Consider the following 55,560-nt stretch of genomic DNA (forward strand, 5'->3'; position numbering starts at 1 on the left):
TCAGCGTTCTTCGCGCGCAAGCTGCGCTCCTACGCAGGTGGGTTTTGCTGTGTGCGCTGGCGATCAGGCCGCTTGCAGGGCGCGCAGGTCGAGGCGGCCGTCCAGCAGCGGCGGGCACCAGTAGTAGCCGCCGGTGATTGGCCGGCTCATGCGGTACAGGCCGTCGACTATGCCGTCTTCCAGGCCGCTCATGCGCCGCAGCTGGACTTCGAAAGCCTGAAGGCTATGGCCGAAGGCGAGGAACATCAGGCCGCCCTTGTCGCCTTCGATCCATGGCATCGAACGGCGCACCATAAAGGCTTCGGGGGTGAAGCTCTCTTGGGCGGTGCGCTTGACGTGGGCCGAGTCCGGCGCGTCGTCGAGTTCTTCGTTGTCGCTCAGGCGGCGACCGATGATGTTGTCGCGCTCTTGCTGATGCATCGCGGCAAAGCCCTTGAAATCGTGCTGCCACTGCTGGATCGCGGCAAAACTGCCCCCGCGCAGGCCCTCGCTGCCTTCGGCCAGGGCCGCGGCGAGCGCGGCTTCATCGTGGGGGTTTTCGGTGCCGTCCTCGTAACCGGTCAGGTCGTGGCCGGTCTTGTGGCGGAAGGCTTCGTTCATCTGCACCAGGCGCAGCGCCGGCGCCAGCGCGGCCTCCAGGTCATTGCTGCGGTGCAGCAGTTCGCCACGGTCTTCGCCATGCAGCCAGACCCACAGCGCATGCTGGGTCGAAGGGTTGTCGACGCCCACGCCGGTCAGCGCCGGGAAGGCCTTGAGCCCTTGCACACGGGCGCCCAGCGCCTTGACCAGCGATGCGCCAAAACCCGCTACCGCCGTTTTCCCGTCCACCAGCGTCAGCAGGCGATCGATCGCCGCCGGCAGCGCCTCGATGGATTCGAGGGCAAAAAACAGGTGGCGAGCCTGGCTCGGAACGGGGGTGGCAACAATGCCCGGCTGGTAGTAACTCATCGACGACTCCTTGAACAAAGCGCGAAGTTTACCCGGCGCACCACAATTTGTGGGGGTTTAGACACGCAGGACGTGACATGCGCCGCGAACGAAGGCCAGGTCAGGCGCAATCGCAATCAACGGCAAGCCGGCAGTGAATCAAAACAGACGCGGAACATCCGGTGTCGCGCCCGCCCCTAGACGAGCACCCGATCGAACTCGCGCCGCGCCTGCTGCCGCACAGCGCCTAGGCCTGCCCGCCCTCCTCCCGATAAGCGCTGGGGCTCAGCCCCGTCCAGCGCTTGAACGCCCGGCGAAAACTGCGCACGTCGCTGTAGCCGACCGCCTCGGTGATGCGCTCGATGGTCAGCTGCGGGTTGGCCAGCAGGCTCAGGGTGCGCGCCCGGCGCACCTGCTCCAGCAGCGTCTCGAAGGTCAGGTCGTGCTCGCTCAGGCGTCGGCGCAGGGTGCGCCCACTCATGTTCAGGTCGCTGGCGATCTGGTCGATGTGGCTGCCCTGGGTCAGGTCGCGGGAGATGGCGCGCTCCACGGCCTGGATCAGGTCCATCTTGCGGTGCACCTGGGCGCTTTCCAGTTCCAGCAGCTTGAGCGCCTGGCGCAAGGCCACGGCGTGGTGATTGGGCAGGCGCGTGTCCAGCCAGTGGCCGGCGATGACCATGCGGTTATGCAGGCAACCAAAGTGCACATCCGGGCCCAGCAGACGCAGGTATTCGTCCTGGTAAACCGGGGCGGCGTGCATGAACTCAACCCGCAGCGCCTTGAAGTCGGCACCGACCAGGGCGCGACCGTAGACCGGCAGGCTGGCGAAGAATTCTTCGACGGCGAAGATCTGCACGTTGCCGTAGGGCAACCGGCATTCGGCCTCGATGAAAAACTCATCGCCCTGCTGCTCGACCGTGCAACTGACGATGCCGCCCGAGGTGTGCTGATGGCGGATGCCGATATCGAAGGCATCGCGCAGGGTCTTGCACAGCGACAGCACATGGCCCAGCAGGCCCAGGGTGCCGAGCACGTTCTGGTGCCCGACCTTCAGGCCCAGGCCCTGCTGCGGCAACGCCTTGAGCGCGCGCTGGATCATCGCCACGGCCTGGCGATAGGAGATGCGTTGCGCGGGGTCCTGCAGGTCTTCGAGGTTAAAGCCCAGGCCGCGGCACAGGGCGTGCGGGTCGACGCCGTGGCTGCTCGCGACTTCGGCCAGGGTCTGCAACAGGAAGGGCGACACCAGGGCCAGTTGGTACTGTGGATCGACGGCTTTCATCTGCATGGGCATCGGGTCCCGAGCCGGTTCGGCTGCAATTCTTATTCTGGTTATGCGCCCCGTTCCCCTTCTCCCGGAGACGAGGCGAGCGCTGGCTGAGCATAGCGTTTTCCGCTCGCGCCCATCGAAGGATGTAACAAGTCATTGCAGGCTGGCCGCGAAAGTCCCCCTCGATGGCCGCCAATACCCTGCCTGGCCAGGCGCCGAAGGCTTATTCCTATGGTGCGGCCGGACACCGGCCGACTGTTCGCCCACTGACAATAATAATGAGCCCGAACATGCACCCGACCCGCACGCATCTTTCCCGGCGTCTCGCCGCCAGCCTGGCCTGCCTCGCCGCCCTGCCCGCGCTGGCACCGGCCACCGAATCCGGGGTCGACAACATCGGCGCCGGCACCGACGGTTTTTTCATCCTGCCGCTGGACGTCAACGCCCTGCCGGACCACATGTTCGCCTTCAACCTGTATTACAACCACTACGAAGCGCGGAAACTGAATATCAGCTCCCTGGGCGGCAAGGTGCCGGATGTGCGGATCGTCTCGGACGCGATCATTCCGCGCCTCGACTACCTGAGCCCGCTGCGGCTGTTCGGCGGTCGTCTGGGCGGCTACGTGGCACAACCCTATCTGCGCCAGCAGGTGCAGGCCTTCGGCCTGGAGGACCAGCGCGAGAGCATGGGCGACACCACCCTTGCGCCGATCATCCTGTGGGATCTGGGCAAGAACCTGACCCTGGGCGCCGCCGTGGAAATCACCATTCCCACCGGCAAGTACGACGCGACGCGCCTGGCCAACACCAGCAACAATTTCTACACCTACAAGCCGCTGGTTTCGGTGACCTGGCTGCCGACCCCGCGCACCGAGTTGTCGCTGAAGACCACCTACAGTTTCAACGAGGAAAACCACGCCACCGACTACAAGTCCGGGCAGATTTTCCACTTCGACTACTCCGCCAGCTACAAGGTGACCGACAACCTGAGCCTGGGGCTCAACGGCTATTACCTGAAGCAGACCAGCGACGACAAACAGTACGGCCGCACCGTGCAGTTCCTTGGCGAAGACGTGGACGACGGCGTGCGCGGCCAGGTGTTCGCCATCGGCCCGGCGCTGTACCTGACCTTCCTCAAATACGCCAGCGCCGAGATCCGCTGGGCCAAGGAGTTCGACGTGGAAAACCGACCCGAAGGCGAGATGCTGTGGGCCAAGCTGACCATTCCGTTCACCTTGTGACAGCGGCGCCGCAACCCTGTCGATAGCCCCGTCCCACCGCCACACCCCGTAGGAGCGAGGCTTGCCCGCGAAGGCCGCGACGCGAAATACCTGCCCCACCGCGTTATCGTTCTTCGCGCGCAAGCTGCGCTCCTACCAAAGCCCACCACGCCCGTAGGAGCGAGGCTTGCCCGCGAAGGCCACACCGCGAAATACCTGCCCCACCGCGTCATCGTTCTTCGCGCGCAAGCTGCGCTCCTACGAAAGCCCACCACGCCCCGTAGGAGCGAGGCTTGCCCGCAAAGGCCGCGCCGCGCAATGCCTGGTACACCGCGTTATCGTTCTTCGCGCGCAAGCTGCGCTCCTACGAAAGCCCACCACGCCCCGTAGGAGCGAGGCTTGCCCGCAAAGGCCGCGCCGCGCAATGCCTGGTACACCGCGTTATCGTTCTTCGCGCGCAAGCTGCGCTCCTACGAAAGCCCACCACGCCCCGTAGGAGCGAGGCTTGCCCGCGAAGGCCGCGACGCGCAATGCCTGCCCCACCGCGTTATCGTTTTTCGCGCGCAAGCTGCGCTCCTACGAAAGCCCACCACACCCCGCGAAGGCCGGCCGTGGATCAGCCGGCGGCCTGGAACTTCTTGCGGTAAGCCGCCGGCAGCAGGCCGACCCGCTGCTGGAACAACCGGCGAAACGAGTTGCTGTCTTCGTAGCCGACTTTGTAGGTGATGCTGTCCAGGCTCATGCGCGTGGATTCCAGCAGCTCCTTGGCCTTCTCCAGGCGCAGGGTCTGCAGATAGGCCAGGGGCGTGTAGCCCGTGGCGTCCTTGAAGCGCCGCTTGAAATTCCTCACCCCGAAGCCAAAACGCCGGGCCGTGTCGTCGATCAGCAGCGGCTGGTCGAAATGCTCCTCCAGCCAGTCCTGCACCCGCAGGATGTCGCCATCGCCATGGTTCTTGGGCAGCGACCACATGACATACACCGACTGCTCGCTGCGCACATTGTCGATCAGCAGGTACTTGCCGCACTTCTGCGCCAGCTCCAATGACGCGAAGCGCCGCACCAGGTGCAGCAGCAAGTCCATCGCCGCGCTCGCGCCGCCGCTGGTGATCAGGCCCTGGTCCTCGCAGAGCAGTTGCCCCGCGTCCAGCTCGACCCCGGCATAACGCCGCCGGAACAGCTCGGCAAACGCCCAGTGGGTGGTGGCGCGAGCGCCGTCCAGCAGGCCGGTTTCGGCCAGCATGAAGGCCGCCGTGCACATCGACGCCAGCACCGCTCCACGGGCGTGTTGCTGCCGCAGCCAGGGGCCATGCCCGGCAAATGCCGGCAAGGCTTCCTTCAGAGTGAAAAGAAACCCGGGGATCAGCACCAGGTCGGTCTCGGCGATCTCGGCCACCGGGCATTGCACCCGCAGCGTCTGCCCGCCCCAGGCGGCGACATCGGCGCCGTCCAGCGAGGCGACCACCACCTCGAACGGCGCGCTGGCGCTGTCGGCGAACAAATTGGCGGCGCTCAGCACTTCCAGGGCCAGGGTGGCGCTGGCGGCGGAACAGTGATCGACCAGGAGCAAGGTGACGTGCATAAAGAATCCCGTTGCGTTTTTCGCATGAAAAATGTCATTTGCGCACCTACCTTAGCCGATTCTTCTCCCCTAGAGTGCAGCCATCTTTTTTGCTCATCGGGGTACTCATGAATCTCTGGTTTCGCATGCTGCTCATGCTGCTTCGTCGCCCATGGCGCAAGCCGGTCGACGGCCTGGCCACTACCGTCGTGCGCATGCGCGTCTGGCCGTTCGACCTCGACCTCAACCGCCACGTCACCAACGGCCGCTATTTCACCCTCGCCGACCTCGGCCGCATGGATTTCGTCCTGCGCAGCGGCGCCTACCGCGTGGCGCTGCGCCATCGGGCGGTGCCGATCGTCGGCGATGTGTGGGGCAAATTCCGCCGGGAGTTGAGGCTGTTCGAAGCCTTCGAGATCCACAGCCGGATTCTCGGCTGGGACGAAAAATGGAGCTTTATGGAGCACCGTTTCGTGCGCCAGGGCCGAGTGGCGGGCGTGGTGGTGATGCGCGGGCTGTTCCGCTCGGCCAAAGGCACCATCGCACCGGGCGAGTTCGTCCACGAACTGGGCGTGGACATCTCCCCCGAATTGCCGCAATGGCTCAAAGACTGGTCGCAAAGCTGCGACGACCTGAGCGTTCAGTTGCGCACCGAGGAAGACCCGGCGCGCTGAGGCGGGCCGCCGCGAAGCTGAAACAACAACGCCATTGCCGACCTGGTCGGCAATGGCGTTGTTGTGACAGCCCGCGCTTGACCGAGCGAGCAAGCGCGACGCCGTGGCGCCGCGCTCGCCCGTCAATCAATGCGGGGCGCGGGGGATGGTCTTGAGCAGGTCTTCGGGGCTGATGTGACCAACCACGCTGCCCGGTTGCGGCATGTTGAGGATATGGCCTTTCATCTTGCCGATGATGTGCATCTCGCACGGCTTGCAGTCGAACTTCAGGGTCAGCACTTCGTCACCGTGAATCAGCTGCATCGGCGCGACCTTGGTGCGCACGCCAGTCACGCCCTTGGCCTGTTTCGGGCACAGGTTGAAGGAGAAACGCAGGCAGTGCTTGGTGATCATCACCGGCACTTCGCCCGCCTCTTCGTGGGCCTCGTAGGCCGCATCGATCAGCTTCACGCCATGGCGATGATAGAAGTCGCGAGCCTTCTGGTTGTACACGTTGGCCAGGAACGACAGGTGCGACTCCGGGTACACCGGCGGCGGGGTGGTTTCGGCCTTGCGGCTGCCGCGTGGGTGAGCGGCGACCCGCGCGGCGGTCAAGGCTTCGATCACTTCGCGGCGCAAGGCCTTGAGCTGCGAGTTGGGGATGAAGAATGCCTGCGGCGCATCGAGCTTGATGTCGATGGCGTGATACTGCGTGGTGCCGAGCTGGCCGAGCAGGTCGCGCAGTTGCTCCAGCGCCTGTTCCGGCTTGTTGGCGACGCCGAACGGGCCGTCCAGGGTCACGCTGGCGCTGATGCCTTCTTCGCTGGTCGCGGTCACTTCCAGTTGCTCTTCGCGCAGGCGCGCGACCCAGCTCAGGGCCACGCGACGCTCGGACGAAGTCTTCTGCAGCGCCTGCTGCCAGTTGTGATCGAGGTTGCGGTTCAACGGGTGGTTCGGCCGCAGCTTGTAAATGCCTTCCGGCATCTCGTTGGGCTCGACGCGATAGCGATAGCGTTTCTCGCCGTCTTCTTCGAACTCGCCCTTGGGCTCGGCGATGTTGGCGCGAAAACCCACCACTTCGCGCTTGACCAGCACGTTGAGGCCGTCACCGTTGGACAGCGGCTCGTGGGTCACCACCTGCAGGTCGCGCTTGGCGACTTTCTCGACCACGCCCACCGGCAGGCCGGTAAAGGTCGGAGAGTCGAAGGCGCCAATGTCGATCTTGCGATCGGTGACGAAATAATCGGTGCTGCCGCGGTGGAAGGTCTTCTCCGGGTCGGGCAGGAAGAAATGCACGGTGCGGCCGCTGGACGCGCGGGCCAGGTCGGGGCGGTCTTCGAGCACGTCATCCAGGCGCTGGCGGTAATAGGCAGTGATGTTCTTCACATAGCCCATGTCCTTGTAGCGCCCTTCGATCTTGAACGAACGCACGCCGGCCTCGACCAGGGCGCGGATGTTGGCGCTCTGGTTGTTGTCTTTCATCGACAGCAGGTGCTTTTCGTAGGCGATCACGCCGCCCTTTTCGTCCTTGAGGGTGTACGGCAGGCGGCAGGCCTGGGAGCAGTCGCCACGGTTGGCGCTGCGGCCGGTCTGGGCGTGGGAGATGTTGCACTGCCCGGAAAAGGCCACGCACAGCGCGCCGTGGATGAAGAATTCGATCGCCGCGTCGGTTTCGTCGGCGATGGCGCGGATTTCCTGCAGGTTCAGCTCGCGGGCCAGGACCAGTTGCGAGAAGCCGGCCTGGTCGAGGAACTTGGCTCGCGCCAGGGTACGGATATCGGTCTGGGTGCTGGCGTGCAGCTCGATCGGCGGAATGTCCAGCTCCATCACGCCCAGGTCCTGGACGATCAGCGCATCGACGCCGGCGTCGTACAACTGGTGGATCAGCTTGCGCGCCGGCTCCAGTTCGTTGTCGTGCAGGATGGTGTTGATGGTGGTGAAGATCCGCGCGTGGTAGCGACGGGCGAACTCCACCAGCTCGGCGATTTCGCTCACTTCGTTGCAGGCGTTGTGGCGCGCGCCGAAGCTTGGGCCGCCGATGTACACGGCGTCGGCGCCATGCAGGATGGCCTCGCGGGCGATGGCCACATCGCGGGCAGGGCTGAGCAATTCCAGGTGATGCTTGGGCAAGGACATATTTTTTTAGTCAGGCTTGTCACGGTCGAGGCGCGCATTGTAGCGGCGAAACGCCCGACCGGCACCCGTGTACTGCCCGGTGGCGGCCACTCGCCGAGCGGCGCCACCGGATAACGCCGCAAACTCAGCCCTTGGCCGCCATCGCGGTGACTTCCACGCGCATGCCTTCGACCGCCAGGGACGCCACGCCAACGGCGGCGCGCACCGGCCAGGGCTTGGCGAAGAAGCGCTGGTAGACCTCGTTGAACGCGGCGCGCTCGGCCATGTCGGTGAGGTAGATGGTCAGGTGCAGGACCCGGTCCATGGAGCTGCCGGCCTTTTCCAGGGCCACCTTGAGCGCCTGCAGGGTGCATTCGCTCTGCGCAGTGATGTCGCCCAGCTCCAGGCTGCCGTCGGCGCGGGTAGGGATCTGGGTGGAGACCAGGATGCCGGCGAAACCGGCAACGTCGGAAGAAATGGAGTCCGCGTCGGGATCGGGAATGAAATCGATATCGTGGTTGGCCATGGGGTTCTCTTGTTGAATAAAAAATGCGCGTAAAAAATGGCCGCCAGCCTCGCCGGGCAGCGGCTTTTGCGCCGCCAGTCTACAGCCCCGGCAGCGGGTCGTGCGGGAATCGGCAGAAAACCCGGCAGCCTGCCCTCCTCGTCCGCTGGACAGCCGGTCACCTTGCTGCCCCCGGGCCCCGGCTATTATCCCTGCCAGGAATACAGGCTCGGCCGGCCCTGAGCCGCGGCAACCAGGCCCTGCTGGCCACCTGGGCATCAACACGGAGGAGCTTGCATGAAGATCGTGATTACCAGCGTGATCGTCGACGACCAGGCCAAGGCCTTGGCCTTCTACCGGGACGTGCTGGGCTTTCAGCTCAAGCACGACATCGCCATGGGCGAGCATCGCTGGCTGACACTGACCTCCCCCGGCGACCCCGACGGCGTCGAATTGCTGCTGGAGCCCAACGCCCACCCGGCCGCCGAGCCGTTCACCTCGGCGCTCAAGCAGGACGGCATTCCCTTCACCTTCTTCGGCGTCGATGACGTGCACGCCGAATACGCGCGGCTGAGCGCCGCCGGTGTGCACTTCACCCGGGCACCGACCGTCGCGGGCCCGGTGACCCTCGCGGTCTTCGACGATACGTGCGGCAACCTGATCCAGATCGTGCAGCAAAATTGAAGGGGCAGCGGGCCCTTTGCCAGCGGCCCGCGTCTACCTAAACCCCCAACGTGCGCTGCTGCATGGAAAGAGCTGCGCCTGTTCCTGGACTAGCTCAGGTAGAAGTCTTTCAAGACTTCCTCGGTCACGCTTTCCCCCGCCAGCACGGAAACGATCTCGCCGACCCGCAGGGCATACACGCGAGTCGCCATCTGGATGGCCTCCACGGTGTTCTGCTCGACCAGCAGGATCGGCGTTTTGCGCGAGCGAATCTCTCGAAGGGTATCGAGTACCACCTCGATCATTTTCGGCGAAAGCCCCATGGTCGGCTCATCCAGAATCAATAGCTCCGGACGGGACATCATCGCCCGGGCAATGGCCAGCATTTGCTGCTCGCCGCCGGACATGGTGCCCGCCTGCTGCTTGCGTCGTTCCTTCAGGATCGGGAACAGCTGGTACATATCCTCGATGTCGTCGGCAATGGCTTTGCGATCATAGCGGGTGTAGCTGCCCAGCTTTATATTTTCCTCGATCGTCAATCCCGGGAATACGTGACGCCCCTCGGGCACATGGGCCAGCCTCATGCGCACTCGCGCATCAGGCGCAAGCGTGGTGATGTCCTTGCCCTGGAAGCTGACCTTGCCGCTCTTGCACGGCAAGAGGCCGGAAATGGCCCGCAGCGTCGTGGTCTTGCCGGCACCGTTGCTGCCAATCAGGCTCACAATTTCATCCTTGTCTATCGACAGGGATATGCCCTTCACCGCTTCGATACCGCCATACGCCACGCAGAGGCCGCTGACCTCAAGAAGCTGGTTCATGCTTTGGCCCTCCCCAGATAGGCAGCCTGGACTTCTGCGTGGCTCAGCACGTCATGGGTGGTCCCGCTGATCAATTTTTTCCCCTGGTAAAGAACGGTCGTGAAATTGGCAAGGCTTCGGATCACGTCCATATCGTGCTCGATCAGCAGGATCGCCACCCCGCTTTCCCGGACCTGGTCGATCAACTCGCTCAGAGCCGCCTTCTCCGACACGTTCATGCCCGCCAGCGGTTCGTCCAGAAGCAGCACCTTGGGCTTGGAGATCAACGCACGGGCGATTTCCACCCGCCGTTGATGGCCATAGGGCAATGAATTGGCTGGCACCGCTTCGACATTCGGCGGCAACCCGACAAACCGGATCAACGCCCTGGCCTCTTCCACTGTGTTGCGCTCGAATTCGACCGCCGACCTTGTCCGGAACAGGGCCGCGAACAACCCGCCGTGGAACCCCGCGTGACGGCCCACCAGGACGGTTTCCAGAACCGTCATCTCGCCGAACAGCCGGATATTCTGGAAGGTCCGCGCCAGGCCGGCCTTGGCGATGGCGTGGGCGGTCCAGTGACCCGAGGTCTTGTCGCCGATGGTGACATTTCCCGCATCGAGCACGGCAAAACCCGATAAGGCGTTGACCGCCGTGCTCTTGCCGGCGCCGTTCGGGCCTATGAGTGCATGAACCGAATGGCTGCGCACTTCGAGGTTCAAATTGCTGACCGCGCTCAGGCCACCAAAGCGCACGGTCAATTCGCTGGCTCGCAGGACGACGCTGGCTGCCGTATCGGCTCGGCTGACGGCTTTTTGCGCGGTCATCGGCTCGACCAGCAGGGGTGTGAAACGCTCATGATTGACTACAGGCATCATCGGGTTACCCCATTACAAGACGCTGGCGCGCCTTGGCGGCTAAACCACTGGGACGAAACAGCATCAATGCGATCAGCATGGCGCCCAGCAGGATGTATCGAGACTCGGGAAAGCTCTCGACAAAGGGAATGTTGAGGGAGGCTTGCAGGAACACGATCCATACCGCGGCGCCGACGAAGGGCCCGATCATGGTTCCCAGACCGCCGAGCACCACCAGCATCAGAATCACGATGTTCTCGAACAGCGTGAAGCTGATGGGGCTGATGTACTGCTGGAAGTGCGCGTAGAACACCCCGACCAGGCCACCGACAAATCCGCTGCACGCATAGGCCAGCAGTTTGTAGCGCGTGCCGTGGATGCCCATCGCCTCCGCCGCGTCGTCATCTTCGCGCAGCGCCACCCAGGCCCTGCCGACGAAGGAACGCACGACCCGGCCGATGCAGAACAGCAGCACGACGCTCAGTGCCAGGGCGAAGAAGTAAAGCGCCCGGGTCGAGCCAATCTCGTAGCCAAACAACATGGGCAACGGAATCCCGCGAATCCCCATCGGGCCATTGGTCACCGGGACCCAGTTGGTGACGACGACGCGCACGATTTCACCGAAACCCAGGGTCATGATCGCCAGGTAGTCGCCCCGCACCCGCAGCGTCGGATAGCCCAGGAATACCCCGAACAGGGCGGCAATCAGCCCGCCAATGATCAGGTTGGCATACAGCACCCACCAGGTGACGGAGATATCCAGGCCATAGACGCCCTGCAGCACGCTGACGAATATGATCGAGGTGTAGTACGCCCCGACGGCCCAGAACGCGACGAACCCCAGGTCCAGCAAGCCCGCGAAGCCGACCACGATGTTCAGCCCGCTGGCGAGCATGCCATAGAGTAGCACCATCACCAGGATGCCCAGCCAGTAGTCGGACTGGATACCAAAGCCGATGCCCACGGCTGCGGCAATGGCGACGAACTTGACCAGGTTGCTCGCCATCAGGCGTGAAGCGAACACACCATCGAGCAGGCGCAATGGCGCGGTGATCCACGAGCCTTTGTCGCTTCTGTCACTGGTCAGGCTTCCACGGGCATGGCTATTCATTTCCTTCCTGCCCAGCAGCCCCTGCGGACGGACCAGCAGGAGCAGCACCAGCAGGACAAAACTCAGGGCATCCTGATAGATCGCGCCGCCGGGGATATAGCCGGAACACAGCGATTCGACCAGGCCGAGCAACAACCCACCGACCGCGGCCCCGGGAATATTGCCGATCCCGCCGAGCACCGCCGCCGTCAACGCCTTCAAGCCAGGTGCGAAGCCCATGGTGGGACTGGCGAACGCGAAGGATTGCGCATAGAGAATGCCGGCAAACGCAGCGAACGCCGAACCGAGCACGAAGGCCAGGCCGATGATCCGGTTGACTGGAATACCCACCAGGTAAGCGGCCGTCGGGTCCTGAGCCGAGGCGCGCATGGCACGTCCCAGCGAGGTGTAGTGGACGAACAGCTGCAGGGCGATCATGGCCACCACCGCGCAAGCCACGACCAGCCATTCAACGCCGGTGACCGTGATTTCGCCGAGCTGGAGCGCCGGCAGATGCGTCAGGGGCGTCTCTGGAAAACTCAGCGAGCTGGGCCCCCAGATGGTCTGGGCCAGACTCTGCAAGAGTACCGAGACCGCAATCGAGGTAATCAGCGAGGCCATGCGCGGGGCATTGCGTAGCGGCCGATAGGCGATGCGGTCGATCAGGGCTCCCAGCGCCGCCACTGCCGCCATCGCGACCAGGGCCGCCAGGAAGAAGTTCAGGTTCGGCATCGCCACCAGATACCCGAACAGTGAAAGCTCGGGCAACATCAATGACAGGGTGATAAAGGCGCCCAGCATGAACAGCTCGCCAAATGCGAAATTCACCATTTTGACTACACCGTAAACCAGCGTGTAAGCCACCGCCGCCAGGGCATAAATGGACCCGAGCATCAGGCCATTTATCAGAAGCTGCTCAAAGTAAAGCATGAGGATCTCCAGCGGCTTTGCAGGGGCGGCAAACCGCCCCCGCACACCGCGATGTCATTACTGGTCGGCGAGAACGAACTTGCCACTTTTCACAGTGAAGTAATGCAGTGAACCCGATCGGTCTCCGCCAGCCTGGAAGGAGATGTCGCCGGTTGCGCCTGGCAGGCGCTCGGTGCTGCTGAGCGCATCGTTCATGGAGGTTCGGTTGAGCTCGCCGCGGGCGCGCGCAGCCTTCGCCGCCGCGCCCAGGGTCAACGCCGTGTCGTAGCCCAAGGCCGCCCAGCCATTGGGCTCTTGCTGGTATTTGGCAACGTATTGCTGGACGAACGCCGCGGTTTGCGGCGACGTCTGCGAGTGGCTATCGAACATGCCATACAGCGTCATGCCCTCGGTGGCGCTGCCGCCCAATTGCACAAGCTGCGACGACAGCGCGCCATCGGTGCCGATCAGGCGGGCGTTGATGCCCAGCGCTTTGGTCTGCTTGGCGATCATCGCCGCCTCGGTGTAGAAGCCGCCGATAAAAATCGCATCGGGTTTGCGCTGCTTGACGCCGGCGAGGATGGTCCGGAAATCCTTGGTCCCCAAGTTATAGCTGTTCTGCCCGGCCAGGGTGCCGCCCGCCGCCACGAAGGCATCGGCGAAAGCCTTGTTGATCCCGATGCCGTAATCGTCTTGCTGGTAGAGGATGTAGACCGACTTGACTCCCATCGTCCGGGCGACGTACTCGCCCATCATTGCGCCCTGGGCCGCGTCGGTCATGATCAGGCGCCGGAAGTACGGGCTGATGCCCGTCAGCTGCGGGCTGGTGATCGCCGAGGCGACGATCGGCATCTGGCACTTTTTCAGGATCGGTGCGGCAGCCAGGGCGACCGAACTGAAGGTGTAGCCGGCGACCGCCAGGGTGTCCTGGTCCTCGCAGAAACGCCCCGCCGCCAACACGCCATCGTTGGGCTGGCCGTGGTCATCGGACACCTTGACCTGGAGGTTCACGTCGTCCTCCAGCCTGACCTTCTCGACACCCAACTCAAAGCCTTTGCGCACATCCAGGCCGTAGGAAGCGAAATCACCGGTCAAGGTGGCGGTAAAACCGACCTGGACAGGTTCCGACGCACGCGAGACAACGGAACATAAGAGCACTGCGCTACATGCCGCAGTTGATACTATTTGTTTGAACATGCTGCACCTCTTTAAATATTGTTATTGTTGAATTCAAGGCGAAACATCCCTGTCGCGACCTCCTTTACAACCAAGGAGATCACGCTGAAACAAGTAACCTATTTAACTGGCGACTCTCGCCAGGTTATTAACTTACTAAAGTTACCAGTGCGGGAATCGTAGCTCTTACATGTTCTCGCACCACCGACTCTACCAACGCCTGATCGCCACTCTTGAGGGCTCGAATAATGCCCGCATGATCATCCCGCGAAGTCATCGGTTTATCCGCATGTTCAAGCCATATGCGCATATAAGGCTCCAGTGAGGAATGCAAGCCTACGAGCTGGGCATTGAGGCGTGGCATGCCGGCCAATCCCGTCAGGTACTCATGGAACTCACGATGTTTAGTGACCCATTCGGAATAATCCGAGTTGCACAGTTCCATCTGGTCGAGCAAATGTTCCAGAGTTGCAATGGATTGCGGCGTCAGCCTGGGCACCGCGAGACCGGCGGCCAGGGCTTCAAGGCTGGCGCGAATTTCGAATACTTCGCGCATTTCCTGGGCATTCAAGCCACGCACGATTGCCCCGCGGTTCGGCCTGATATGCAGCAGTCCTTCGGCGGAAAGCCTGCGGAAAGCTTCGCGCACCGGCATTCGGCTCATGCCGATTTCAGCGGCGATATCCTCGGCGACCAGCCGCTCTCCCGCGCGATAACGGCCCTGCCGGATTCCGCTTTCGATGAAGCGATATGCCTCACCTTCAGCCGAAAGTGCGAGTCCGTTAAATTCGATTTGCTCAGCCATGACACCCTCTGTATATGCTCAGGAAAACTCGACAGTCACCCAAGTTTCGAAACAGTAATCGTCCGCTAGCGACGTGACTCCGATGGTTGCCCTTGGGGCAATTCCTATTGTCTCCCCAAAGGCGTCCACCAGTAAATCGCTCATGGCGCTCGACACCAGATGCGGCTCGGTAAAATCAATGTCGCACGCTACAAAGTTAAGAACCCTGGCAATACCCACTACGCGATCCAGATCACCAATGGCATTCTTGATCGCGGCAATGCAATTAATAGCCGTCAACTTTGCCGCTTCACGCGCCTGCTCGACATCAATGGAACGCCCCACGCGACCGGGATATCTCGCCTCGCCCTGGGCATTCAACCCGGCGGTTTGCCCGGACAGAAACAACAAGTTTCCGCTGATATAGTGAGGCTTCATTTTTCCATATTTGGTGCCGTAGTAATTCTCGCCCACTTCGGCAAGGGGTAATTCAATGCCCATCTCTTTTAAACGTTGCTCAACTTTCATGCCGCCGTGCTCCTGTCTCGTGTTTCAACGACTGCCCTGGACTTCGGCAGTCACTTCGGCCAGCGCCTCTTCGTAACGGTCCAACAGGTCTGCAAGTTGCTCTTGAGTAATGATCAACGGCGGGCATAACGCAATGGCATCACCGATATTGCGCGTGATGACTTTACGGCGGAACAACGCAGCGGACATCATCGCCCCCAGATTCCCGGCGGCCAGGTATGGCGTCTTGTCATCCTTGTTGCCGACGAGCTCGATCGCACCGATCAAGCCCAGGGACCGCACCTCGCCCACCAGCGGGTGCGCAGCCAGCCCGGCCAGGCGCGTGGCCAGGTATTCGCCCAGGGCACAGGCCTTCGCCACCAATTCCCGCTCTTCGATGATCTTGATGTTCTCCAGCGCCACCGCCGCGGCCACTGGATGCCCGCCTGCCGTCAGGCCATGGCCAAAGGTGCCGCGACTGGCACTTTGCGCAGCGACGGCCGAGTAGACCTTTTCGTTGATCAGCAAAGCGGAAATCGGCAGATAGGAAGACGAAAGCTGCTTGGAGAGCACCATCATGTCCGGGGTGATGCCGAAGTGCTCGCTGCCGAACATCTTGCCGGTCCGCCCGAAGCCGCAGATCACCTCATCGGCAACCAGCAGAATGTCGTGCTTTTCAAGGACCGCCTGGATCAAGGTCCAGTAACCGGCCGGCGGCAGTATGACCCCGCCCGCGCCCATCAAGGGTTCAGCGAACATGGCGCCAATGGTCTGCGGCCCCTCGCGCAGAATCAGTGTTTCCAGCTCCTGCGCCAGGCGCCGGGAAAAATCCTCTTCGGACTCACCCGGCCGGCCTTCGCGGTAATAGTGCGGCGCGGTCAGATGGAAGAAACCCGGCAACGGCGCATTGAAACCACCCTGGACATGGGGCAGGCCGGTCAGGCTCGAGGCACCCAGCGTTACACCGTGGTAGGCACGATTGCGCGAGATGATCTTGGTCTTCTGTGGCTGGCCCAAGGCATTGGCGCGGTACCAGACCAGCTTGATCGCCGTGTCGTTGGCCTCGGAGCCGGAGTTGGTGAAGAAGGCCTTGCTCATCGGAACCGGCGCCAGGGCGATCAGCTTTTGCGCCAGCTCAACCAAGGGCTGGTTCGAGCGCTGGGTGAAGGTGTGGTAGAACGGCAGCTTCTTCATCTGCCGCATGGCCGCCTCGACCAAGCGCTGCTCGCTGAAGCCGACCGCCACGCTCCAGAGGCCGGACAGTGCCTCGATGTACTTCTCACCCTGCTCGTCAAAAACGTAGATGCCCTCCCCGCGCTCCATGATCAGCGAGCCTTCCTCGCGGTTCTTCACTGCGTTGCTGAACCCGTGCAAATGATGCTGTGCATCGAGGCGGGAAAGGTTCTGTTCGGTAGATGCGTGCATGTTTTTATTCTCTTGTAAGGGGTGGATCAGTAACCGACAGCCTGGCCGTCGCGACGCGAATCGGAGGCGGCAACGTAGCTGCCGTTTGCGCCGCACTGGATCAACTGGGCGCTGCCAAACTCCATGCTTCCGGGCTCGTGGACCTGCAGGCGGTGACCGCGGTTTTTCAGCGATTCAATGACATGGGCCGGGGTATGCGCCTCCAGGTGAACGACGGGCCCCGCCTCGACGCGAAAACGCGGGGCATCGCTCATGGCCTGCGGGTTCTGACCGAAGCAGGCCAGGCGCGCCACCATTTGCAGGTGACCTTGCGCCTGCATGCTGCCGCCCATCACGCCCATGGCCATGACCGGCTCGCCTCCCCGGCTGATGAAACCCGGGATGATGCTGTGCAAGGGCTTTTTCCCCGGGCTGACCTGGTTCACATGCCCAGGCTCCAGGACAAACCCCATGCCACGGTTGTGCAGGCTGATGCCGGTGCCGGGTACGACGACCCCGGAACCGAAGCCTTTGTAGTTGGACTGGATAAACGAAACCATCATCCCGTCGGCGTCCGCCGCGGCGAGGTAGACCGTGCCGCCCAGCGTTGGAGTACCGGCGACCACCGATGAAGCCTGGGGCTGAATGAGCTGTGCACGCTGGCGCAGATAGTCCTTGTCCAGCAGCGCCTCGGCCGAATGCTTCATGTGCGTGCGATCACCGACGTGCGCATGCAGGTCCGCAAAGGCGAGCTTCATGGCTTCGATCATCACGTGATAGGCGTCAGGGCTGTCGAGGCCCATGGCTTCGATATCGAAGGACTCGAGCATGCCCAGTGCCATGAGCGCGGCGATGCCTTGGCCGCTGGGCGGGATCTCGTGCAGGGTGTAGCCGCGAAAATCCTGGCTGATCGGTTTGACCCACTCCACTTCCATGGCCGCCAGGTCGTCGGCGCGCAGCGCGGCTCCGCACTGCCTGGCGAAAGCCAGGATCCGTTCGGCGAGCTCGCCGCGGTAGAAACTTTCGCCATGGCTTTGCGCGATGCTCCGAAGCGACGCCGCCTGCTCGGGAAAACGCCACCAGTCACCTGCCGCGGGCAACTTGCCGTCTCGGGTGAAGGCCTCGCGAAAACCCGGCTGCTCCATCAGTTCGGGGGCCTGGGCCTGCCACTGCCGGGCAATCTGCGGGCTGACAGCGAACCCCTCCTGCGCATACTCGAGCGCTGGCCCGAACAACTGCGAAAACGGCAACTTGCCAAAACGTCGCGACAGAGCCGCCCAACCCGCTACCTGCCCCGGCACGGTCACGCTGTCCCAACCTTTGGTCGGCATCTGTTGCTGGCCGGCAAAGTGTTCCAGGTCCCAAGCTGCGGGGGCCCGTCCGCAGGCATCGAGACCGTGCAGCTGGCCGTTGTCCCACACCAGGGCGAACAAGTCGCCGCCGATGCCGTTCATGACCGGCTCGACCACGGTCAGGGCGATTGCCGTGGCCAATGCCGCATCCACCGCATTACCGCCGGCCAGCAGCATCCGCACGCCGGCTTGCGCCGCCAGCGGCTGCGAAGTGCTGACGACGTTCTTCGCCAGCAGCGGCATCTTTTGCGATGGGTAGGGAAGATCCCAGTTGAATGTCTTGTGCATTATTTTTCACTCAGCATGGAAAGGGCTTAACTCAGACCTGGATACAAGCGAACTTGGTTTCCAGATATTCATTGATTCCTTCCCGGGCCCCTTCGCGGCCCAGTCCGGATTGTTTGACTCCGCCAAAAGGCGCGACTTCATTGGCGATCAAATGGCTGTTGACGCCGACCATGCCGTACTCCAACTGGCGCAGGACACGGAACACCTGCGCCATGTCCCGGCTGAAGAAGTAGGCAGCCAGGCCGTATTCGGTGGCATTGGCCATGGCGATGGCATCCTCCTCCGAAGAGAAGCGATACAAGGCGGCAACGGGCCCGAAGATCTCCTCACGGGCCATGCGCATCGAGGCATCCACTTCTGCCAGGACCGTCGGCTCAAAGAACGTGCCGCCCAGCGAGTGCCGGCTGCCGCCCAGCAACAGCCGCGCATTCCTGGCCACGGCATCGCCGATCAAGACATCGAGCTTATGCACGGCACGTCCATCGATCAGGGGGCCGACGTGAGTGCCCGGGTCCAGGCCATCGCCTACCTTCAGCGCCTTCACCGCGTCAATCAACCGCTCGAGGAATTCATCGTAAATGGCCGCATGCACCAGGACGCGGTTGGCACTGGTACACATCTGCCCGGCGTTGCGAAATTTGACCGCGACCAGGGATTTCACGGCGGCGTCCAGGTCCGCGTCCTCGAAGACGATAAAGGGTGCGTTGCCGCCCAGTTCCAGCGACAGCTTCTTGATGGACGGGGCACATTGCGCCATCAGCATGCGCCCCACCTGGGTAGAGCCGGTGAAGCTGATCTTTCTTACCTTGTCGCTCGCGCACAGCACGTCGCCAATCTCCTGCGGATCCCCGGTAATCACCGAGAAGACCCCTGCCGGCAAGCCAGCCTCTTGTGCCAGCGCAGCCAAGGCCAATGCCGACAACGGTGTCTGTTCCGCGGGCTTGAGAATCAGGGTGCAGCCCGCCGCCAGCGCGGGGGCGACTTTGCGAGCGATCATCGATGAGGGGAAATTCCACGGCGTGATCGCCGCGCACACGCCCACCGGTTCGCGAAAAACCAGGTAATGCTGATCCTCCGAGGGCGACGGCAGCACCTGCCCCTCGATACGGCGCGCCTCCTCGGCGAACCAGCGCAGGTAGGCCACCGTGGACCCCACTTCACCGCGCGCCTCGGCCAGCGGCTTGCCCTGCTCCGCCGTCAGGATGCGGGCCAGGTCTTCAGTCCGCGCCTCAACCAGGTCGGCCCATTGGAACAACAGCCTGGCCCGCTCCTTGGCGGGCTGCATCTTCCAGCTCTGCTGGGCCAGGGCGGCTCGCTCAATTGCATCCCGGGTCTGCGCAGCGCCCACACGGGGCACCGAGCCAATCGCCTGGCCGGTAGCCGGGTTGGTCACGCTGAAAGAACGCTTGTCTGGCGCCTCGATCCAGTGACCGGCGACGAAACACTGATCCTTGATGAGATCACAGGGTAGAGATTGCATTTTTGGCTACCTGGATAATTGGATACATTAATACATGAATCCATATAAGCACCTTTATCCATGGCCGACAATTTCCAAAAGCGACAGGACATGCCCCTGAGCGACGCGATTCGATGAACGGGTCGAGGCATGGTGATTGATCTGAATGAAGGAAAGCCCGTGGCAGAGCGGCGCCCGCTGCCTGGGAGCGTTGAACCACTGCGACTGGCTAGAGCGGACGCTCGGCTCGGCCGCTCGAGGATTGCTTTCGACGAGCTCGATGAGGTGAGCGTTAGCGTTTCGCCACGCACAATCACAGGCACAGCGATGCAACGGCTGCGCCCCTACGCCATCGATAAGCCTGGCCCGCCACCAAGGGCACGCCCTCCCCCTGGCGGGAGAGGACGTGCGCAGCTCAAGCGTGGTGAATGTCCCGGTCCTTGGTTTCCGGCAGGAAGAAGGTGCCCAGGATCGCCGTCATCACCGCGATGACGATCGGGTACCAGAGCCCGTAGTAGATGTCCCCGGTGGCCGCCACCATGGCGAACGCCACCGTCGGCAGGAAGCCGCCGAACCAGCCGTTGCCGATGTGATAAGGCAGCGACATCGAGGTGTAGCGGATGCGCGCCGGGAACAGCTCCACCAGCCAGGCGGCGATCGGCCCGTAGACCATGGTCACGTAGATCACCAGCAGGGTCAGCAGCGCCAGCACCGCCGGATAGTGGGTCTTGGCCGGGTCGGCTTTCTCGGGGTAGCCGGCGTCCTTGAGGGCGCTGCCCAGGGTGGCGACGAAGGCATCGTTCTGCGCCTTGAAATCGGCGGCCGGCATGCCGGTGCCTTCGAAGCTCGGCAGCACCTTGTCGCCGATACGGATCTGCGCGACGGTGCCGGGCTCGGCTTTCTCGTTCGCGTAAGGGATGGCTTTCTTCGCCAGCACGCTCTTGGCCAGGTCGCAGGAACTGGTGAATTTGGCCTTGCCCACCGGGTCGAACTGGAACGAGCACTGGGCAGGGTCGGCGATCACCGTGACCGGGTTGCGCTCCTGGGCACTGAACACCTCGGGGTTACCGTATTGGGTCAGTGCCTTGAAGATCGGAAAGTAGGTCAACGCCGCGAGGATGCAACCGGCCATGATGATGCCCTTGCGACCGATGCGGTCGCTCAGGCTGCCGAACAGAATGAAGAACGGCGTGCCGAGCAGCAGCGAGCCGGCGATCAGCAGGTTGGCGGTCTGCGGGTCGATCTTGAGCATCTGCAGCAGGAAGAACAGCGCGTAGAACTGCCCGGTGTACCAGACCACCGCCTGGCCGGCGGTGCCGCCGAGCAGCGCCATGATCACGATCTTCAGGTTGTCCCAACGGGCGAAGGACTCGGTCAGCGGCGCCTTGGACGACTTGCCCTCGGCCTTCATCTTCTGGAACACCGGCGACTCGCTCAATTGCAGGCGGATATACACCGAGACGATCAGCAGCAGGATCGACAGCAGGAAGGGAATCCGCCAGCCCCAGGCCTCGAAGGCCTCGGTGCCGAGAATGGTGCGGCAGGCCAGGATCACCAGCAGCGACATGAACAGGCCGAGCGTCGCCGTGGTCTGGATCCACGACGTGAAGTAGCCGCGCTTGCCCTTGGGGGCATGCTCGGCCACGTAGGTCGCCGCACCGCCATACTCGCCGCCCAGCGCCAGGCCTTGCAGCAGGCGCAAGGTGATCAGGATGATCGGCGCCGCCACGCCGATGGTCGCGTAGCTGGGCAGCAGGCCGACCACGGCGGTGGAGACGCCCATGATCACAATGGTGATGAGAAAGGTGTGCTTGCGCCCGATCATGTCGCCCAGGCGGCCGAACACGATGGCGCCGAACGGCCGCACGGCAAAGCCCGCGGCGAACGCCAGGAGGGCGAAGATAAAGGCGGTGGTTTCGTTGACGCCAGCAAAGAAGTGCTTGGCGATGATCGCGGCGAGGGAGCCGTAGAGGTAAAAGTCGTACCACTCGAATACGGTGCCCAGGGACGAGGCGAAAATGACCTTGCGTTCTTCCCTGGTGATCCCGCGGTTGGGCGCGCTGCCCGTGGTTGTACTGTCGATTGCCGGCATGAGGGTTCTCCGTCTTGTTCTTGTTATAGGCCGGAGTGCCTTGCTGCCTTCGTTGCACCCTGGCCCTGGGCTGATGTCATTAGGCTGATGTCATCGAACTGTCGAACTGATGTCGTCGAGCTGATGTTCGTCGAACTACGGATTGCGCAAAGCATGTAAACAGCTTGATTGCCCCGCATCGCAAGGCTTCCTGAAGCATAATCAGCTTCGCCCAGATATCCACTCGCCCACCGCCTGGCGGCCCTCACGCCCCTTCCGTGGTTAACCATCACCGCCGTCGATCATGCCAATCATGAAAGCGGATTTTTCATTTTCGGCCGATGCCTTCAGAATGGCGCCACCTTTAATACCGTCGGACCCGTACGTCATGAATATCAATTTTGCGGTCGCCTGCATGATCGTGGTTTCCTTTGCCATTGCCCTGTTCCACACCTGATCGGCAGCCCCGCCCGACACAGCACCCCGCCATCGGCGCGGGTGCTGGCCATTGACTTGCCGCGTTCCCAGCGCGGCATTTATGTTTAAAATGCCCGCCCTTTTATTGCCGGCCCTCCTTCGATGAACCCCGACGCCCTTTCCATCCTGCACCACCATCTGCTGACAGCCCTGGCGTCCGCTCCTGCGGAAACCCGGCGCCTGTTCCATGGCCGTGGGCGTTGCTGGCCGGGGCTGGAGCAATTGACTGTCGACTGGCTGCAGGGCGTGGTGCTGGTGGCGCTGTTCAAGGAGCCGGAGCCGCAGCAGCTGGATGCACTCAAGCAATTGCTGCTGGCGATCAGCACTTCGCCCGAATGGCAGGCTTGTGGCGCCCACACCCTACTGCTGCAACACCGTTATCAGCTGCAAAGCCCGGTGGACTGGCTGGTGGGCGAACCTATCGATGAATGGACCCTGCTCGAGGAAGGCCTGCGCTACCGCGTGGACCTGGGCCAGAAGCAGAACAACGGCCTGTTTCTCGACATGCGCTACGGCCGCAACTGGGTGCGCGCCAATGCCCGCGACAAGCGCGTGCTGAACCTGTTCGCCTACACCTGCGGCTTCTCGGTGGCGGCCATCGAAGGCGGCGCGACCCATGTGGTCAACCTCGACATGTCACGCGCGGCCCTGAGCCGTGGCCGCGACAATCACCGGCTCAACGGCCACGACCTGAGCCGGGTGAGCTTTCTCGGCCACGACCTGTTCAAGTCCTGGAGCAAGGTAAAAAGCGGCGGACCCTACGACCTGGTGATCATCGACCCGCCTTCGTTCCAGAAAGGCAGCTTCCTGCTGACCAAGGACTACGCCCGGGTGCTGCGCCGCCTGCCGGAATTGCTCACGGCCGACGGCTGCGTGCTGGCCTGCATGAACGACCCGGCCGTCGGTTCGGACTTCCTGATCGACGGCGTCACCCGCGAGGCCCCGGGCCTGCGCTTCGAGCAACGCCTGGACAACCCGCCGGAGTTTCCCGATACCGACATCGAGAGCGGCCTGAAGGCGCTGGTGTTCCGCCGGGTCGAGTAGGCCCGCCGCCGTCACACCGCGGCCTGCACCACCTCGATGCCCAGGCGCCGATAGTCTTCGACATTGCCCGAGGCCAGGTGCTGCTCGGTAATCAGCGTATGCAGGCGCTCGCACGGCGCCACGGCAAAGGGCTCCACCGCGCCGAGCTTGTCGGCGGTGGTCACCGCGATCACCTGGGAGGCGCTGTCGAGCAAGGCCTGCTTCAGCGGCACTTCGTCAAAATGCAGCGAGGTGATGCCGACCTCCGGATGAATCGCGCACACCCCGGTAAACAGCAGGTCGGCGCGGATACCCTGGATCAGGCGCACCGCCTCGTGGCCGCCCGAAGACAGGGTCGCCGGGTTGAGCCGGCCGCCGGCGAGAATCACCTGGCTGCGCGGGTATTCGGCCAGGGCGACGGCGATCAGCGGCGAGGCGGTAACCGCGGTGATGCCGATATCGGCAGGGAGCGACTGGGCGATCAGCAACGTGGTCGAACCCGAGTCGAACATCACGATCTGCCCTTCCTGCACCCGCTGCGCGCCGAGCCTGGCCAGGTGGCGCTTGACCTCGCTGCTTTCGCCCAGGCGGGTGAACACATCCTTGCCGGTGTCCTTGGGTCGTGGCAGCGCGCCGCCGTGGACCCGTTGCAGCAGCCCGGCATCGGCCAGCTCCGCCAGGTCGCGGCGAATGGTGTCTTCGGAAACCGCGAAATGCTGGCTCAGTTCGGACGCCATGACCTTGCCGTCGCGCTCGAGCAGCAGCAGGATTTTCTGCCGGCGCACATGGGGCAGTTCGGCGATGGCGTGTTGACCTTGCATGCTTATGCCTGTTTTTGCGTGTTTATGCGAGATTAGCCAAGGCGTGCTCCAAACACAACGTCGCCCCCGCGCATTGGCCGCCTGGGCCCAGGCTTGCTTTACTGATGCAACCGGGGTGAATTCGCTCCGCCCACAGGCCATGTGGCACCCGGACGCCCATGATTAAGGAGATAACGCACGATGCAACGTCTCAGTGCCAAAGACTTCGCCCCCGAGCTGCTCGAGCTCTACGACTACTACGCCCACGGCAAGATCAGCCGCCGCGAGTTTCTCGACCGGGCGGCGGCCTTCACCCTGGTCGGGCTGACCGCCAGCGCCACCCTCGCCGCCCTGACCCCGAACTACGCCCTGGCCGAACAGGTGTCGTTCACCGACCCGGCGATCATCGCCGAATACATCACCTACCCCTCGCCCAAGGGCCACGAACAGGTCCGGGGTTACCTGGTGCGCCCGGCGAAGGCCGAAGGCAAGCTGCCGGCGGTGGTGGTGGCCCATGAAAACCGTGGGCTCAACCCCTATATCGAGGACGTCGCGCGGCGCCTGGCCAAGGCCGGTTTCATCGCCCTGGCCCCCGACGGCCTGACGTCGGTTGGCGGCTACCCCGGCAACGACGACAAGGGCCGTGAGCTGCAGCTGAAGATCAACCCGGAAAAGCTGATGAACGACTTTTTCGCCGCCATCCAATGGCTGCTCGAGCACGACGCCAGCACCGGCAAGGTCGGCATCACCGGCTTCTGCTATGGCGGTGGCGTGGCCAACGCCGCGGCCGTGGCCTACCCGGAACTGGCGGCGGCCGTGCCCTTCTACGGGCGCCAGCCGGACAGCGCCGAAGTCGAACGGATCCACGCGCCGCTGCTGTTGCACTACGCCGAACTGGACACGCGCATCAACGAAGGCTGGCCAGCCTACGAGCAGGCGCTGAAAGCCGCGGGCAAGACCTACGAGGCCTACATCTACCCCGGGGTAAACCACGGTTTTCACAACGACTCGACACCCCGCTACGACGAAGCGGCGGCCAACCTGGCCTGGGACCGCACGCTGGCGTGGTTGCGCAAATACCTGGTGTAGGCGCACGCCCATGCGAACGCGACGGCGCGAGGGCGCCGTCGCTTGTGGCAGGGTTTACCCCTTGTTCAACAACGCCGTGGCAATCACCGTGCCCATGGGTGTCGGTTGCGGGTCGTTCTGGTGCGCGACCGCGTTCAGCGCCCAGTCTTCCAGCTGCACCCGGCCCTTCTGGAAGATCATCATGTGGGTCGAACCGCCGAACTCGAAATGCCCGATCTCGGTGCCACGGGTGATGTTCACCGGTGCCGCGCCCTCATCGACGATGAATGGCGGCTCGATCACGCAGGTCGAAACCTCGACCATGCCGATGCAGATCAGCGCGACATACCCGCAGGTCGGGTGCTCGAAGACAAAGATCGCCCGGGCGGCGACGTGCCCCAGGTAGGGCTGTGACTCGGTGCCCTCCCAGGTGCCCTCGCCTTCGCCCTGGGCCGGACGCTGGGCGAAATAGGTGCCCGGCTGCACCCAGGAGCGCACCAGCTTGCCGTCGAGCGGGGCGTTCCAGCGGTGATAGTGGGTCGCCGAGAGGAAACCCTGATAAGCCTGCCCGCCCTGGAACGGCACGGCCCACTGCTTCTGGCCGCCGAACAGGTCGAGCAGCGAGTAATTGACGTCCTTGATCCAGAACTCGGTTTCCAAGGCCACGTTGTTTTCGTACTGCCAGGGCGTGGTCTCGCAGCCGATGTTGACCTGGGTCGCCGCGTTGCCCAGGAACGGCCGCGCGCCGGGCACGAACCTGCGGATGAAGAACGCGTTCCAGGAGTCGAAGCCGTAGCCGGGCAGGTTCGGGTCGTGCTCCATCTGCGTCCACACCCCGGCCTCATGGGCCGCCTTGGAGATCCACGAGCCCTCTTTTTCCGGGTCGTTGATGTCCAGCTTGTCGAGGGAAGCGCTGCTCTTGAGGAAGCTGTTCCAGGCGTTGAGCACCTTCTTGAACTGCTGGTTGAAGGTCGTGTCATGAAACAGCGCGACACCCGCCTCGGTGCCCATTGACACCGCCAGGAAGGCGTTCATCGGCGTACCGACCTGGGCCGTGGCGTTGAACGACGAGGAGGTGCTGATGATCTCGTTGAGAATCTCGAAGAAGCTGTCGTAGCCGGCGATCCACAGCGCGTCGCCGTCCGAGTCCTTGATCTGCTCCTTGGTCGCCTCGTCCAGGGTCGCCACGTAGGCATTCGACTGCTCGATCATCGAATTGACCCACATGCGGTACACGCTGTTGTGGGTGACCCAGGCCTGGAACTCGATGATTTCCGGTCGCATCGGCGCCAGGGTTCCGGCCTTTTTCTTTTCCGCGATCAGGTTGCGCAGCGGCATCAGGAACTTGGCTGTGGCCCATACCCGGTTGGGCACCCAGAAGCCCATCTGGATCGGCCCGGCATTGGCCAGCGTCAGCCGCTCGGCGCCGGTGCTTTCCAGGCGGGCCTGGCGCGACGGCTGTTTGGGGTTGTTGAGCTGTTTGTCGTACTGAGTCATGTCTTTACTCCTTTAAAGAGGCGGCGCCGTGCGGCAATGGCACGGGCGCAACCAGACCGCGGTGAGGTACCGGCCAGCAAACGACCGCTCCAGCAGGCGTTCATGTCAGGGGCGACAAGGGTCCAGTACGGGGTTGAACGACACTCCGTGTCCTTCTCGCAATGCCAATCCCGGGCAGAATGCGGCGGCCGAACGGCCAACTACAGGCGTGACTTGCCTGGACAAGTAAAGCTGCTCTGGCGGGTTTCTGGGGGGCACCGGGAAAATTCACGGCGCAGGCGACCAAGAGTTGTTCGGGGTCACGCTTTACAACATTGATAGCCAACCGCCATCAGTCGATAATCCCGCCCCACCAATCCCCTCACGCAAGGAAATGCCGTGAAAAAATCCCTGCTGTTCGTTCCTCTGCTCGCGCTGTTGCTGCAAGGCTGTGGCATGACCATGACGCGCTATGAACCGAGTTACGACAACGTCCAACGACTCAAGCAGAACCCGCCTCTGCACACGATCAGCGATACACAGGTAACGGCGGCGGCCGGCCAGGGTTCGCTGTCGGTCCGCGCCAATCCGATCCGTTCGCCCAGCGGCAGCATCCCCTTGCATATTCAGGACGCCATCAACGAAGAGCTGCGCCGCGCCGGCCTGCTGGACCCGCAAGCACAACGACACCTGCAGGTACTAGTGCTGAAGAACGAACTGAGCGCCGGAGTGGCCAGCGGTCATGGCCAGCTTGCGGCGCGCTTCACCCTGCTCAAGGGCAGCGAGGTGGCATATGAGGCGACCCAGACCGTGAACAGCCAATGGAATAGCAGCTTCTTCGGGCCCATCGCTATCCCCAACGCCGCCAATGCCTACAACCCGCTGGTGCGTGATTTGCTGAAAGCCCTGTACAGCGACCCGCAGTTCATCCAGGCGCTGAAATAAAGACAAAAAAAGAGCCGCTCAAGCGGCTCTTTTTTATTCGGCTCAGACCCGGGGCACGCGGGAATCGAGCGCCGAATATTTCAGGCTGTTGCGCTCGACCATCTGCTTGAGCAGCGCATTGACCTGACGGCTGAAGGTGTCGCTCACCGCGTCCTTCGGGGTATTGCCCATCAGCGGCACGAACCAGATGCCCATCCAGGTATTGATCCCATCATGGTTGCTGGAGCTGCCGACAGCCTGGCCCTGCGGGTCCAGCGCCTCGAGACTCATGGTGTATTGATCGGTCGCCATCGCCGGAATGAGGGTGAAGGTCAAGCCGCTGATAAAGGCCATGACCGTCTGGCCGCCACTTGGCGGATGGTTGTAGACCTTCAGCCGCAGGTTGTAATCGCCCGGCTGCTTCTGGAATTCATCCAGGGTCACGCGACCGAAAAGGCCGGAGTCGCTCAAGACTTTTTGCAACTGCGGCTTGAGCATCTCGCGCGCCTGCGGCACTTCGACGGCCGAAGCGCTTTGGGGCTCGCCCTGATAGAAAGTGAAGCTGACATAGACGTTCGGCTTGTTGGCGTAGCCGGACATGGACGGCATATCCACCGCCGCCACTTCGTCCTTGGTGAAGCTGGCGCAACCGGTCAGCGCGAGCATCAGGGACAGGCCCAGAATCTTTCCAATCTTCATTGCGGTTTTCCTTAGGTTGGGTAGCAAGCGCCTCCATGGCTGGAGTGGCCGCGGCGATTCTAGAGAGTGGCGAGCAATATCAAAAGGCCATCAATGAAAAATTTCTTCCCGCCAGCCGCAATCCCCTCGCCGTAGCGCACCCGCCACCCGCACCCACAGCTGACCCAGCATCACCCATCTGCTGAGCAATGATCTTTTGTCAGCCCCGCGCGGCCGATAGTTAACTCTCGCCCCGCGAAGTCCTTTGACGGACCCCGTCACAAAATCAATAAGAGGGTTGGCCGATGCAAAGCAGTGGCGCGTTGCTATGGGTGTTGTTGGCCGCGATCGTGATGATCGTGGTGCTGATTGTCCGGTTCAGGGTGCATGCCTTCCTGGCGCTGATCGCCGCTTGCGGCCTGGTCGGGTTGGGCTCGGGGATGCCCTTGAATGCCATGCTCGACTCGTTCCAGAAGGGCCTGGGCGACACCCTGGGGTTTCTTGCCGCGATCATCGGGCTGGGCAGCATCCTGGGCAAGATGCTCGAGGAATCGGGGGGCGCCGAACGCATCGCCCGCACCCTGCTCGACACGCTGGGCGAGCGGCGCGCGTCCTGGGTGATGATGCTGGTGGGTTTCATCGCCGGCATTCCGGTGTTCTTCGAGGTCGGCTATATCCTGCTGATTCCGCTGGTGTACGTGGTGGCCAAGGCCACCCGGCTCAACCTGTTGCACCTCGGCGTGCCGCTGGCGGTGTCGCTGATGTGCGTGCACTGCATGCTGCCGCCGCATCCGGCGGCCATGGCCATCACCCACCTGCTGGGGGCCGACGTCGGCAAGGTAATCCTCTACGGCCTGATCGTCGGGCTGCCCACCGCCATCGTCGCCGGGCCGTTGTGGATCCCCCTGGTGGCGCGCAGCCAGGCCGAACCCTGGCAGGCGGCCTTCCTCGAGGAGCGCTGCGAGGCCCGGGGCGAGCGGGTGCTGCCGGGTTTCTGGCTGACGTTGCTGACCATCCTGCTGCCGCTGCTGCTGATGATCGGCAAGACCTTCGCCAGCACCCTGCCCGCCGGTTCGACGCTGTCCGCGCTGCTGTCGTTCTTCGGCAACCCGCTGGTGGCGCTGCTGATCGCCGTGGTGTTCGCCTACTGGTCCCTGGGCCTGCGCCGCGGCCTGCACATGCCGGACCTGCTGGGCCTCACGCAGAAAAGCCTGCCGCCGCTGGCCAGCATCCTGCTGATCATCGGTGCCGGCGGCGCCTTCAACGGCATCCTTATCGATAGTGGCGTGGGCAAGGTGCTGGCCGATTCCCTGACCCGGCTGGACATCAACCCGGTGGTGCTGGCCTGGCTGGTGGCGGGGCTGATGCATTTCGCGGTGGGCTCGGCGACCGTGGCCATGATGAGCGCCGCCGCCATCGTCCTGCCGACCCTGGGCGTGGACTCCGGCTACAGCAAGGAAATCATCGTGGTCGCCATCGGCGCCGGGGCCATCGGCTGGACCCACGTCACCGACTCGGCCTTCTGGGTGGTCAAGGAATACCTCGGCGTGTCGCTGGCCGATGCGCTCAAGACCTTTACCAGCGCCACGGTCCTGGCCTCGGCGGTGGCCTTGCTACTGACCCTGGCCCTCTCTCGTTTCGTTTAAACACCTTTGTCACAGGAGTCTTTCCCATGATCGCAGGCCAGCCACTCGCTACCTGGACCCATCGCTTCCCGCTGCTCGAAGAGCTGATGGCGTTGCGCGAAACCACCTGGTTCACCCCCACCCGCGCGCCCCTGGCCGATGGCCTCAGCGATCTTGCGCTGAGCGCCGCCGATGTGGCCGACGCCAGTGCGCGCCTGGAACGTTTCGCCGCGTATTTCCGCGTGGCCTTCCCCGAGACGTTGGCCAGCCACGGCATTCTCGAGTCGCCGATCCAACCGCTGCCGGCCCTGCAGGCGGTGCTGGCCAGCCGTTACGGACAGGCGCTGCCCGGCGCGCTGTGGATCAAGCAGGACAGCCACCTGCCGATTTCCGGGTCGATCAAGGCCCGCGGCGGTATCTACGAGGTGCTCAAGCACGCCGAACGCCTGGCCCTGGAAGCCGGCCTGCTGCGCCTGGACCAGGACTACAGCGTGCTCGACTCGGCCGCGGCCCGGGCGTTCTTCAGCCACTACCGCATCGCCGTGGGCTCCACCGGCAACCTCGGGCTGTCGATCGGGCTGATGGGCGCCCGCCTGGGCTTCCAGGTCACGGTGCACATGTCCGCCGACGCCCGCCAATGGAAGAAGGACAAGCTGCGCGCCCATGGCGTCAACGTCATGGAATACCAAAGCGACTACAGCGTCGCGGTGGCCGAGGGGCGCCAGCAGGCCAGCGGCGATCCGGCCTGCCATTTCGTCGATGACGAAAACTCCACCGACCTGTTCCTCGGCTATGCCGTGGCCGCCGAGCGCCTGGGCCGGCAACTGGCGCAGGCCGGGGTCCGGGTCGATGCCGAGCATCCGCTGTTCGTCTACCTGCCCTGCGGTGTCGGCGGTGGCCCCGGCGGCGTGGCGTTCGGCTTGAAGCTGGCGTTCGGCGACGCGGTTCACTGTATATTTGCCGAGCCCACCCATTCGCCGTGCATGCTGCTCGGGGTGCATACCGGGCTGCATGACGAGGTCTCGGTGCAGGACTTCGGCATCGACAACCTCACCGCCGCCGATGGCCTGGCCGTCGGCCGCGCCTCGGGCTTTGTCGGCCGCGCCATGCAGCGGTTGATCGAGGGTTACTACACAGTCAGCGACGACGAGCTGCATGCCCTGGTCTGGCTGATGGCCAAGCACCAACAGTTGCACCTGGAGCCCTCGGCGGTGGCTGGCGTCCCAGGCATCGCCCGGGTGCAGGCGCAGCGTGAGCAGTATCTGCAGCGCAGCGGCATGAGCGCCGCGGCCTACGCCCGGGCCACGCACCTGGTCTGGGCCACGGGCGGCAGCATGGTCCCGGACAGCGAGATGCAGGCTTACCTGGCGCAAGGCGCGCGGGTGCTGCAAGGCTCATAACCGACCCACAGGAGAAGCGCCGGCTTGTACAACCTACCGCCCAGACTGGATGCCAAGCTCAACAGCAGCCAGTTCTCGAACCTGTTCACCTTCCAGGTCGCGGCCCGCCACCTGAGCTTCAGCAAGGCCGCCGATGAGCTGTGCCTGACCGCCAGCGCGGTCAGCCATCGCATCGCCCGGCTGGAGGCGGAATTGTCGATCCAGCTGTTCCAGCGGTTGACCCGACGGGTGCAGTTGACCGAGGCCGGCGAACGGATCTTCGCCATTCTCCAGCAGACCCTGGGCGACCTGTCCGAAGTCCTGGCCCAGCCGGTGGATGCCGACCTGGCCGGGCCGCTGACGCTGTACGCGCACCCGTCCATCGCCCATTCCTGGCTGGTGCCGCGCCTGGCCGAGTTCGGCCAGCGCTTTCCCGGGGTCAAGCTGGATTTGCGCGTGGGCAACGACCGCATCGACTTTCGCAGCCGGCAGATCGACCTCGCGCTGTACTACGGCAATGGCGAGTTTCATGGGCTGGTGGCGCACAAGCTGATGCAGGAACGGGTCGCGCCGGTGTGCAGCGCGCAATACGCCGAGCGCCATGGATTGACCGGCGCAGTCGAACAATTGCAGCAGTGCACCCTGTTGCATGACTCGCTGGCCTGGGACCACGCCACCTTCGACTCCGAATGGGCGCTGTGGATGCGCCAGCACGGCGCTGGCCTGCCCATGCCCAAACGCGGGGTGACCTTCGATCGCTCGGACCTTTGCGTCACCGCCGCCATCCACCATGCCGGCGTGGCGATCGGGCGCGAGCATCTGGTCAGCGAAGCCATCGGGCAAGGCCGGCTGGTGCTGCCGTTCACCGGGTTTACCCGCAGCGGCGAATACGATTACTACATCGTCCATCCGACCGTGGAAGCGCTGCCGCGCCGGGTCTGGGCCTGTATTGCCTGGTTGCAGGAGTGTGCGGCGCAAACGCCGGGGGGCTGAATGCCGGCGCGCAGTGGCCGGCGGGGGGAGATCAGCGGCTGGCGGCAGCGCCCTTCTTGCGCAACGCCTTGAGGCGCTGGCTGGCCCGTTGCACCGCGGCCATTTTTTCCGGGCGCTTCATGCGCTTCCATTGGCGGATGTCGTCCTTGCTGCGCCCGCAACTCAGGCACAGGTCGCCGCTCAACTGGTAAACGGCGATGCAGGGGTTGTCGATTTCCTTGGCCATGCGTCAGCCCGGCCGCCGGTCATCGGCGCTGCCACGCACCATCAATGGTGCATCTTGCTGTGGTCAGGCATGTTCAGCGCGCGGGCCTGGGCCTCGACCTTGACCGACTCTTTCTCGCCCTTGGCGTTTTCCACCACCAGGGTCAGCGGCACCTTGTCGCCTTCCTTCACCTGGGCGACCAGGTCGATCAGCATCACATGGTAGCCATGAGAGTCCAGGGCGACGGCCTTGCCGGCCGGCAACGCGACGGCGTCCACCGGGCGCATGCTCATCACATCGTTGTGCATGCTCGACTGGTGAATCTGCACGATCTTCGCCACCGGCGACTCGACGCTGAGCAGCTTGCTGTCGTCGCTGGCGGTCAGGGTCATGAAGGCCCCGGTCGCTTGCTGCCCGGCGACGGTGGCGCGCACCCAGGCGTCGTCGACCTGGACCTGGGCCGCGGCCTGGCCTGCCAGGCCCAGCAGGGACAGGCCGATCAGGATGCGTTTGGCGCGTTGGCCGATAGCGGTTTGGTTCAGGGCCGGGTTCATCAGCAGACCTCCATGACGGTCAAAAGATCTTCCGTGCACTCTTGTGCAGAAAGCGATTGGGACAACCCCAGGCGCAGCGTGCCCCGGGAGTCGTAGACAAAACTGGTGGCGGTGTGGGACAGGGTGTAGGTCGAGCCGCTCGGGATCTTCTCGTAGAACACGTCGAATTCCTTGGCCGTGGCCGCGGTTTCCTCCAGCGTGCCGTACAGCGCGACGAACGACGGGTCGAAGGCCTTGACGTAGGCGTCCAGCACCTGCGGGGTATCCCGCTCAGGGTCCAGGGTGATGAAGATCACCTGCAGGCGATCGCCGTCGCGGCCCATCAGTTTCTTGGCTTGCGCCGCGCGCGCCAGCGTCGTGGGGCAGATCGCCGGGCACTGGGTGAAGCCGAAGAACACCATCGGCATCAGCCCGCGAAAACTCGACAGCGTCCTGACATTGCCCTCGGTGTCCTTCAGCTTGAAGGTTCGCCCGAGGATCTTGTCGCTCAAGTCCTTGCCGTATTTGTACGACAGCTGGCCACGGGTATCGCAACCGGCCAGCAGGCCGAGGCCCAACACCCCCATGCCTGCAATCACCTCGCGGCGACTCAACAACACACTCATTCGTTACCGCCCTTTTGAGGAGTCCGAAAGTCCAGACGATCGCGCCAGGCGGATCATCCGTAAAAGCGGCGCATGGTAGCAAAATGAGGCGGCCCGGTTCCTGCCAAATGGATGACAGGTTGTGTGCAACCTTGGTCGGGTGCGGCGTTTCGCCGCTATTGCCTGCGGTATTCAGCGCCGTTGCGGGTTCAGCCGCGCCAGGCGTTGCTGCCAGTTGCCGCCGTTGATGCACTAGCATTGCTCTTCGCTGTCGTACTGCACATGGGGCGCCAGCGGCTGCAGCTCCAGGCCGGCTTCGCCCAGGGCGATGGCCGTGAGTTCGAGCATGCGCTCGCCCAGGCCGCGGGCCAGGGCCTGGGCCTTGCTGGCCTGGGTGTCGAAAACCCACACCACCTTGAGGCTGGCGGGAAACGCCGCGTCATCGGCGACGTGGGTCAGCCAGGAAAAGCCGACGATTTCCGCCTTGGCGGTTTCGCAGGCGTCGGTGAGGCTGGCGACCAGGTGCCGCTCGATGCGGGCCTGCTCGCGTTTGCTTGACGGCATGGGATCTCCTTGCGCGCCCGGGGCCATTGTCGGGCTGGGCTGGTATGGCTGCGCAGTCTTGCCGCCGGCGTGGGCCAACACAAGCCCCATGGGTGGCTGGCGCGCAGGTAATTCCGTAACATTCGCGGTCTTTTCGACCCTCCTCCGCAACCCCGGCCGCTTGGCCGCCGTCTCTAGGTAAACCATGAAACCCGCTCGCCTTCGCGCCGACGTCCTGGCCGGACTCACCACCTCTTTCGCGCTGGTGCCCGAGTGCATCGCCTTCGCCCTGGTGGCCCATCTCAACCCGCTGATGGGCCTGTACGGGGCCTTTATCATCTGCACCCTGACCGCCCTGTTCGGCGGCCGCCCGGGGATGATTTCCGGCGCCGCCGGGTCGATGGCGGTGGTGATCGTCGCGCTGGTGGTGCAGCACGGCGTGCAATACCTGCTGGCCACGGTGCTGCTGGGCGGGCTGATCATGATCGCCTTCGGCCTGCTGCGCCTGGGCAAGCTGGTGCGGATCGTGCCGTACCCGGTGATGCTCGGCTTCGTCAACGGCCTGGCGATCATCATTGCCCTGGCCCAGCTGGAGCATTTCAAGGCCGACGAAAGCTGGCTCAGCGGCACCGCCCTGTGGCTGATGCTCGGGCTGGTGGCGCTGACCATGGCCATCGTCTACCTGCTGCCGCGCCTGAGCCGCGCGGTGCCGCCGGCGCTGGTGGCGATTCTCGGCGTCGGCCTGTTGGTCTACCTGCTGGGCCTGCCGACCCGCACCCTGGGCGACATGGCGCATATCGCCGGCGGCCTGCCGCGCCTGGTGCTGCCGGACATTGCGTGGAACCTGGAAACCCTCGGCATCATCGCCCCCTACGCCTTCCTGATGGCCATGGTCGGCCTGCTGGAAACCCTGCTGACCCTCAACCTCACCGATGAAATCACCGAGAGCCGCAGCTTCCCGGACCGCGAGTGCGTGGCCCTGGGCGCAGCCAATATCGCCTCGGGCCTGTTCGGCGGCATGGGCGGTTGCGCAATGATCGGCCAGACCGTGATCAACCTCAGCTCCGGTGGCCGTGGCCGCCTGTCCGGGGCGGTTGCCGGGATGATGATCCTGCTGTTCGTGCTGTTCCTCTCGCCCTTGATCGAGCGCATTCCGCTGGCGGCGCTGGTGGGCGTGATGTTCGTGGTGTCCCAGCAGACCTTCGCCTGGGGCTCGCTGCGGGTGCTGCACAAAGTGCCGCTGAACGACATGCTGGTGATCATCGCGGTGACCCTGATCACGGTATTCACCGACCTCGCCACCGCGGTGCTGTGCGGCATCGTCATCGCCGCCCTGAACTTCGCCTGGCAGCATTCGCGCGAGCTGTATGCCGACAGCCATGAAGAAGCCGACGGCAGCAAGCTGTACCGGGTCCACGGCACCCTGTTCTTCGCCTCGACCACGCCCTTTCTCAACCACTTCGACCCGGCGGGCGACCCGGCCCAGGTGACCCTCGACTGCCGCCACCTGAGCTTTGTCGACTACTCGGCCATCGCCGCCCTGAAAACCCTGCGCGAACGCTACAGCAAGGCCGGCAAGCACCTGCGGGTGACGCACCTGTCCGAGCGCTGCAAGCAGTTGCTCAAACGCGCGGGCATCCAGCACGGCTGAGGTCCGCCACGCAGCGCCTGTCCGAGCATTACCCCCCGGCCCGGCAAACACCCTGAAAAACCCAAGGCGAGCCACGGCTCGCCTTTTTCATCGGCCGGAAGCAGCCGGTTCCGGCCAAAAATGCGACATCATTGTGATATCATCACTCGCCTTTCCGGCCAGGGCCCGTGTGACCCCGCCATAGCAAAACTCCCCAAAAAGAAGGCGCCACGACGCGCCTCCCGCCTGCCTTGCCTGCAAGAACCGACGACGCCCCGGGAGCTTTCCGAGCGTGCGCCGCTTTGCCGCGAACCTGCCGGATGCCGCGCAGGTTGTGCCTTTTGCCGTCACAAGGAACACAGTCATGCTTTTACGATCGATGAACATTTCCCGCCGTGCAGGCCTCAGTTTTGCCCTGATTGCGCTGCTCGCGGTTGCCCTCGGGGCGTTCTCGCTGCTGGAAATGCGCCGCATGAACGAGCAGTCGCTCGAAGTCGACAAGAACTGGCTGCCGTCGATCGTCGCGGCCAACGCCGTGGCTCTGACCAGCACCCAGATCCGCACCCTGACCCTGCGCCTGCTGGTGGTCCGTGACAGCAACGATGTAGCCGAACTGTTGCCCCGGGTCGTGCAGCTCGACGAACAACTGTCGGCGCAACAGAAGGTCTACGAAACGCTGATCAGCGACCCCGCGGAAAAAGCCGCCTACGAGCGTTTTGTCCGGGTCAGGGCGTTGTACCTGCAAGACCAGCAGCGGGTCCTGGAGCTGATACGCGAAGGCCGCAAGGCCGAGGCCGTGGCCATTGTCGACGGCGGGCCGTTCCTGGCCAATGCCGACGCCATGCTCAAGGAGCTGCTGGCCGTGGTCGAGATCAACACCCATGGCGGCGAAGCCGCGGCCACGCGCAGCAACGAGGTGTTCCACAGCGCTGTCGGGCTGGTGCTGGCGATCCTGGCACTGGTGCTGGCGCTGACCGTGGGCCTGGCCATCGTGCTCACTCGCAGCATCGTGCGGCCGCTGGGCCAGGCCGTGGCAGTCGCCGAAACCATCGCCAGCGGCGACCTGTGCCACGCCATCAGCGTGACCGGCAACGATGAGCCGGCGCGCCTGCTGCACGCCCTGCAACGCATGCAGAACAGCCTGCGCGGCACCCTGCAGAAAATTGCCGACTCTTCCAGCCAGCTGGCTTCGGCCGCCGAGGAGCTGCATGCGGTGACCGAGGATTCCAGCAAGACCCTGCACCAGCAGAGCAACGAGCTGGAACAGGCCGCCACCGCGGTCAACCAGATGACCGCGGCGGTGGAAGAAGTGGCGCGCAACGCCGTCAGCACCTCCGAGGCCTCGCGGGAAACCGACGCCACCGCCCACCACGGCCGCCAGCAAGTGCAACACACCGTCGACTCCATCGGCGACCTGGCCGGCGAGGTGACCCGCACCTGCGAGCAGGTCGAGCACCTGGCGGTGGACGTGCGCAATATCGGCCAGGTCCTGGAGGTGATTCGCGCGATCGCCGAGCAGACCAACCTGCTGGCGCTCAACGCGGCCATCGAGGCCGCCCGGGCCGGTGACGCCGGGCGCGGTTTCGCCGTGGTCGCCGACGAGGTGCGGGCTCTCGCCCACCGCACCCAGCAGTCGACCCAGGAAATCGAAAGCATGATCAACACCATCGAAGAAGGCACCGAAGGCGCGGTCAGCGCCATGCGCCACAGCAACGAACGCGCCCACCTGACCCTGGAAGCCGCCCGCGCCTCGGGCCTGGCCCTGGACCAGATCACCCAGGCCATCACCTCGATCAACGAACGCAACCTGGTGATCGCCAGCGCCAGCGAAGAGCAGGCCCAGGTCGCCCGCGAAGTCGACCGCAACCTGGTGAACATTCGCGACCTGGCCACCCAGACCTCGGCCGGAGCCAACCAGAGCAACGCCGCCAGCCAGGACCTGTCGCGCCTGGCGGTGGAACTCAACGGCCTGGTGACCCAGTTCAAGGTCTGACGGCCAACGGGCTCCCGCGCCGTGTCGCGCGGGGCCTTCAGTAGGCGTATTGAGCAATCACCTTGCGCACCCTTTCCAGCGCCACCCGCAGTTGATCCATATCGACCGAGCCCAGCGCCAGACGGATCGCGTGGGGCACCGGCGCGGCGCTGACAAAGGGCTCGGCGGTGGACACCGAGACATTCTCCCGCAGCAAGGCCATGGCCACCTGATCGGCACGCACCTCCTCGGGCAGCGGCAGCCAGAGGAAATAGGACGCCGGATGCCCGATGTACGCCAGGCCGGCCAAGGTTTCCCTGGCCAACGCCTGACGGGCGCGCGCATCCTGGCGTTTCTCGGCCTCCAGGCGTGCCACCGTGCCGTCGTCGATCCAGTTGCACAGCAGTGCCGTCATCACCCCGGGGGTGTTCCAGGTGGTCGCGCGGATCACCCGCTCGATCAACGGCACCCAGGCCGGCGGCGCAACCACGAAACCGACCCGCAAGCCGGTGGCGACATTTTTCGAAAACCCCGACACATACACCGTCAGCTCCGGCGCCAGGGCCGCCAGCGGCGCGGGCGGGTCGTCGGCGAGAAAGGCATAGGCGGCGTCCTCGATGATCAGCAGCCGGTGTTGCCGGGCGATCCGCACCAGATGCTCGCGCCACGCCAGGTCCAGCACCCAGCCCATGGGATTGTGCAGGGTCGGCATGGCATACACCGCGCGCACCCGGCGGCTGCGGCACAGCTGCTCGAAGGCGGCCAGGTCGGGGCCGTGCTCGGTCAGGGCAATCGAGACCAACTCCACGCCATGGGCGTCGGCCACCACCTTGAACCCCGGGTAGGTCAAGGCATCGGTGGCGACCACGTCGCCAGGCTTGAGCAGCGCCATCACCGTGGTCGCCAGGCCATGCTGGGCACCGCTGACGATCGACACCTGCTCGGCCTCTACCTGCAACCCGCAAGAAGCCAGATACCGCGCCACCGCGGCCCGCTCGTGACTGCGGCCGCTGTGGGGCTGGTAACGCAGCAGCGCCTCCAGGTCACCGCTGGCCGCCAATTGGCGCAGGCCGCTGCGCAGCATGTCGGCCTGGCCGGGCAGCGCCGGATAGTTGAAATTCAGGTCCAGGGTGCCGGCCGCCGTCGCCTGTTGGTCGACGCCCTGCCCTGGCGGCAATGCGGTCTCACGGACAAAGGTGCCGCGCCCGGCTTCACCGCTGACCAGCCCCATCGCCTCCAGCTCGGCATACACCCGCGATGCTGTCACCAGGGCCAGGCCTTCCCTGGCGGCCAGCTCGCGGTGGGTCGGCAGGCGGGTGCCGGGTGGCAATACCCCGCCACGAATATCGGCGGCAAAACCATCGACCAGTTGTTTGTAGCGGGCACGGGCCATAGCGGAATGTATCCATGACAATATTTTGATTGTATTGATCAGCGCTCCTAGGATGGAGCCACAGCAGCCCGGGCGCAATCTCGCCCAGTGCGGCCTTCCCCCTTGAAAAGAGCTGAGCCCCTGAATGGAACGGATATCGCCCCTGCCCCACCCCACCACGCACAAGGCCGCGAGCGGCTGGCTCAACGGCTTTATCGGCGTGCTGATTTTCAGCGGCTCGCTGCCGGCCACCCGCGTGGCCGTGCTGGAATTCAACCCGCTGTTCCTGACCGTGGCCCGCGCGAGCATCGCCGGGGTCCTGGCCTTGTGCCTGTTGCTGCTGTTCAAGGAACGACGCCCGAGCAGAAGCCAACTGTGGCCCCTGGCGATAGTGGCGCTGGGCGTGGTGGTGGGCTTTCCGCTACTGACCGCCTTGGCCCTGCAATACGTGACCTCGGCTCACTCCATCGTCTTCCTCGGCCTGCTGCCCCTGGCCACCGCGGCGTTCGGCGTGCTGCGCGGCGGCGAGCGGCCGCGACCGGTGTTCTGGCTGTTCTCGGTGCTGGGCAGCCTGCTGGTGGTGGGCTTTGCGCTGTCCCAGGGGCTCAGCGCCGCGCCGGCCGGGGACTTGCTGATGTTGCTGGCAATCCTGATCTGCGGCCTGGGTTACGCCGAAGGCGCCAAGCTCTCCCGCACCCTGGGCGGCTGGCAGGTGATCTGCTGGGCGTTGGTGCTGGCGCTGCCGCTGATGGCACTGCTGACGCTGTTCCGCGCCCCGCCGTCGTTTAGCAACATCACCCTGCCCGCCTGGCTGAGCCTGGGGTACGTGGCGTTGTTCAGCATGCTGATCGGCTTTGTCTTCTGGTATCGCGGGCTGGCCCAGGGAGGGATCGCCGCCGTCGGCCAGTTGCAATTGCTGCAACCGTTCTTTGGCCTGGCCCTGGCCGCCACCCTGCTGCATGAACAGGTCAGCCTGGGCATGTTGGGAGTGACCATGGCGGTGATTTTGTGCGTGGCCGGGGCGAGGAAGTTTTCCAAATAAGAGCAATTGGCCCCAGGAGATTGGGGCTGGCCCGAGGTTTCCCTCAGACCGGAGAGATGGTCGCCAGCACACCGATCGCGATGGTCAGCGCCAAGAAACCAAACAAGAAAATCGCCATCTTCGCCATAAAGGCCTCCTGAACAATAGGTTTTCGCCAGCGCGAAAAGTAGAACTCCCCCCAGGCGTCCGACGGCTGGCCGGTGCTGCTGAGGGGGAGCCATTGTCAGGCCTGATCTGATCCCGATACAGGCGCAGGTGACGAAGAAAAATACGGATCAGATGACAGCGAATTCCGCCGCTTCACAAGCCAAAGGGCCGGTTACAGAAGGCAAGGCCGAGATACCCAAGCCCAGTGTCGCCAGCCCCCGCGCGAGCATGGCAGCCGGGCAAGCGGCTATTTCCCGACCTGCCGACGCCCGCCCTTCCAATACCTGCACCGGATTATTTGCGCGCCAGCTTGTAGCGCACGCAATCGTCGTAAAAACTCTGCCGCACCGTTGCCGGCTTGGCCCGCGACGGGCTGTCGTAGGTCTGCTCGGTTATGCCCAGGGCCAGCATGCGCATCCAGCCCTTGCTGAATTTGTAGGTCTGCAACTTCTGCCGCGCGGCATACAGCGAAACGCCCGACAGTTTCAGCTCTTGCGCCCGCGCCGCGGTGCCCGCGCCCCAGCTGCAGACATACCGATCGTTGGCCGCCAGTTCCTTGCCCTCGGCCGCGACAGCCACGCTGGCCAAGGCGAACGAGGTCAGCGTCATCCACATATTGCGCATTTTGCGATCCACCTAACCACCTGAAAATAAAGTGATTTTGGCGGCGATTCGCTAGCCGCGGGGCCAGCATCGCAGCCTCTTGGAGAAGGCAATGTGCCTTGCTTTTACTGGCCACTTGCTCATTAAAAGGCCCAGGCCCGGCTAAAGCCGTGGGGCCTGGCGCTTGAAGCCGACAGGCAGAAAATTCCCCCAGTCGGCGTCCGGCTGGTATCGTGCGGCCCTGTAAAAATACGCCGCATGATTTGAGGAAATGGACGTTGAGCACTGAACAAAAACTGACCGGGGATCTGTTCGAAGTCGACAAGCGCCTGGGCCTCAAGCCCGTGGTGGACTTCAACACCTATCTGCGCACGGCCTTCGGCGACGGCAAATGCGCCTGCGGTCGTTGTGTCGCCAGCGCGGGCGACGAAACCGGTTATGCCTACCAGCACAGCTTCGACTTCGACGGTAAAATCACCCATCGCCGCTTCGCCACCACCGCCGGCAGCGACGTGCTGCTGGTGCTGAAGAAGGCCTGGCTGTCGTACACCAAGGCCGAGCTGGATGCCAGCGGCCAGCTGGCGCTGGACACCGTCAAGGAGTTCGTCGAACCGCAACTGCACAAGCGCCTGCTGCCGCTGCTGCTGGCTAGCGGGCTGGTCAAGGAAGTCGACGGCGAACTGCAGATCCAGGCCCAGGCCGCGGCCTGAGGGCTTGGCCACCGTTCCAACAATAAGAAGGTAAGAGCCATGCCCCCACTTTCCCTGCAAGACAGCGCCGCGCCGGATGGCGTTTGCTTTGGCTGCGGCAGCCGCAACCCCCATGGCCTGCACATCAAGAGCCACTGGCATGAGGATGGGGTGCATGTCATGGCCGAGCACTTGCCGGACAGCCAGTATTGCGGCTGGCCCGAACTGGTGTATGGCGGCCTGATCGCCATGCTGGTGGATTGCCATTCGAACTGGACCGCCATGGCCTACCACGCCCGCGCCGAAAATCGCGCGCTGGACAGCCAGCCGCGGATCAACTGCGTGACCGGCAACCTCGGCATCAAATTCATCAAGCCGACGCCCATGGGCGTGCCCCTGACCTTGCGCGCCAAGGTCGAAGGCGAAGTCGGGCGCAAGAGCCGGGTGGTGTGCGAGGTCTACGCCGGCGATGTGCTGACGGCGCTTGGCGACTCGATCTTTGTGCGGGTCGATACCGAGCAACTGGCCGCGGCGGCCCATGGGCGGGAAGCCTGAGCCGGCCCGGGCCAGCCGGACATCCGCATCCAGGCCGCGCTGAACAGACCAGGACAGCGGCAACGTCAGCAGCAAGGTAGCCGCCAGCACCATCAGCGCGACGGGCACGCCAGTGACGTCCCCCAGGCTGCCAAACAGCACCGGCGCCAGCGCCCCGCCGCCGATGGTACCGGTATAGAAGATCGCGAACGCCTGTTCGCGCTTGCCCGTTCCCGCAGGTCCGGCACCGCGCCATAAAGCACCGACGAGGTGCCGTTCAATGCCAGCCCCAGCAGCGGCAAGACCGCCATCAAGCCAGACCGGGCATTCACACCAACCCAGTGGCTGGCCAGAATCGCCGGCCCACAAAAGTAAAGACTCGCCCTTCAAACCTTTCAGACTCCTCCCAGAGTAATGCCCCGCCCTACCCAATAGGGTTGATGCCATCCCGCCGCCGGCTGGAAAACCGCAAAGGATGGACAGGCAGAACGCTCGATGGCCCGCAACAGACTCCCCCCGATCAAGAATCCCCCTTCCGGCGACGGGCACCATGTCACCTACCGAGACATGACCGCCAGCGAACGAGCTGAGCAAGAGGCCAGGCAACACGCCTATGAACGGATGCTGGTTCGCCAACAAGCCTACGCCGACAGCCTCGCCAGCCCACCCCGCAAGCAACAGGCGATGGCCGGCTGCACATTCACCAAATCCTGCAAGCTACCCGACGGGGTCATGGACTACCTCAGCCCATCCGGGGCGATTCCCACTGACGCCATCAAGGACTATGGCGAGCTTGTCTTGCTGGGGGGCCGTGGAACCGACGCGACGGGGAATATCCCGCTCAAGAAAATCAGCGGCGCCCTTCCCGCCGCGCTGGGTAGCCTTGCGCTGGGTGGCGAGGCCGTGGCGTCCGCCGGGACCAGCGTGGCAACCGGCGGCGTCGTCGCCGGTGCCTTGGCTGGCGTGGTGGCCATGCTCTGGCCGTCGAGCCTGGGCGACAGCGCCTTGTACACGCCAGAGCAACTCGACGCGCTGAAAGAAGGCCGCACCCGCGTGCGCTTGCATATCGAACAACGGCCCGACGGCACGCTCAAGGGCTACGGCTACAACACGCAAAAGCAGCGTGGCTGGGAAATGGTCCCGGTGGTGCGTTTCGTTGCCAAAGGCCAGCAGCAAGTCGCCGACTTCGGCGACGGCATCACCCTGATCTGGACACCCGCGGTGGACCCGTCCAGCACCTCCGGCATCCCCCCACTGGAGGCCGCGCCCCAAGCGCCGCACATCTGGATCTTTCCGCCCACCGAACAGGCGGACACCCTCATCGTCAACCCGATCTACCCGCCGGAGTACAAGGACTTCATCCTGGTGTTTCCACCGGGGTCTGGGGTTCGGCCGCTCTATATCGTGCTGAGCGTGCGCAAGACGCCCGGTACGGTTACGGGTCGGGGGCAGGACATAGGTGGAAGCTGGCTTGCTGGGGCGGGCTCCGGGTTAGGCTCTCCGATACCTACAGGGATTGCTGATCAGTTGCGCGGTAGGGAGTTCAGAAGCTTTGATGCTTTTCGGGAAGCGTTGTGGAGGGCTGTAAGTGATGATCCTGAATTAGCCGCGCAGTTTAACAATAGCAACAAGGCTCGAGCGCGAGACGGCATGGCTCCACGCGCAAGAGCCTCTGATACCGTTGGCGGGCGACGCTCCTTTGAACTGCACCACAAGATACCTATTTCAGAAGGCGGTGAGGTTTACGATTTAGATAACCTTGGTGTCGTCACGCCAAGACACCACATCGACTTGCACAGGAACAACAAACGATGATCAAGCTTGCAAGCTCTTTGTCCGAATACACCGAAAGTGATTTTCTTGAGCTACTCGAAGAAATATGCAATGCGGTGGGTACAGAGAAATATCAGGATGAGCTGTTAGAGCACTTTATTAAAATAACTGGCAATCCCGCCGCATCTGACTGGATTTACTATCCAGAGGATGGTGAAGACGATTCGCCAAAGGGAATTTTGAAAACAGTCCAAGACTGGCGCAAGGCCAACGGATTGCCGGGTTTCAAGGAACCCTAAAATCAATGGCCTTGAAGCGCCACTCCACTAAACCCACCAAAGCTGAATCAAGGACGATATGAGTTTTTTCAACCGTATCGCAGGTCTTTTTGACCGCACGCCCAAAGAGCAAATTGCTGGCTATTCCCTGTCAGAACTCCAAGCGGTTTTCACCGAACCTCTGCCACACACTCCCGCCCTGTCCCTTCCACCGCGTGTGGTTTCTTTGGAAGACACAGGCGTGCCGGCTTATTACGGGGCCTTGCTGATCGATGGGAGCGACAGGGATGCCTTCCAGGCACTTATCGAAGCCAGCTTCACCTTGAGTCACGAGCGCAGCTTCAACGACCTTCCCGTCAGGCAGTATGAAAACGTCGAAAACCACCAGCGCCTGATCTGTTTTATATCCACCCGGGAATTCAACGCCGTCACGGTGCGCCTGGTCACGAACAGCACTGACTTTCTCGAAGCCATTAAGCGCCAGCGTTTCGCCGTTCCGCCGCCCTGGGTAGCCTTCGAGGGTTACGACCCTGCATGGTGGGGAACGCAGTTGCAAGGTGCCCAGGGCTACTACAACGACCAGTACTTCCTGCCGTTTTTTACCAGTTTGAGTAAGGCAGAGAAGTTGGCTTATTACATCCGCTACACGGCCACCCAAGAGTGGACCGAGAGCCTGACGTCAATCGGTGACGAGTGAGAGGAGCTTGCGGATTGGGACATACGCTGACTCCGGAGGAAAAGGCCGGTATCCAGGTCGCACTGGCTGAAGCCTTTGTGGACAGTGCCGTGGACTACGCCTATATCGCGGAGCAAATCAGTCGCTTTGATCTCGTAGCCGTAGAAGAGATTCTCTACTCGGAGGTGGCTTCGGTGTGCTTCTACAACCTTGAGGCGCCCGTCCCTCCTATCTGGACCGGGTTTGAGGATCAGTGGCTACTCAAGGAAATCGACAAGGAACTCAAAGCCCGGCAATCCAGCTGGCTACGCCGGCATTTCGACAAGGTTAAAGTCGCTTGGCTGCGTTACAGCTACGGCTATATCTGGAAAGAAATCATGAAACATTGTGATCCGCAGACAGCGAAATAACATTCAACGCCTGTGCCCCATACGATTCGGAACCCTGCCCCCAAGAGAACGCCGCAACACCTGGAACCACCTAGCCCGCTTGCCGAAAAGCGCAAGACTTCGCGCTGAAAAACCGGATAATGGCGGCCATTTCGTTTTGCTCGCTATTCTGGTGTCCCCATGGAAATCAAGGTCAACTTTCTCGACAACCTCCGACTTGAAGCCAAGTTCGATGACTTCACGGTGGTGGCCGACCAACCCATCCGCTACAAGGGCGATGGCTCGGCACCGGGTCCGTTCGACTATTTCCTGGCGTCATCGGCACTGTGCGCGGCGTACTTCGTGAAGTTGTACTGCGACACTCGCAATATCCCCACCGATAACATTCGCCTGTCGCAAAACAACATTGTCGATCCGGAAAACCGCTACAACCAGATCTTCAAGATCCAGGTCGAGCTGCCGGCGGATATTTCCGCCAAGGACCGCCAGGGCATCCTGCGTTCCATCGACCGTTGCACGGTAAAGAAAGTGGTGCAGACCGGCCCCGAGTTCGTGATCGAGGAAGTGGAAAACCTCGACGCCGATGCCCAGGCCCTGTTGATGCCAAACGCGGGTTCGCACAGCACCTATATCGTCGGCAAGGACCTGCCGCTGGAAAAGACCATCGCCAATATGTCGGCCATCCTGGCGGACCTGGGCATGAAGATCGAGATCGCTTCATGGCGCAATATCGTGCCCAACGTGTGGTCGCTGCATATCCGCGATGCGCAGTCGCCGATGTGTTTCACCAACGGCAAGGGCGCGACCAAGGAAGGCGCGCTGGCCTCGGCCCTGGGCGAGTTCATCGAGCGCCTGAACTGCAACTTCTTCTACAACGACCAGTTCTGGGGAGAGGAGATCGCCAACGCGCCATTCGTGCATTACCCGGACGAGCGCTGGTTCCAGCCAGGCCCCAACGACGAGCTGCCGAGCGAAATCCTCGACCCCTACTGTCTGAAAATCTACAACCGCGAAGGCGAGCTGCGCGGTTCGCATCTGTTCGACACCAACTCCGGCAATGAAGAGCGCGGCATTGTTTCACTGCCGTTCGTGCGCCAGTCGGACGGCGAAGTGGTGTACTTCCCGTCCAACCTGATCGAGAACCTCTACCTGAGCAACGGCATGAGCGCCGGCAACACCCTGGCTGAAGCCCAGGTGCAGTGCCTGTCGGAAATCTTCGAGCGCGCCGTCAAGCGCGAAATCATCGAAGGCGAATTCGCCCTGCCGGACGTGCCCCAAGAGGTGCTGGCCAAGTACCCGGCGATCCTGGCCGGCATCCAGGGCCTGGAGGAGCAAGGCTTCCCGGTGCTGGTCAAGGATGCGTCGCTGGGCGGCGAATTCCCGGTGATGTGCGTGACCCTGATGAACCCGCGCACCGGCGGGGTGTTCGCCTCGTTCGGCGCGCACCCGAGCTTCGAAGTGGCGCTGGAGCGTAGCCTCACCGAGCTGCTGCAAGGCCGCAGTTTCGAGGGCTTGAACGATCTGCCGCAGCCGACGTTCGAAGGTCAGGCGGTCACCGAGCCGAACAACTTCGTCGAGCACTTCATCGACTCCAGCGGCGTGGTGTCGTGGCGCTTCTTCAGCGCCCAGTCGGATTACGAGTTCGTCGAGTGGGACTTCTCCGGCCAGGGTGAAGACTCTAATACCCAGGAAGCCGCGACCTTGTTCGGCATTCTCGAAGGCATGGGCAAAGAGTCCTACATGGCCGTGTACGAGCACCTGGGCGCCACCGCCTGCCGCATCCTGGTGCCGGACTATTCGGAAATCTACCCGGTGGACGACCTGATCTGGGACAACACCAACAAGGCGCTGTTCTTCCGCGAGGATATCCTCAACCTGCACAGCCTCAACGAGGAAGAATTGCAGGCGTTGCTCGAGCGCCTGATAGAAAGCGAGCTGGACGACTACACCGACATCACCACCCTGATCGGCATCGAGTTCGACGACAACACCGCCTGGGGCCAGCTGACCATCCTGGAGTTGAAGCTGCTGATCTTCCTGGCCTTGCAGCAATATGAAGAAGCCAAGGAGTGCGTGGAGATGTTCCTGCAATACAACGACAACACCGCCGAGCGCGGCCTGTTTTACCAGGCGATGAATGCGGTGCTGGAGATGGAGCTGGACGACGACCTGGACCTGGCGGATTACGAAACCAATTTCCGCCGCATGTTCGGCAACGAGCGGATGGATGCGGTGATTGGCTCGGTGAATGGCGATGTGCGCTTCTATGGCTTGACGCCCACCAGCATGAAGCTGGAAGGGCTCGACCGCCACCTGCGCCTGATCGACAGCTACAAGAAGCTGCATGCGGCGCGGGCCAAGGTCGCGGCACTTTCCAGCTGATGGCCAGGCCGGGGAACAGCGCCCGCCGTTGAATCGACAGGCGCTGGCCCCACAGGCAGAGGAAATGGCCCGGGCGATCAGCGGGCCAACCCGCCGGACCCGCCCCGCTGCCGGCTCGAACCAGCGACTTCAGAACGACTTTCCAACCCCTCCCAGCTAGCCCCCGGCGACACCTTCCTCCCCCGGCGCCGTATTGCCGGCAATGGAAGCCCCGAGGAAATACAGCATTCCGCCCGCGACGATAAACAGCATCAGCATGTAGAAGATGTATTGCGGCGGCTGCACCGCCAAGACCGCCCCGCACAATACCGGCCCCAATGCCGCGCCCAGGTTGCTCAGGTTCTGCGCCCCGTAATACATGCCCCGCAAATGGCTGGGGGCGATGTTGTCGATAAACATGTATTCGGCGGGAAACACGATGATTTCGCCGAGGGTGAAAATGGCCATGGCGATGACCCAGAACGCCAAGCTGTTCGACAATGCGAAGCCCGCCAGCCCCAGGACAAACATCGCCAGCCCGCCAGCGAGCCAGAGGCTCAAGTGTTCCTGGGTGATTCTTCTGCCGATCAGGTATTGCAGGCTGATCACCGTCAAGGCATTGGTCGCCACGATGCTGCTGATGATCCGGTAGGCGGTTTCGGCTGTGGTGGTCACCACCAGGTACTGCGAGAGGTAGGCGCTGAACTGGCCGAAGACCACGGCGCTGAGCAGCCCGCCGAGGGTGAAGCACACCAGTCGGCGATCGCGCAGCAGCAGTTTGCCCACGGCCAGGAACGGTGCGGATGGCTCGCGCCCCTCGACGCCGGCCAGCCCCCTGTCGCCCCACAGGCAATAGATCAGGAAAAACCCTGCGCCCAGCCCCGCGGACAGCAGAAAAGGCAGGCTGATATCCAGCCTGGCCACTGCCGCGCCGAGAAAGGGCCCCACCGCATAGCCGATATTGGTCAGGGTGTATTTGATCGAAAACACCTCGCCCCGGCCGGCAACGGGAAGCAGGCTGCCGAAGCCCGATTTCACGGCAATATCGATGACCGCGTAGGCCAGGTTGATCGACACCAGGCAGAGGTAGAACAGCCACAGATCGCGCGCGACGAAAGTACCGAGAAAACCCGCCGTGAACACGCCGCAGCAGACCAGGATCAGCCGGTAGCTGGACACCCGGTCCACCAGGAAACCGCCATACAGGCTCAACAGCGAGCCGATGATCAGCGTGCTGCCGATGACCAGGCCGATATCGGCGATGTTCAAGTGGAAATGGCTGGACAGATAAATAACCAGATAAGGCAGCGTGATCGCGCGGGCCAGGGTCAGCACCAGGGACGCTGAAAGCAGCAGGTTTACCGTCGTCGGATAGTTTTTTAGCGTGGCCAGCATCCTTGCCTCATCAACATTTTTATCGGGTTCGCGCCTGGGCATCGCTCGACGGCGACGCGGATCAAGCATACTGCTGAACCCATTTCTCATTGCTGACGGTTTTTACCGCATGCGCGGAATCAAATTCATGAATAAGGAATATTTATGTTTTCCTCCGAACGCTTGAAGGGCATCGACGTATTTGTCTGCGTGGCGCAGGCCGGCAGCTTTGCCGCCGCCGCCGAGAAACTGCACCTGACCGGCTCTGCCGTCAGCAAAAGCATCGCCCGCCTGGAAAGCCGCCTGGACACTCGGCTGCTGCATCGGACCACGCGACGGGTAGCGCTTACGGACGCGGGGTTGAGCTTCTATCGCGCCTGCACCGGTGTGCTGGCCGACCTGGAAGACGCCGAGCTGTCACTCAAGGCCGAGGCCAGCGAGGTCCGGGGCAGTGTGCGCATCGACCTGCCGGGGGCTTTTGGCCGCGCGCAGGTGCTGCCGGTCCTGCTGCGCCTGGCCCAGGACCATCCGGCCCTGGTGCCGCATGTTTCCTTTTCCGACGGCTTTATCGACCCGTTCAACGAGGGCGTCGACGTGGTCGTGCGCATCGGCGGCCCGGAGGCCTGGCCCGATACGCTGGGGCAGCGTTGCCTGGCTCGTGAGCGACATGTCTTTTGCGCCTCCCCCGCCTATCTGGCCAGGCAAGGCATGCCGCAGACCGAGCACGACCTGCAGCATCATCAGTGCATCGCCTATGGCTGGGTGGATGGCCGGATCAACCCCTGGAATTTCGCCGACGACCAGGGCACCACGACGCGCCGGCAGGTCGCCGCCCAGCTGGTGGTGGGCAACGGCGAAGGCATCGTCATGGCGGCCCTGGCGGGTTGCGGCATTGCGCAATTGCCGTCGTGGCTCATCCAGCAACAGCTGGACGACGGGACATTGGTCGAGGTGCTGGCTCATCGGGCCAGCGAGGGAATGCCGATCCACCTGGCCTGGGTCAAAAGCCGCGAGGCGCTGCCCAAGGTCAGGGTCTTGCTCGAGGCACTGGCCACGGGCCTGACACCGCTGGCGGACGGCGGCCGCTAAGCGCTCCTGCCGCTGGCCGCCCCACCTCAGCCAACCCTCAGAATTGAGTCAGCAGCCCCACCCGCAGGGTCCGTCCCGGCGCCGGCATGAAGCTTTGCGCCAGCGGGTCCAGGTAATAACGATCGGTCAAGTTCTGCAGCGATACGTTGAGCTGGGTGTGCTCCTTCAACTTGTAGTTGAGGAACAGATCGAACAACGCCACCTCGCGGTACACCAGCTGCGGCGTGGTGGCGCCGGTCTGCCAGTTCTCGTCGGCCTTGACCGTCGGGCCGGAGGTGTAGGTGGCGCGCCCGCCGACGGTCAGGGTCTCGTCAAAGAAGCGCAGGCCCGAGGTCAGGTTCGCCGAGAAGCGCGGTGGATTCTGGGTGTTGGAATACGAGCCCATGAAACTGCCCGGGGTGCAGTTCGGCGTGTTGCTCAAGTCCCGATAGCGATTGCTGCTGGCGCGCAGCCGCGCGGCGAAGGCCGAGTCGCAGGTTTCGGTCTTCAGGTAATAGGTGGAGGAAAAGTCCGCGAACACCCGGCCCGCGTCGTAGCGCGACTGCAGCTCCAGGCCGCTGGTCTTGAAGCTGTCGGTATTGCTGAAGCGCATCTGGCCCATCAGGCCCGGGCTCGGGTCGTAGTAGCGGGTGATGTAGTGCTTGATGCTGTTGTTGAAGTAGGCAATCTTGAGCGCCGCCGAGTCATTGTCCAGCAGCAGGCCTTTGCGCATTGTGCTGGCGCCGATTTCCCAGCTGCTGGAACGCTCGGGTTTCAGGCCTTTGCCCGGAGTGGTCTGCAACACGCCCTGGCTGGTTTCGAACAGCGAGGGCATGCGCAGGCCCTGGGTGTAGGACGCATAGACGAAGGTGTCTGGCAGCACCTCGACATTGATGCCGAAGGCCGGCGCAAAGGCGCCGCCGCTGTTGCTCTGCTTGCCGGAATAGTCATAACCGCTGACCACCTCGCCCACCTGCGACGGGTAGACCGTCGAGTCGATCGCGCCGAAATCGTTGTAGCGAATGCCCTCGAACGGAAAGTTGGTGTTGTTGAAGACAATGCCGTTGTTCAGGCGCGGGTCCGTGGCGTCGGTGTACTGCCCGTTCGAATCCGGGAACCACAGCATGTTGCCGGAGGTGTCCGCGCTCGAAACCCGCAGGTACCTCAAGTCGCGCTCCTCCCAGCGCGCCGTGGCATGGGCGACGTGGTCCTTGCTGCGGTAATAGGTATAACGACCGCCGCCCCACAGGGTCAGGCTGTCGACCGGCTGGTACTCCAGCTTGGCGTTCAGGCTGAACTCTTGCCGCTCGCCTTCGCGCAGCATGCGGTTGGCGTTGATGTCGTCCTGGGTGGTGACCACGCCCTTTTGCGGGCGCAAATCCTCGAGCTGGAACGAGCCGCCCAAATCCAGCTTGAAATCGCCATAGTCGCTCTGCAAGTGCGAGGTGTTGGCCAGGTCGCCGCCGATGCGGCGGTCGGCCTGTCGGCTCCAGCTGCGGTCCGAGCGATAGGCTTGCGAGGCCGGCGCCGCCACCGAGGTCAGCTGGCTGGTTTGCGCGTCGGTCATCCACAGGCTGGCCGTCAGGTCCACCAGCGGGTTGCCCTCCGGCAGGTAGTGGTAGCGCGCGGTGTAGGTGTCGATCTTGGTGTGGCCCAGCGGGTACTGATAAATGCCGCCGGTGCCGAAACGGAAAATATCCGACGGCATGATCTCGCCGATACGCCCGTCGTAGCGGCGGTAGCCGAGGTCGAAGGTGTGGTCGTCTGCTGGGCGCAGCGTGGTCTTGAGCAGGAAGGATTCAGTCTCGGAAGAGGAGTTGAGCACCTCCTCGCCAGCGTTGTAAGTGGTGGCCACCGTCATGTCTTCAGCGCCGTAGCGGTCATAGGTGCGGTAGCGGTCCTGGCCCTTCTTGCCAGCGAAATAGTTGCCCTGGTTGCGGTGGGCATAGGCTGCCACCACGTCGAACAACTCATGGCTATAGGCGAACGCGGCGCTGCCGGACTCGGCCTTCGAACCGAACAAACCGCCACGACTCTGGTGCGGTTCCGAGTACAGCTCCTCGGTCAACGAGTGGCCGTCGCGGGAGGCGGGAGCGACGCCGTTGTTCCACAGGTCGCCCTTCAAGCGCAGGCCGATGTTCTTGCCGTCCCGCAGGATGTCGTCGACGCCGAGGGTGCGCATCTTCACCGTGCCACCGATGGCGCTGGAGGTCAGGCTCGGGCCCTTGTCGATGGCGATGTCGCTGATCAGGTCCGGGTCGATGTAGCTGCGTTGCTGGGTGCCGGCATAGCCGCGATAGACATCCAGCGCCTGTTGCGAGCCATCCACCGTCACCGCCACCCGGCTCTGGCCCTGGATGCCGCGGATGTTCACATCCAGGCCGCCGCCGTTGCGGCTGTCGCCGACTTGCACCCCAGGCTGGCCCTTGAGCACGTCGCCGACCGAGATCACGCCAAAGCGCTGCATGTCCTCGCCGGAGATGTACAGCGACGAGCGCGGCGCCGAATACACCTCCTTCTGCTCCAGGTCTTCGCCGACGACTTTCTGCGACGGCAGCACCACCTCCGCGCCTGCGGCTTGATACAGCTCGAAGCTGCCGTCCGCCTGGCGCTGATAGCCCAGGCCGGTGCCCGCCAGCAACCGCGCCAGGCCGGCCTCCGTGCTGAAGTCGCCTTGCAGGCCCTTGCTGCGTTTGCCTGCCGTCAGCGTGGCGCTGCCCGCCATATTGATGCCCGCCTGCACGCCGAAACGCGACAGCGCCTGGTCCAGCGGGCCAGCGTCGATGCTGTAGTGCTGGCGCTCGCCAGCGGCCAAAAGCGCCGCGCCGCACAGCGGTTGCAGGCTGAGAAAAAGCAGGCCAAAGGTGCGGGCACACAAGGCTCGGGCGGGGAAGATCATGCAAGGCTCCTAGGGGTTGGCACCCACCTGTCCCGGTGGGTCATACCTGAAGGCCAAGCCAGATCGAAAAAACTGCGCCCCGGGGAAAAAATATTTTCAGGCCGGCACCACAGTCACCCAATAACGGGTTCGTCGCTCGATGCGCACCGGCAGCGTATTGGCCACCAACGCCAACGCGGCATCGGTGTCGTCCAGCTGGAAACTGCCGGTCACGCGCAAAGCCGCGACCGCTTCGCTGCAACGCAAAAAACCCGGGCGGTAACGCGAAAGTTCGGCCAGCAGCTGGTCCAGGCGCATGCGCTCGGCCGGCAAGATGCCGCGCAGCCAGGCCTGGGCCATAAACGGATCAACGCGGCTCGGCGCCGCGACGCCCTGGCGGTCGATCCGGGTTTGCCAACCGGCCTGCAGCGGCACCGGTAGCGAATGGCGCCGCGCACTGACCTGCGCCAAACCGCGCAGCACCGTGACCTGGGTGCCCAGCCGGTCATGGCGCACCAGCCAATGGGCGCCACGGCCGTACAACACCGCGTCCGGGGTCAGCAGTTGCAGCGACGCCGATTCCGCCGGCGTATCCAGCGCCAGCTCGCCCTCGACCAACTGCACACTGCGCCGCTGCGCGGTCAGTTCCAGGTTCACCGCACTGGCGGTGTTCAGCCACAGCGAACTGCCATCCGCCAGGGCCCAGCGCCGACGCTCGCCGATGTTCGTGCGGTAGGTCGCCAGGGCCGAACGCACCAGGGTCGAATCCGCGCCTTGCCAGGCAACCCCGCCGAACAGTCCCAGCGCCAGCAGGCACTTGAGCATCTGCCGACGCCGCTGCGGATCGACCCCGGCCGACTCCAGCGCGCGACGTGCCGTGGCATCGGCCAACAACTTGGCTCCCGGCTGCAGCCTCAGCGACAAACTGCTGACCCGCTGCCAGGCGTATTCATGCTCGGCGCTCGCCTGCCGCCACTGCTGCAAGGCCTGATGCTCGGCGGCACTCATCAGCCCGGACTGCGCGCGGACCATCCAGTCGATGGCGCTATCGCGCACCCGCGGGTCAACCATGCTGCCGCTCATTCAAAACGGCTCGCGTAACAGACGCTGAACGCCTTGCCCATGGCCCGCTGCACCTGGGCCACGCTCAGGCTCAACTGCGCGGCGATTTGCGGGTAGGTCAGGCCGTCGAGCTGGGACAAAAAGAAAATCTGCCGCACCCGCGACGACAACCCCACCAGCAGCGAATCCAGCTGCAACAGGGTTTCGATCATCAAGTGCCGCTCTTCCGGCGAAGGCTCCTCGGCCACCGGCCGCGCCGCCAGCGCTTCCAGGTAAGCCCGCTCGATCGCCTGGCGGCGCCAGCGGTTGATCAGCAAGCCATTGGCAATGGTCGCGAGAAACGCCATGGGCTGGCGCAGCTCGCACACATCCTCCTGCGAGCGCATCACGCGGACAAAGGTGTCGTGGGCCAGGTCCTCGGCATCGGCACTGTGCCCCAGCCGCCGATGCAACCAGCCGCGAAGCCAGCCGTGATGGTTCGCATACAACCGGGCGACGGGCGAGGCAAAGCTGTCGTCGTGCATGTCAGGTCCGCATTAATGATAATGCTTCTCATTTTATATTTTGACGACGGGCGTTGTACAGCGCAGAGGAAGTGGCACGGTTTTTTGCAGGGCCCTGAAATGCCCTCGGCATAGCACATTTGCCCTATATGCCCCCCTCCAACGCCATGCTGAAATAAATCCCTCTATTGAGTCAGATTTAACAGGGGCCGGCCGTGCCAGATTCCCTGACTCCACGTTTCTGACGTGCCCCGTTGAGGATCGCTGATAACCAGGGCGAAACACTATTAAGGAAAATATGCCATGAACAAAAACCACCTCTTTGCCCCCGCGTTACTGCTTCTGGCGGGTACCTTGGCCGGTTGCTCGACCAACCCCAATGTCTTGCAAATACACAAAGTTACCGCGGAAACCATCGGCCTGGCCTCCACCGACGAACTCACCATGGGCCCCGTCATCAAAGGCAAGGAAGACTTCCTCGGCGGCTCGGAACTGACCTTCAAAGCCACCACCGCCAAGGGCCGCGTCTTCAACTGCTCGACCTTCATGACCCCAGGGATTCTGCTCGATCCGCCGAAGTATTCACGGCTTACTTGCACCAACTGAGCTGGTGGCAGTGGCTTGAAGCAAAAGGCCCCGATTTGTCGGGGCCTTTGTTTTGATCGGTCAGTAGGATTTCACATAGCCTGATCTCAGGCACGACTGCGCGGCGACACCCCCACCAGCCACGCTGCCAGGGCTTCCAGGTAAGCCGCTCGGCTCCCCTTCCCTAACGCCTCTTAACCGTGTAACAAATCGAGGCGGTCGCAAGCTCGGCGCAGACGTAAACAAGCAGGCGTTGATGCTATGATTTGACGGCTAATGGAGGGTTATTCGATGAGCAAAACCGCCGTTTCTGGCGTTGCCAGTGAAGTTCGCAAGCTTGCCAAGGCTCACAAGGTCACCACTGAGCCTGACAGCATGAGTCGCATGGCCGTCACCATCACCCGCCTTGCCGGCGACTCGGTCGAGCTGGATAGCATTGAGCGATTACTGGTCAATCTCAAAAAGAAAGGCGTGCTGAGCAAGAGCCAAACCCTTGCATTTCAGGAGCGCTATCTCCAGGAAAAAAGGCAGGCCAAAAAGAAACTTAGCGCATGAGTTTCGATCCTTTCGGTGATTTCGAAACGGCCGGCTATCTTCGAAATCATCAACGCCTCAAAGACCCTATCGAAGTCAAAGAATCTGAGCACTTTGTCTTCGAACTGAGTATCGAGGAGGCGCTTTCACACTTGGCCC

At 63.4% G+C, this 55,560-nt stretch carries 52 protein-coding genes and 2 pseudogenes (1 of these 54 running past the window's edge); 24 read left to right on the forward strand and 30 right to left on the reverse strand.

Annotation, left to right across the window (positions count from 1 at the left end; all coding sequences use genetic code 11):
* Positions 1-63 precede the first annotated feature (63 nt).
* Complete coding sequence (locus BLV20_RS24890; protein ID WP_092305071.1) at positions 64-948, reverse strand: Dyp-type peroxidase; 885 nt, start codon at positions 946-948, stop codon at positions 64-66.
* A gap of 226 nt (positions 949-1,174) precedes the next feature.
* A complete protein-coding gene (locus BLV20_RS24895; protein ID WP_092305072.1) occupies positions 1,175-2,212 on the reverse strand; it encodes an AraC family transcriptional regulator in 1,038 nt (345 codons plus the stop codon).
* Positions 2,213-2,484: 272 nt separating this feature from the next.
* On the opposite strand from BLV20_RS24895, the gene BLV20_RS24900 reads away from it, so the two are divergent.
* Positions 2,485-3,435: a SphA family protein gene (locus BLV20_RS24900; RefSeq protein WP_092305073.1), complete on the forward strand. Its 951-nt coding sequence runs from the start codon at positions 2,485-2,487 to the stop codon at positions 3,433-3,435.
* Positions 3,436-4,030: 595 nt separating this feature from the next.
* On the opposite strand, the gene BLV20_RS24905 is transcribed toward BLV20_RS24900, so the two are convergent.
* Positions 4,031-4,993, reverse strand: coding sequence for a GlxA family transcriptional regulator (locus BLV20_RS24905; RefSeq protein WP_092305074.1), 963 nt, complete (start codon positions 4,991-4,993; stop codon positions 4,031-4,033).
* Positions 4,994-5,100: 107 nt separating this feature from the next.
* Here BLV20_RS24905 and BLV20_RS24910 point away from each other — a divergent pair, with 107 nt between their 5' ends.
* Positions 5,101-5,646, forward strand: coding sequence for an acyl-CoA thioesterase (locus tag BLV20_RS24910; RefSeq protein WP_092305075.1), 546 nt, complete (start codon positions 5,101-5,103; stop codon positions 5,644-5,646).
* Positions 5,647-5,772: 126 nt separating this feature from the next.
* Here BLV20_RS24910 and BLV20_RS24915 read toward each other — a convergent pair whose 3' ends face one another.
* Both BLV20_RS24915 and BLV20_RS24920 read right to left on the reverse strand, forming a co-directional pair.
* Positions 5,773-7,761 (reverse strand): peptidase U32 family protein, encoded by a 1,989-nt coding sequence (locus tag BLV20_RS24915; protein ID WP_092305076.1) that lies wholly within the window; start codon positions 7,759-7,761, stop codon positions 5,773-5,775.
* Positions 7,762-7,885: 124 nt separating this feature from the next.
* Positions 7,886-8,266, reverse strand: a complete 381-nt coding sequence (locus BLV20_RS24920; RefSeq protein WP_009043240.1) for a RidA family protein — start codon at positions 8,264-8,266, stop codon at positions 7,886-7,888.
* A gap of 276 nt (positions 8,267-8,542) precedes the next feature.
* On the opposite strand from BLV20_RS24920, the gene BLV20_RS24925 reads away from it, so the two are divergent.
* Positions 8,543-8,929 carry a VOC family protein gene (locus tag BLV20_RS24925; protein WP_092305077.1) on the forward strand — a complete coding sequence of 129 codons (387 nt, stop codon included), beginning with the start codon at positions 8,543-8,545 and terminating at the stop codon, positions 8,927-8,929.
* Positions 8,930-9,018: 89 nt separating this feature from the next.
* Here BLV20_RS24925 and BLV20_RS24930 read toward each other — a convergent pair whose 3' ends face one another.
* From BLV20_RS24930 to BLV20_RS31520, 11 genes are all read right to left on the reverse strand, one after another.
* Entirely contained in the window at positions 9,019-9,726 is a 708-nt protein-coding gene (locus tag BLV20_RS24930) for an ABC transporter ATP-binding protein (RefSeq protein WP_092305078.1), read from the reverse strand.
* On the reverse strand, positions 9,723-10,583 hold the full coding sequence (locus BLV20_RS24935; protein ID WP_256577870.1) for an ABC transporter ATP-binding protein: 861 nt from the start codon (positions 10,581-10,583) through the stop codon (positions 9,723-9,725). Before BLV20_RS24935 ends, BLV20_RS24930 begins: the two co-directional genes overlap by 4 nt.
* A 4-nt stretch (positions 10,584-10,587) precedes the next feature.
* Complete coding sequence (locus BLV20_RS24940; protein WP_092305079.1) at positions 10,588-12,582, reverse strand: ABC transporter permease; 1,995 nt, start codon at positions 12,580-12,582, stop codon at positions 10,588-10,590.
* Between the two features lie 57 nt (positions 12,583-12,639).
* Positions 12,640-13,758, reverse strand: coding sequence for an ABC transporter substrate-binding protein (locus tag BLV20_RS24945; protein ID WP_092305080.1), 1,119 nt, complete (start codon positions 13,756-13,758; stop codon positions 12,640-12,642).
* Between the two features lie 127 nt (positions 13,759-13,885).
* Positions 13,886-14,542: a GntR family transcriptional regulator gene (locus BLV20_RS24950; RefSeq protein ID WP_092305081.1), complete on the reverse strand. Its 657-nt coding sequence runs from the start codon at positions 14,540-14,542 to the stop codon at positions 13,886-13,888.
* Between the two features lie 18 nt (positions 14,543-14,560).
* Positions 14,561-15,049, reverse strand: coding sequence for a RidA family protein (locus BLV20_RS24955; protein ID WP_092305082.1), 489 nt, complete (start codon positions 15,047-15,049; stop codon positions 14,561-14,563).
* 24 nt (positions 15,050-15,073) lie between these two features.
* The gene (locus BLV20_RS24960; RefSeq protein ID WP_092305083.1) at positions 15,074-16,453 is read right to left on the reverse strand and encodes an aspartate aminotransferase family protein; all 1,380 of its coding nucleotides are present in this window, start codon (positions 16,451-16,453) and stop codon (positions 15,074-15,076) included.
* A 26-nt stretch (positions 16,454-16,479) separates the two neighbouring features.
* On the reverse strand, positions 16,480-18,072 hold the full coding sequence (gene ggt / locus BLV20_RS24965) for a gamma-glutamyltransferase (protein WP_092305084.1): 1,593 nt from the start codon (positions 18,070-18,072) through the stop codon (positions 16,480-16,482).
* Between the two features lie 31 nt (positions 18,073-18,103).
* Positions 18,104-19,552 carry an NAD-dependent succinate-semialdehyde dehydrogenase gene (locus tag BLV20_RS24970; RefSeq protein ID WP_092305085.1) on the reverse strand — a complete coding sequence of 483 codons (1,449 nt, stop codon included), beginning with the start codon at positions 19,550-19,552 and terminating at the stop codon, positions 18,104-18,106.
* Between the two features lie 394 nt (positions 19,553-19,946).
* Positions 19,947-21,623 carry an MFS transporter gene (locus BLV20_RS24975; RefSeq protein WP_092305086.1) on the reverse strand — a complete coding sequence of 559 codons (1,677 nt, stop codon included), beginning with the start codon at positions 21,621-21,623 and terminating at the stop codon, positions 19,947-19,949.
* 261 nt (positions 21,624-21,884) lie between these two features.
* Positions 21,885-22,040 (reverse strand): hypothetical protein, encoded by a 156-nt coding sequence (locus BLV20_RS31520; RefSeq protein WP_175540262.1) that lies wholly within the window; start codon positions 22,038-22,040, stop codon positions 21,885-21,887.
* A gap of 141 nt (positions 22,041-22,181) precedes the next feature.
* On the opposite strand from BLV20_RS31520, the gene BLV20_RS24980 reads away from it, so the two are divergent.
* Positions 22,182-23,123, forward strand: coding sequence for a class I SAM-dependent methyltransferase (locus BLV20_RS24980; RefSeq protein WP_092305087.1), 942 nt, complete (start codon positions 22,182-22,184; stop codon positions 23,121-23,123).
* Between the two features lie 11 nt (positions 23,124-23,134).
* Here BLV20_RS24980 and BLV20_RS24985 read toward each other — a convergent pair whose 3' ends face one another.
* Complete coding sequence (locus tag BLV20_RS24985; protein WP_092305088.1) at positions 23,135-23,923, reverse strand: DeoR/GlpR family DNA-binding transcription regulator; 789 nt, start codon at positions 23,921-23,923, stop codon at positions 23,135-23,137.
* A gap of 180 nt (positions 23,924-24,103) precedes the next feature.
* Between BLV20_RS24985 and yghX the strand changes: the two genes are divergently transcribed.
* Positions 24,104-24,991, forward strand: coding sequence for a YghX family hydrolase (gene yghX, locus BLV20_RS24990; RefSeq protein ID WP_092305089.1), 888 nt, complete (start codon positions 24,104-24,106; stop codon positions 24,989-24,991).
* Positions 24,992-25,045: 54 nt separating this feature from the next.
* Here the strand turns inward: yghX and BLV20_RS24995 are convergent, their stop codons facing one another.
* Positions 25,046-26,467 carry a phosphatidylserine decarboxylase family protein gene (locus BLV20_RS24995; protein ID WP_092305090.1) on the reverse strand — a complete coding sequence of 474 codons (1,422 nt, stop codon included), beginning with the start codon at positions 26,465-26,467 and terminating at the stop codon, positions 25,046-25,048.
* Positions 26,468-26,845: 378 nt separating this feature from the next.
* Between BLV20_RS24995 and BLV20_RS25000 the strand changes: the two genes are divergently transcribed.
* Entirely contained in the window at positions 26,846-27,391 is a 546-nt protein-coding gene (locus BLV20_RS25000) for a hypothetical protein (protein ID WP_092305091.1), read from the forward strand.
* Between the two features lie 42 nt (positions 27,392-27,433).
* On the opposite strand, the gene BLV20_RS25005 is transcribed toward BLV20_RS25000, so the two are convergent.
* The gene (locus tag BLV20_RS25005) at positions 27,434-28,069 is read right to left on the reverse strand and encodes a hypothetical protein (protein WP_092305092.1); all 636 of its coding nucleotides are present in this window, start codon (positions 28,067-28,069) and stop codon (positions 27,434-27,436) included.
* A gap of 284 nt (positions 28,070-28,353) precedes the next feature.
* On the opposite strand from BLV20_RS25005, the gene BLV20_RS25010 reads away from it, so the two are divergent.
* The 3 genes from BLV20_RS25010 to dsdC are packed head-to-tail and all read left to right on the forward strand — an operon-like array spanning position 28,354 to position 32,045.
* Positions 28,354-29,694 (forward strand): GntT/GntP/DsdX family permease, encoded by a 1,341-nt coding sequence (locus BLV20_RS25010; RefSeq protein WP_092305093.1) that lies wholly within the window; start codon positions 28,354-28,356, stop codon positions 29,692-29,694.
* A gap of 26 nt (positions 29,695-29,720) precedes the next feature.
* Positions 29,721-31,073, forward strand: coding sequence for a D-serine ammonia-lyase (locus tag BLV20_RS25015; protein WP_092305094.1), 1,353 nt, complete (start codon positions 29,721-29,723; stop codon positions 31,071-31,073).
* Positions 31,074-31,097: 24 nt separating this feature from the next.
* Positions 31,098-32,045, forward strand: coding sequence for a DNA-binding transcriptional regulator DsdC (dsdC, locus tag BLV20_RS25020; RefSeq protein WP_092305095.1), 948 nt, complete (start codon positions 31,098-31,100; stop codon positions 32,043-32,045).
* Between the two features lie 31 nt (positions 32,046-32,076).
* Here dsdC and BLV20_RS25025 read toward each other — a convergent pair whose 3' ends face one another.
* From BLV20_RS25025 to BLV20_RS25040, 4 genes are all read right to left on the reverse strand, one after another.
* Complete coding sequence (locus tag BLV20_RS25025) at positions 32,077-32,271, reverse strand: DUF1289 domain-containing protein (RefSeq protein WP_092305096.1); 195 nt, start codon at positions 32,269-32,271, stop codon at positions 32,077-32,079.
* 41 nt (positions 32,272-32,312) lie between these two features.
* On the reverse strand, positions 32,313-32,804 hold the full coding sequence (locus BLV20_RS25030) for a copper chaperone PCu(A)C (RefSeq protein WP_092305097.1): 492 nt from the start codon (positions 32,802-32,804) through the stop codon (positions 32,313-32,315).
* The gene (locus tag BLV20_RS25035; RefSeq protein ID WP_092305098.1) at positions 32,804-33,409 is read right to left on the reverse strand and encodes an SCO family protein; all 606 of its coding nucleotides are present in this window, start codon (positions 33,407-33,409) and stop codon (positions 32,804-32,806) included. Before BLV20_RS25035 ends, BLV20_RS25030 begins: the two co-directional genes overlap by 1 nt.
* Positions 33,410-33,640: 231 nt before the next feature.
* The gene (locus BLV20_RS25040) at positions 33,641-33,952 is read right to left on the reverse strand and encodes a hypothetical protein (protein ID WP_092305099.1); all 312 of its coding nucleotides are present in this window, start codon (positions 33,950-33,952) and stop codon (positions 33,641-33,643) included.
* Positions 33,953-34,136: 184 nt separating this feature from the next.
* Here BLV20_RS25040 and BLV20_RS25045 point away from each other — a divergent pair, with 184 nt between their 5' ends.
* The 3 genes and pseudogenes from BLV20_RS25045 (at position 34,137) to BLV20_RS32160 (ending at position 37,554) form a co-directional block, all read left to right on the forward strand.
* The gene (locus tag BLV20_RS25045) at positions 34,137-35,582 is read left to right on the forward strand and encodes a SulP family inorganic anion transporter (RefSeq protein WP_092305100.1); all 1,446 of its coding nucleotides are present in this window, start codon (positions 34,137-34,139) and stop codon (positions 35,580-35,582) included.
* 358 nt (positions 35,583-35,940) lie between these two features.
* Positions 35,941-36,696 (forward strand): annotated as a pseudogene (locus BLV20_RS32155) (MCP four helix bundle domain-containing protein); the annotation flags it as partial.
* Positions 36,691-37,554, forward strand: coding sequence for a methyl-accepting chemotaxis protein (locus BLV20_RS32160; RefSeq protein ID WP_371914340.1), 864 nt, complete (start codon positions 36,691-36,693; stop codon positions 37,552-37,554). The pseudogene BLV20_RS32155 and the gene BLV20_RS32160, both read left to right, overlap by 6 nt.
* 37 nt (positions 37,555-37,591) lie before the next feature.
* Here the strand turns inward: BLV20_RS32160 and BLV20_RS25055 are convergent, their stop codons facing one another.
* Complete coding sequence (locus tag BLV20_RS25055; RefSeq protein ID WP_092305102.1) at positions 37,592-38,926, reverse strand: aminotransferase-like domain-containing protein; 1,335 nt, start codon at positions 38,924-38,926, stop codon at positions 37,592-37,594.
* 124 nt (positions 38,927-39,050) lie between these two features.
* Between BLV20_RS25055 and BLV20_RS25060 the strand changes: the two genes are divergently transcribed.
* Complete coding sequence (locus tag BLV20_RS25060; RefSeq protein ID WP_092305103.1) at positions 39,051-39,947, forward strand: DMT family transporter; 897 nt, start codon at positions 39,051-39,053, stop codon at positions 39,945-39,947.
* Between the two features lie 441 nt (positions 39,948-40,388).
* On the opposite strand, the gene BLV20_RS25065 is transcribed toward BLV20_RS25060, so the two are convergent.
* The gene (locus tag BLV20_RS25065; RefSeq protein ID WP_092305104.1) at positions 40,389-40,718 is read right to left on the reverse strand and encodes a hypothetical protein; all 330 of its coding nucleotides are present in this window, start codon (positions 40,716-40,718) and stop codon (positions 40,389-40,391) included.
* A gap of 257 nt (positions 40,719-40,975) precedes the next feature.
* Between BLV20_RS25065 and BLV20_RS25070 the strand changes: the two genes are divergently transcribed.
* A complete protein-coding gene (locus BLV20_RS25070) occupies positions 40,976-41,407 on the forward strand; it encodes a hypothetical protein (protein WP_092305105.1) in 432 nt (143 codons plus the stop codon).
* A 39-nt stretch (positions 41,408-41,446) separates the two neighbouring features.
* Positions 41,447-41,941 carry a PaaI family thioesterase gene (locus tag BLV20_RS25075; RefSeq protein WP_092305106.1) on the forward strand — a complete coding sequence of 165 codons (495 nt, stop codon included), beginning with the start codon at positions 41,447-41,449 and terminating at the stop codon, positions 41,939-41,941.
* Between the two features lie 15 nt (positions 41,942-41,956).
* Here the strand turns inward: BLV20_RS25075 and BLV20_RS31820 are convergent.
* Positions 41,957-42,237 (reverse strand): annotated as a pseudogene (locus BLV20_RS31820) (MFS transporter); the annotation flags it as partial.
* 178 nt (positions 42,238-42,415) lie between these two features.
* Here BLV20_RS31820 and BLV20_RS25085 point away from each other — a divergent pair.
* From BLV20_RS25085 to BLV20_RS25105, 5 genes are all read left to right on the forward strand, one after another.
* Positions 42,416-43,735: an S-type pyocin domain-containing protein gene (locus BLV20_RS25085; RefSeq protein WP_092305107.1), complete on the forward strand. Its 1,320-nt coding sequence runs from the start codon at positions 42,416-42,418 to the stop codon at positions 43,733-43,735.
* Entirely contained in the window at positions 43,732-43,992 is a 261-nt protein-coding gene (locus BLV20_RS25090; RefSeq protein WP_007924870.1) for a bacteriocin immunity protein, read from the forward strand. Before BLV20_RS25085 ends, BLV20_RS25090 begins: the two co-directional genes overlap by 4 nt.
* A 58-nt stretch (positions 43,993-44,050) precedes the next feature.
* Positions 44,051-44,668: a hypothetical protein gene (locus tag BLV20_RS25095; protein ID WP_092305108.1), complete on the forward strand. Its 618-nt coding sequence runs from the start codon at positions 44,051-44,053 to the stop codon at positions 44,666-44,668.
* A 14-nt stretch (positions 44,669-44,682) separates the two neighbouring features.
* Complete coding sequence (locus tag BLV20_RS25100; RefSeq protein ID WP_092305109.1) at positions 44,683-45,057, forward strand: DUF7079 family protein; 375 nt, start codon at positions 44,683-44,685, stop codon at positions 45,055-45,057.
* A gap of 159 nt (positions 45,058-45,216) precedes the next feature.
* Entirely contained in the window at positions 45,217-47,418 is a 2,202-nt protein-coding gene (locus BLV20_RS25105; RefSeq protein ID WP_092305110.1) for an OsmC domain/YcaO domain-containing protein, read from the forward strand.
* A gap of 156 nt (positions 47,419-47,574) precedes the next feature.
* Here BLV20_RS25105 and BLV20_RS25110 read toward each other — a convergent pair whose 3' ends face one another.
* Positions 47,575-48,792 carry an MFS transporter gene (locus BLV20_RS25110; protein ID WP_092305111.1) on the reverse strand — a complete coding sequence of 406 codons (1,218 nt, stop codon included), beginning with the start codon at positions 48,790-48,792 and terminating at the stop codon, positions 47,575-47,577.
* 144 nt (positions 48,793-48,936) lie between these two features.
* Between BLV20_RS25110 and BLV20_RS25115 the strand changes: the two genes are divergently transcribed.
* Entirely contained in the window at positions 48,937-49,860 is a 924-nt protein-coding gene (locus BLV20_RS25115) for a LysR family transcriptional regulator (RefSeq protein ID WP_092305112.1), read from the forward strand.
* Between the two features lie 37 nt (positions 49,861-49,897).
* Here the strand turns inward: BLV20_RS25115 and BLV20_RS25120 are convergent, their stop codons facing one another.
* The 3 genes from BLV20_RS25120 to BLV20_RS25130 all read right to left on the reverse strand — a co-directional run bounded on the left by BLV20_RS25120 (position 49,898) and on the right by BLV20_RS25130 (position 54,303).
* Positions 49,898-52,738, reverse strand: a complete 2,841-nt coding sequence (locus BLV20_RS25120; RefSeq protein ID WP_092305113.1) for a TonB-dependent receptor — start codon at positions 52,736-52,738, stop codon at positions 49,898-49,900.
* Positions 52,739-52,834: 96 nt separating this feature from the next.
* Entirely contained in the window at positions 52,835-53,800 is a 966-nt protein-coding gene (locus BLV20_RS25125) for a FecR domain-containing protein (RefSeq protein WP_092305114.1), read from the reverse strand.
* Entirely contained in the window at positions 53,797-54,303 is a 507-nt protein-coding gene (locus tag BLV20_RS25130; RefSeq protein WP_092305115.1) for a sigma-70 family RNA polymerase sigma factor, read from the reverse strand. Before BLV20_RS25130 ends, BLV20_RS25125 begins: the two co-directional genes overlap by 4 nt.
* Positions 54,304-54,585: 282 nt before the next feature.
* On the opposite strand from BLV20_RS25130, the gene BLV20_RS25135 reads away from it, so the two are divergent.
* The 3 genes from BLV20_RS25135 to BLV20_RS25145 form a co-directional block, all read left to right on the forward strand.
* Complete coding sequence (locus BLV20_RS25135) at positions 54,586-54,888, forward strand: hypothetical protein (protein WP_092305116.1); 303 nt, start codon at positions 54,586-54,588, stop codon at positions 54,886-54,888.
* 270 nt (positions 54,889-55,158) lie between these two features.
* A complete protein-coding gene (locus BLV20_RS25140; RefSeq protein ID WP_092305117.1) occupies positions 55,159-55,422 on the forward strand; it encodes a hypothetical protein in 264 nt (87 codons plus the stop codon).
* Positions 55,419-55,560, forward strand: partial view of a Fic/DOC family protein gene (locus tag BLV20_RS25145; RefSeq protein WP_092305118.1) — the start only. The gene runs 623 nt beyond the window's last position; only the first 142 of its 765 coding nucleotides appear in the window; the start codon lies at positions 55,419-55,421; its stop codon lies beyond the right edge, outside the window. Before BLV20_RS25140 ends, BLV20_RS25145 begins: the two co-directional genes overlap by 4 nt.

The organism is Pseudomonas sp. NFIX28 (assembly GCF_900107395.1).
Taxonomy (GTDB): Bacteria; Pseudomonadota; Gammaproteobacteria; order Pseudomonadales; family Pseudomonadaceae; genus Aquipseudomonas.

What these genes read in the sequence shown, in the direction of transcription:
- BLV20_RS24995 (WP_092305090.1), bottom strand. Translation starts at nt 26,467, where the DNA reads ATGACTCAGTACGACAAACAGCTCAACAACCCCAAACAGCCGTCGCGC.
- BLV20_RS24975 (WP_092305086.1), bottom strand. Translation starts at nt 21,623, where the DNA reads ATGCCGGCAATCGACAGTACAACCACGGGCAGCGCGCCCAACCGCGGG.
- BLV20_RS25130 (WP_092305115.1), bottom strand. Translation starts at nt 54,303, where the DNA reads ATGCACGACGACAGCTTTGCCTCGCCCGTCGCCCGGTTGTATGCGAAC.
- BLV20_RS25015 (WP_092305094.1), top strand. Translation starts at nt 29,721, where the DNA reads ATGATCGCAGGCCAGCCACTCGCTACCTGGACCCATCGCTTCCCGCTG.
- yghX (WP_092305089.1), top strand. Translation starts at nt 24,104, where the DNA reads ATGCAACGTCTCAGTGCCAAAGACTTCGCCCCCGAGCTGCTCGAGCTC.
- BLV20_RS25110 (WP_092305111.1), bottom strand. Translation starts at nt 48,792, where the DNA reads ATGCTGGCCACGCTAAAAAACTATCCGACGACGGTAAACCTGCTGCTT.
- BLV20_RS25140 (WP_092305117.1), top strand. Translation starts at nt 55,159, where the DNA reads ATGAGCAAAACCGCCGTTTCTGGCGTTGCCAGTGAAGTTCGCAAGCTT.
- BLV20_RS24890 (WP_092305071.1), bottom strand. Translation starts at nt 948, where the DNA reads ATGAGTTACTACCAGCCGGGCATTGTTGCCACCCCCGTTCCGAGCCAG.
- BLV20_RS24985 (WP_092305088.1), bottom strand. Translation starts at nt 23,923, where the DNA reads ATGCAAGGTCAACACGCCATCGCCGAACTGCCCCATGTGCGCCGGCAG.
- BLV20_RS24970 (WP_092305085.1), bottom strand. Translation starts at nt 19,552, where the DNA reads ATGCAATCTCTACCCTGTGATCTCATCAAGGATCAGTGTTTCGTCGCC.
- BLV20_RS24950 (WP_092305081.1), bottom strand. Translation starts at nt 14,542, where the DNA reads ATGGCTGAGCAAATCGAATTTAACGGACTCGCACTTTCGGCTGAAGGT.
- BLV20_RS25030 (WP_092305097.1), bottom strand. Translation starts at nt 32,804, where the DNA reads ATGAACCCGGCCCTGAACCAAACCGCTATCGGCCAACGCGCCAAACGC.
- BLV20_RS24940 (WP_092305079.1), bottom strand. Translation starts at nt 12,582, where the DNA reads ATGCTTTACTTTGAGCAGCTTCTGATAAATGGCCTGATGCTCGGGTCC.
- BLV20_RS25055 (WP_092305102.1), bottom strand. Translation starts at nt 38,926, where the DNA reads ATGGCCCGTGCCCGCTACAAACAACTGGTCGATGGTTTTGCCGCCGAT.
- BLV20_RS25060 (WP_092305103.1), top strand. Translation starts at nt 39,051, where the DNA reads ATGGAACGGATATCGCCCCTGCCCCACCCCACCACGCACAAGGCCGCG.
- BLV20_RS24935 (WP_256577870.1), bottom strand. Translation starts at nt 10,583, where the DNA reads ATGATGCCTGTAGTCAATCATGAGCGTTTCACACCCCTGCTGGTCGAG.
- BLV20_RS24930 (WP_092305078.1), bottom strand. Translation starts at nt 9,726, where the DNA reads ATGAACCAGCTTCTTGAGGTCAGCGGCCTCTGCGTGGCGTATGGCGGT.
- BLV20_RS24955 (WP_092305082.1), bottom strand. Translation starts at nt 15,049, where the DNA reads ATGAAAGTTGAGCAACGTTTAAAAGAGATGGGCATTGAATTACCCCTT.
- BLV20_RS25035 (WP_092305098.1), bottom strand. Translation starts at nt 33,409, where the DNA reads ATGAGTGTGTTGTTGAGTCGCCGCGAGGTGATTGCAGGCATGGGGGTG.
- BLV20_RS25040 (WP_092305099.1), bottom strand. Translation starts at nt 33,952, where the DNA reads ATGCCGTCAAGCAAACGCGAGCAGGCCCGCATCGAGCGGCACCTGGTC.
- BLV20_RS24915 (WP_092305076.1), bottom strand. Translation starts at nt 7,761, where the DNA reads ATGTCCTTGCCCAAGCATCACCTGGAATTGCTCAGCCCTGCCCGCGAT.
- BLV20_RS24895 (WP_092305072.1), bottom strand. Translation starts at nt 2,212, where the DNA reads ATGCAGATGAAAGCCGTCGATCCACAGTACCAACTGGCCCTGGTGTCG.
- BLV20_RS24910 (WP_092305075.1), top strand. Translation starts at nt 5,101, where the DNA reads ATGAATCTCTGGTTTCGCATGCTGCTCATGCTGCTTCGTCGCCCATGG.
- BLV20_RS24920 (WP_009043240.1), bottom strand. Translation starts at nt 8,266, where the DNA reads ATGGCCAACCACGATATCGATTTCATTCCCGATCCCGACGCGGACTCC.
- BLV20_RS25105 (WP_092305110.1), top strand. Translation starts at nt 45,217, where the DNA reads ATGGAAATCAAGGTCAACTTTCTCGACAACCTCCGACTTGAAGCCAAG.
- BLV20_RS25115 (WP_092305112.1), top strand. Translation starts at nt 48,937, where the DNA reads ATGTTTTCCTCCGAACGCTTGAAGGGCATCGACGTATTTGTCTGCGTG.
- BLV20_RS24905 (WP_092305074.1), bottom strand. Translation starts at nt 4,993, where the DNA reads ATGCACGTCACCTTGCTCCTGGTCGATCACTGTTCCGCCGCCAGCGCC.
- BLV20_RS24900 (WP_092305073.1), top strand. Translation starts at nt 2,485, where the DNA reads ATGCACCCGACCCGCACGCATCTTTCCCGGCGTCTCGCCGCCAGCCTG.
- BLV20_RS32160 (WP_371914340.1), top strand. Translation starts at nt 36,691, where the DNA reads ATGCAGAACAGCCTGCGCGGCACCCTGCAGAAAATTGCCGACTCTTCC.
- BLV20_RS25085 (WP_092305107.1), top strand. Translation starts at nt 42,416, where the DNA reads ATGGCCCGCAACAGACTCCCCCCGATCAAGAATCCCCCTTCCGGCGAC.
- BLV20_RS25065 (WP_092305104.1), bottom strand. Translation starts at nt 40,718, where the DNA reads ATGCGCAATATGTGGATGACGCTGACCTCGTTCGCCTTGGCCAGCGTG.
- BLV20_RS25135 (WP_092305116.1), top strand. Translation starts at nt 54,586, where the DNA reads ATGAACAAAAACCACCTCTTTGCCCCCGCGTTACTGCTTCTGGCGGGT.
- ggt (WP_092305084.1), bottom strand. Translation starts at nt 18,072, where the DNA reads ATGCACAAGACATTCAACTGGGATCTTCCCTACCCATCGCAAAAGATG.
- BLV20_RS24960 (WP_092305083.1), bottom strand. Translation starts at nt 16,453, where the DNA reads ATGCACGCATCTACCGAACAGAACCTTTCCCGCCTCGATGCACAGCAT.
- BLV20_RS25075 (WP_092305106.1), top strand. Translation starts at nt 41,447, where the DNA reads ATGCCCCCACTTTCCCTGCAAGACAGCGCCGCGCCGGATGGCGTTTGC.
- BLV20_RS25090 (WP_007924870.1), top strand. Translation starts at nt 43,732, where the DNA reads ATGATCAAGCTTGCAAGCTCTTTGTCCGAATACACCGAAAGTGATTTT.
- BLV20_RS25045 (WP_092305100.1), top strand. Translation starts at nt 34,137, where the DNA reads ATGAAACCCGCTCGCCTTCGCGCCGACGTCCTGGCCGGACTCACCACC.
- BLV20_RS24980 (WP_092305087.1), top strand. Translation starts at nt 22,182, where the DNA reads ATGAACCCCGACGCCCTTTCCATCCTGCACCACCATCTGCTGACAGCC.
- BLV20_RS25120 (WP_092305113.1), bottom strand. Translation starts at nt 52,738, where the DNA reads ATGATCTTCCCCGCCCGAGCCTTGTGTGCCCGCACCTTTGGCCTGCTT.
- BLV20_RS25025 (WP_092305096.1), bottom strand. Translation starts at nt 32,271, where the DNA reads ATGGCCAAGGAAATCGACAACCCCTGCATCGCCGTTTACCAGTTGAGC.
- BLV20_RS25010 (WP_092305093.1), top strand. Translation starts at nt 28,354, where the DNA reads ATGCAAAGCAGTGGCGCGTTGCTATGGGTGTTGTTGGCCGCGATCGTG.
- BLV20_RS25125 (WP_092305114.1), bottom strand. Translation starts at nt 53,800, where the DNA reads ATGAGCGGCAGCATGGTTGACCCGCGGGTGCGCGATAGCGCCATCGAC.
- BLV20_RS24925 (WP_092305077.1), top strand. Translation starts at nt 8,543, where the DNA reads ATGAAGATCGTGATTACCAGCGTGATCGTCGACGACCAGGCCAAGGCC.
- BLV20_RS25005 (WP_092305092.1), bottom strand. Translation starts at nt 28,069, where the DNA reads ATGAAGATTGGAAAGATTCTGGGCCTGTCCCTGATGCTCGCGCTGACC.
- BLV20_RS31520 (WP_175540262.1), bottom strand. Translation starts at nt 22,040, where the DNA reads ATGGCAAAGGAAACCACGATCATGCAGGCGACCGCAAAATTGATATTC.
- BLV20_RS24945 (WP_092305080.1), bottom strand. Translation starts at nt 13,758, where the DNA reads ATGTTCAAACAAATAGTATCAACTGCGGCATGTAGCGCAGTGCTCTTA.
- BLV20_RS25095 (WP_092305108.1), top strand. Translation starts at nt 44,051, where the DNA reads ATGAGTTTTTTCAACCGTATCGCAGGTCTTTTTGACCGCACGCCCAAA.